This window comes from Corallococcus macrosporus, from assembly GCF_017302985.1.
Taxonomy (GTDB): domain Bacteria; phylum Myxococcota; class Myxococcia; order Myxococcales; family Myxococcaceae; genus Corallococcus; species Corallococcus macrosporus_A.
Genome location: NZ_JAFIMU010000004.1, coordinates 635001 through 692671 on the forward strand (window position 1 = coordinate 635001; position 57671 = coordinate 692671).

Genomic DNA, 57671 nt, shown 5'->3' on the forward strand with positions numbered 1-57671 from the left:
AAGAAAGCGTAATAGCTCACTGGTCAAGACAGGCCGCGCCGAAAATGTAACGGGGCTCAAGACTAGTGCCGAAGCTTCGGGTCATGCATGTTTGGCATGCATGGCGGTAGGGGAGCGTCCCAGTTGCAGCGAAGGTAGACCGAAAGGGCTGCTGGAGCGACTGGGAGTGCTGATGCCGAAATGAGTAGCGATAAAGGGGGTGAGAAACCCCCTCGCCGTAAACCCAAGGTTTCCTGGGTCAAGTTAATCTTCCCAGGGTTAGCCGGGTCCTAAGCCGAGGCCGAAAGGCGTAGGTGATGGCAAGCAGGTTAATATTCCTGCGCCATCTTGCAGACGTTGAACTGAGGGAGGACGGAGAAAGCTAGGCGAGCTGACCGGTGGTTGTGTCAGTCTAAAGGCGTAGGGGTGTCGCGTACGAATAAAGGCGCGGCAGTCATCCCCGAGACCCCATGGCGCCCCGCAAGGGGTAAGTCGCTGATGCTCGGCTTCCAAGAAAAGTCCCGCAGGGAGTCTGCAGGGTGTCCGTACCGCAAACCGACACAGGTGGGTGAGGAGAAAATCCTAAGGCGCTTGAGAGAACTCTCCTCCAAGGAACTAGGCAAATTTCCACCGTAACTTCGGAAGAAGGTGGGCCTCTGGTAGGTGTAGGCGTACAGCCGAAGCCGAGAGAGGTTGCAGAGAAATGGCGGTAGCGACTGTTTACCAAAAACACAGGACTCTGCGAAGGCGACAAGCCGACGTATAGGGTCTGACTCCTGCCCGGTGCTGGAAGGTTAAGGGGATTCGTCAGCCGCAAGGCGAAGCGATGATCCGAAGCCCCAGTAAACGGCGGCCGTAACTATAACGGTCCTAAGGTAGCGAAATTCCTTGTCGGGTAAGTTCCGACCTGCACGAATGGAGTAACGACTTCCGCACTGTCTCGGAGAGGGACTCAGCGAAATTGAAATAGCTGTGCCGATGCAGTTTACCCGCAGCAAGACGGAAAGACCCCGTGAACCTTTACTACAACTTGACAGTGACACTAGGGATTGACTGTGTAGGATAGGTGGGAGCCTTTGAAGCCGGGCCGCTAGGTTCGGTGGAGGCAACGGTGAAATACCACCCTGTTGATTTCTGGTGTCTAACCATGTCTCGTCAGCCGGGACTGGGACACTGTCTGGTGGGTAGTTTGACTGGGGCGGTCGCCTCCCAAAAAGTAACGGAGGCGCGCGATGGTTCCCTCAGCCCGATTGGAAACCGGGCGTCGAGTGCAATGGCATAAGGGAGCTTGACTGCGAGACCGACAGGTCGAGCAGGTGCGAAAGCAGGTCATAGTGATCCGGTGGTCCTGAATGGAAGGGCCATCGCTCAACGGATAAAAGGTACTCCGGGGATAACAGGCTTATCTCCCCCAAGAGTTCACATCGACGGGGAGGTTTGGCACCTCGATGTCGGCTCATCGCATCCTGGGGCTGGAGCAGGTCCCAAGGGTTTGGCTGTTCGCCAATTAAAGCGGTACGCGAGCTGGGTTCAAAACGTCGTGAGACAGTTTGGTCCCTATCTGCTGTGGGCGTAGGATACTTGAGAGGCTCTGACCTTAGTACGAGAGGACCGGGTTGGAGGCACCGCTGGTGTACCAGTTGTCTCGCCAGAGGCATCGCTGGGTAGCCATGTGCCGATTGGATAACCGCTGAAAGCATCTAAGCGGGAAACCGACCTCAAGACCAGGTATCCCGGGCGCAAGCCCCTGAAGACTCGTGGAAGACTACCACGTTGATAGGCTGGGTGTGTAAGCGCGGTAACGCGTTAAGCTAACCAGTACTAATAAGTCGAGCGGCTTACTTCCCCCCTTCTCTTGCATGCCCCCTCGTGGGGAGTAAGGGACTCGGGGCCAAGGCCGAGGCCAGGACGCGTACGTCGCGTCCGCCCGGAAGACAGCTATTCTCAAACGCGCTTCTTCAACTTCTGAAGAGGCTTCATTCAAGCGGAAGCTTGCAACTTACCCTTCGTATGCACCGTCAGTCGCTTTTCCGGTGGCAATGTCGGAGGGGTCACACCCGTTCCCATCCCGAACACGGAAGTTAAGCCCTCCAGAGCCGATGGTACTCCGCGGGAAACCGCGTGGGAGAGTAGGTCGCTGCCGGATTCTTTTTGAAAGCCCCTGGTGCCGCAAGGCGCCAGGGGCTTTGTCTTTGCGGGCTTCGGTTCCCTCGCTGTCGCCTCCGGTTGGAGCGCTGATCCGTGCTCGCCGGGCCAACGTGGGGGGCGGGTGGGTCAGTTTCGGGGCGAGGGGACGCCAAGTTCTCGGATTCCTTGGGGAAATGCGTCATCGTGGATGTTTGACCGGCGTTCCCACTGGATCTAGAGTCTCTGCTCCCCCCGGTCTGCGCACCGCCTGCCGCGGTCCGTACTCGCCGGCGTCGGGCAGCCCCGCGAGATGAAGAAGCCGACCTTCTTTGGGAAGTACCTGCTCCTCGAGCGCATCAACGTCGGCGGCATGGCCGAGGTCTTCATCGCGAAGGCCTTTGGCGTCGAAGGCTTCGAGCGCATCCTCGCCATCAAGAAGATCCTTCCGACGATGGCGGAGGATGACGAGTTCATCACGATGTTCATCGACGAGGCGCGGATCAGCGTTCAGCTGAACCACGCCAACATCGTGCACATCCACGAGCTCGGAAAGCACGAGGACACGTACTTCATCGCCATGGAGTACGTGGCGGGCCGTGACGTCCGCACGCTCCTGGAGCGCTACCGCCGCCGCAAAGAGATCATGCCCACCGCACAGGCGGTGTTCATCGTCTCCAAGATGTGTGAGGGCCTGGACTACGCCCACCGCAAGAAGGACGCGCGCGGCCAGGACCTGCACATCATCCACCGCGACGTGTCACCGCAGAACATCCTCGTCTCGTACGAAGGCGAGGTGAAGATCATCGACTTTGGCATCGCCAAGGCCGCCAACCGCTCGCAGAAGACGCAGGCCGGCATCCTCAAGGGGAAGTTCGGCTACATGAGCCCGGAGCAGGTCCGGGGCATGCCCATCGACCGGCGCAGCGACATCTTCGCCGTCGGCGTGCTGCTCTACGAGATGCTCACGGGCGAGAAGCTCTTCGTGGGCGAGTCGGACTTCTCCACGCTGGAGAAGGTGCGCAACGCGGACATCCCGCTGCCTCGCGAGTTCAATCCGAACATCTCCGCGGGTCTGGAGAAGGTCGTCCTCAAGGCGCTCGCGCGCGAGCCCGAGGACCGCTACCAGTGGGCGTCGGACCTTCAGGAGGACCTGATGCGCTTCCTCCTCGCGGGGGACGCCATCTACTCGTCGAAGCACCTGTCCGGCTTCATGAAGGAGGCCTTCGCCGAGGACATGCTCCGTGAGGCGGAGAAGATGGAGCGCTATGCCTCCGTCGAGCGCCCGGACCAGATTGAGCACTCGGGCGTGACGGTTCCTCCCCCGGCCGCGGCGCCCCGCGCGACCGCGCCGAAGAAGTCGCCCCCGCCCGCGGCTTCGGGCTCTCCCGTGGGCCGCGCCTCCACGGCGCCCGCCCAGCCCGCGCCTGGCTACATCCCTCCGCCTACCGACGAGGAGTTGGCGGAGATGGATGGCGCCGCGGACAAGACGCAGATCGTGGACTCCACGCACACGTTCCGTGCTCCGGAGACGCGGATCGCCGACAGCAGCGTCGTCGTGGACGACAGCATCACCGGCCGCTCAGAGAACCCCATCGACCGGGCCGGGCACCACACCAGCGCTTCTCCCTACGCCCAGGACGAGGGGAGAGGCGGCAAGGGCAAGAGCGGTCCCAAGTCCCAGGTCATCATCGGGGACGAGGGCGGGGAGGCCTACGCGGGCGCGACCATGATTGGTCCCGCGCCAACGGCGCCGCCCTCGCGCTCGCGGGGGGGCTCCGCTGCCCCGGTGCTGGATCCCGAGGAAGAGGAGACGACTGGCAACATCACCCTCCCGGTAGGCGCGCGCCACAATGGCCTCCGCCCCCAGGCGGCGGAAGCCGAGGACCCGGACGGCGCCTACGACGACCAGGGCGACGACTTCGAGCGCGACGGCCAGGAGGACTACGGCGACGAGGGACAGGAGGGCGACGAGCCGCCCTACGATGACGAGGCTGACGGCCCCGCGACCATCCCGCAGAAGGCTTCCAAGATGGCGAAGCCGGCCCCGCCCGCCAAGGTCGAGGCCAAGGCGAAGGCGCCCGCCGGACCGAAGAAGCCGCTGCCCAAGCCCGCCATCATCGGCGGGGCCGCGGGCGTGGCGCTGCTGCTCATCGTGGCCGTGATCTTCGTCGTGCGCGGCTCGTCCACGGGCTCCGTGAACTTCGTCGCGCCCGTGGGGGCCACCGTCCTCGTGGACGGGGAAACCGTCAACGCCAACCAGGTCATCGAGCTCTCCGCGGGCCTGCACAACGTGACCGCGTCCGCCCCGGGCTACCAGCCCGTGACGCAGCAGATCGAGGTCACCGCAGGACAGGCGGCGGCCCCCATCCTCCTCAGCCTGAAGGCGGAGGCGCCTCCCAAGCCCGCGGAGCCCAAGCCCGTGGAGCCCACGGCCCCGCCTCCGACGACGCCCCCGGTGGCCGAGAACACGCCGCCTCCGACGACGCCGGAGGCGCCTCCGGAGAAGCCCGTCGAGCCCCCCGCGCCGAAGACGTTCACGGCCCTGTTCGAGGGGCAGGAGGGCGCGGAGATTTCCGTCGACGGCAAGGCCCTGGGCAAGCTGCCCGGCGCGAAGCTCGGCGACCTGGAGATGGGCAAGAAGTACACGTTCACCGCGAAGCGCGCGGGCTACAAGCCGTTCTCCGGCGACTTCACGTCCAACGGCGACGCCGAGGTGCGTGTCCCCGTCGACATGGTGGCCGAGGCCCCGCCTCCGGAGCCGAAGCCGAAGACCCCGCCTCCGGAGCCGGAACCGAAGCCGAAGACTCCGCCCGTGGCCGTGGTGCAGCCCACCCCGAAGCCTCCGCCTACCCCCAAGCCCGCGCCCACCCCGAAACCCTCCGCCGCTGCCGCGATGGGCAAGTTCGCCTGCAGCACGTCTCCGGCGGGCGCTCAAATCTGGGTGGACGGAAAGAACACGGGCCGCGTCACCCCGGTGCCGCTGGGCAATCCGCTGACGCTGCCGGTGGGCAAGCGCAAGGTCGTCTTCAAGCTCAACGGCAAGTCGACCAAGCCCCAGGTCGTCGTCGTCGAGGCGGATGGCGTGGCCAAGCTCATCAACATCAAGGTGGAGTGAACGAACGCACTGCGCCATGGGGCATCTTCTGCCCCCTTCGATTGTTGAGCAGGGATGTCAGGGGGCAGGCTATGACGCCTCGCCCACGACGCTCCTTACGTTGAGGTGATGTGTTCATGAGCACGACGTCCACTCGAGGCAAGCCCGACGCTGGCCCCGCGCAGCAGCCGTTCACCTATCCGCTTCGCAAGGAGTTCGTGGAGCCCGACTGGCGCCGCATCCCGGGCTACAAGGACGTCACCGCGGCCGAGTGGGAGAGTTCGGTGTGGCAGCGCAAGCACACCGTGAAGAACCTGCGCGAGCTGAAGGCGACGCTCGGAGAGCTGCTGCCGGACGACCTGGCCGCGAGCATGGAGCTGGACCAGAAGGAACGGGCGACGATGTCCATCCTCGTCCCGCCCCAGATGCTCAACACCATGAACCTGGAGGACCTGTGGAGCGACCCGGTCCGCAGGTACATGCTGCCGGCGCTCGCCGACCGCCGCACGGACTGGCCCAACCACCCGCGCGCCAGCCGTGACAGCCTCCACGAGGCGGACATGTGGGTCGTCGAGGGCCTGACACACCGCTATCCGACGAAGGTGCTGGCGGAGATGCTGCCCACGTGCCCGCAGTACTGCGGCCACTGCACGCGCATGGACCTGGTGGGCAACGACGTCCCGCAGGTGTCCAAGCACAAGTTCGCGACGGGGCAGAAGGAGCGCTACGAGCAGATGCTGGACTACCTGCGCCGCACGCCCACCGTGCGCGACGTGGTGGTGTCCGGCGGCGACATCGCGAACCTGCCCATCCAGGCGCTGGAGCCGTTCGTCAGCGCGCTGATGGACATCCCGAACATCCGGGACATCCGCCTGGCGTCCAAGGGGCTCATGGCGCTGCCGCAGCACTTCCTCCAGGACAACGTGCTGGCGGGGCTGGACCGGCTGGCGAAGAAGGCCGTGGAGCGCGGCGTGGACCTGGCGCTGCACACGCACGTGAACCACGCGCAGCAGCTCACGCCGCTCGTGGGCAAGGCGGTGCGCAAGCTGCTGGACATGGGCTTCCGTGACGTGCGCAACCAGGGCGTGCTCTTGCGCGGCGTGAACGACAGCCCCAAGGCGCTCCTGGACCTGTGCTTCACGCTGCTCGACCACGCGAAGATCCTGCCGTACTACTTCTACATGTGCGACATGATCCCCAACAGCGAGCACTGGCGGCTGTCGGTGGCGCAGGCGCAGAAGCTCCAGCACGACATCATGGGCTACATGCCGGGCTTCGCCACGCCGCGCATCGTCTGTGACGTGCCGTTCGTGGGGAAGCGGTGGATTCACCAGGTGGCGGAGTACGACCGCGAGCGCGGCATCTCCTACTGGACCAAGAACTACCGCACGAGCGTGGAAGCCAACGACGCCGGCGCACTTGAGCGGAAGTACGAGTACTTCGACCCCATCGACACGCTGCCGGAGTCCGGCCAGGCGTGGTGGCGGGATCAGCCCAAGGCGGCGTGATGGACTCCTCCGCGGGCGCGACGGCGCCCATGACGGCCCCCCGTCCCTCGCTCAGTGCCGAGGGGCGGGCCCGGTTGTTCCCGTCCGCCACCGACGCGGAGTGGACGGACTGGCGCTGGCAGCAGCGTCACTCGGTGCGCAACCTGGAGCAGCTGGAGCGCTACGTGCGCCTGACCCCGGAGGAGCGCGCCGGGGTGCAGGAGACGTCCTCGCTGTTCCGGATTGGCATCAGCCCGTACTACCTGTCGCTCATCGATCCGGAGCACGCGTCGTGCCCCGTGCGCATGCAGTCCATTCCGGTGCGCGCGGAGGCCCGGGTGCGGCCCGGGGAGCTGGAGGATCCGCTCGGCGAGGACAAGACGCGCCCGGAGGAGTGCATCGTCCACAAGTATCCGGACCGGGTGCTGTTCCTGGCCCTGGATACGTGCTCGGTCTACTGCCGCCACTGCACGCGGCGGCGCATCACCAAGGGCGGCGAGGCGGAGCTCACCAAGGACCAGATGCGCCGGGGCATCGACTACGTGCGCAGCCACCCGGAGGTGCGCGACGTGCTCATCTCCGGCGGGGATCCGTTCCTGCTGAGCGAGGAGCGGCTGGAGTCGCTGCTCGCGCCGCTGAGCGAGATTCCCCACGTGGAGATGATCCGCATCGGGACGCGGGTGCCAGTGGTGCTGCCCATGCGCGTCACCGACTCGCTGGCGCGGCTGCTGCGCCGCTACGCGCCCGTCTACGTCATCACCCACTTCAACCACCCGAAGGAAGTGACGCCCGAGGCCCGGGAGGCGTGCGAGCGGCTGGTGGACCATGGCGTGCCGGTGGAGAACCAGGCGGTGCTGATGCGGCAGCTCAACTCGGATGCGCGCATCATCAAGGAACTGTCGCACGCGCTCCTGCGCAGCCGCGTGCGGCCGTACTACCTGCACCAGATGGACGTGGCGGAAGGCTGCGAGCACCTGCGCACGCCCATCGCCAAGGGGCTGGAGATCCTCCAGCAGCTTCGCGGCCACACCAGCGGGCTCGCGGTGCCGCACCTCGCGGTGGACCTGCCGGGTGGGGGAGGGAAGGTCACCCTCCAGCCGGACTACGTCATCGAGCGGGGCGAGCGGGAGACCCTGTTCCGCAACTACAAGGGCCAGATTTACGCCTACCCGGAGCCGGAGGAGACCGACTGCTCCTGCCCGTACGACGAGGTATGGCAGGCGCGGTCGCGGGAGCTGGTCTCCCGGAGCCGCTGACGGCCGTCGCGGCGGGGCTACCTGCCGCGGCGCGAGCCTGACTTGGACGACTTGCGGGTGAAGGACTTCTTCACCGTGCCGGCGTTGGAGCCGATGTCCACGACCGGCGCACCGGACGCGGTGCCGTCCAGGCTGCCGTCGACGTCGACGGTGGGCTCCGCGCCCTCCTCGGACTCCAGCTCCACGGGGTCCGCGTCGCTGAAGCCCTGCTGGATGTGAACCTCGCCGTCACCCTTGCGCTTCTTGGCCTCGGCTTCCTTCTCCGCCTTGGCCTTGTCGTCGAGCCGCTTGGCCTCGTTGGCGGCGCGCTGGTTGTCGTCGGGCGTCATCCGGGCCGTGAAGTTGGCGAACTCCTTGGCGGAGACGCCGTGCTTCTCCATGACCTTGGCGGATTCCTTCTGCTGGTCGCGGATGGCCTGGCCGCGCTCGGCGTTGGTCATCTCCGACGGCTTGCGGTTGCCGTAGTCGGCGTTCACCTTCGCCTGGGCCGCGGCCTCGTCGCGCTGGATGGCCGCCACCTTCTCCGGCGTCAGGCCGTCATCCTCCGCGAGGGCAGGAGACGCCAGCACGAGCGACGAAGCAGCGAGCATCAACGAGAGACGGGTCATCATGGGGAGGCTCCTCAATCCGGCCCATCATAGGCACGGAGTCCGAGCCGACGCATGGCCGGTTCTTCAGGGTGCCTGACACCGCGTGCAGCCGTCACCCGCGCCCGCGCACTGCTCGCGCGCCCTGGCGCAGCGCGGCGGCAGGTCGTCGCGGTCCGCCTGCTGCTCCACGAGGCCGCAGAGCTCCTCCGCCGTGGCGCACGTCTTCGCGGAGACGTCGCACTGCTGCGCGCACGTCAGGTCGTCTCCCTGCTCGCGGGCGCGCAGCTCGTCGAGGCGCGCTTCGATGCCGTCGATGGCCGCGTCGTCGTCCCCGGCCACCCGGGTGTCCACGTGCTTCGCACAGCCCGTCAGCGTGATTCCCACGATGAGGAGGGCCAGCCATGACCGGGTCGCTCGCATGGCCCTACCCATATGCGTCGGCTCGGGGCCGCGTCCAGTCAGCGGCGCTCGGGGGAGCGCATGCGGCGCTCGGGGCGGGGCTCGGGCTCGGGAGGGCGGCTCCAGTAGAGCCAGGCGGTGAGGGCCAGGAGCGCGGCCACGGCCAGCCTCCGCAGCCACTCCTCGCGCGCCCGTCCGGGCGAGTCCGCGTCGGCCTCGGCGGCACGGGCCATCGCGGCCTCCACCTCGGGCCCCAGCTCATGCATCCGCTGACACAGCCGGGCCACGGGGGCGAGCGCCACCGGCACCGGCGCGGTGTCCTTCTCCACGGCCACGGCCAGCATGCGCTCCCAGGCGGTGGCTTCCTCCTGGCTCTCAGGAGCGCGGGTGGCCAGTTCCAGCTGCCGGGCCAGCGCCTCCGCGGCACGGAGAAGCAGCACGGAGAAGGCGTCGTTGGAGATGCCGTACCAGGCCGCGCACTCCGCCAGGGGACGGCGCTCCACCAGCCGGCGGACCAGGACGGCGGCCGTGCGGGGCTCCAGCGCTCGCAGGGCCGCGACGAGGGCCTCGGGGGACAGGCGGGCGGCATCGGGGACGGAGGCAGTCACGGGGCTCCATTCTGCGGCATCCGCCCGGGGTTTTCGCGGGCTGCCGCCGGGGGCGTGCCCTGGGCACCGGCCGATTTCTTGAGGAGGATCGCCCCGCCCCTAGACTGTTGGACCATGTTGCAACGTGTGGCACTGCTGCTGCTCCTGCTCGCGTCGTCGCGGGCGTTCGCCGTGGAGACGATGCGCATTGCCATGGACGACCCCGGCGAGGAGGTCCGCGTGAGCGGCCGGGGCCTGGGCTTCGGCCCCGATGCCGAGGACGGCACCTTCGTCCCCATCACCGCCGGGCAGGCCACCGTGCGCCGCCGCAACGGCAAGCTGGAGGTCAACGGGGCGCCCGTCATCGGGGACGCCGTCCGCTTCCGGGGCGGCATGGAGGCCACCGACGCGGGCGGTCCCGGCAACGAGCCACTCAAGGCGGGCAGCGCGCAGGTGCGCGGCGACGTCGTCGTGCGCGTCTTCAAGAACAGCCTCCAGCTCATCAACGTCATCCCCCTGGAGGACTACCTCGCGGCGGTGCTCGGCAGCGAGATGCCCGTGTCCTTCCCCCTGGAGGCCCTCAAGGCCCAGGCCGTGGCCGCGCGGACGTACGCGCTGCAGAAGAAGCTCGACTCGTACGGCGCCGCCTTCCACATGGGCAGCAGCGTGCTCCACCAGGTGTATGGCGGCGTCAACCGCGAGGACGCCAAGACGCGCGCCGCCGTGGAGGCCACGCGGGGCGAGGTGCTCACGTACGACCTGGCCCCCATCGAGGCGTACTTCCATGCCTCCTGCGGCGGCCGCACCGAGTCCGGTCAGGACGCCCTCCAGCGGAACCTGCCGTACCTGCAGCCCGTCGACTGTCCCTGCGGCAAGCTGCCCGCCAGCCGCTGGTCCGCGACCCTCCCCGAGGCGGAGCTGCGCAAGGCGCTGAAGTCCTCTCCGGACGGCATGCGCGTCAGCGGCCGCACGCCCACGCACCGGGTGACCCGCGTGACGCTGGCGGGTGGCACCGTGGTGGACGGCGTGCAGTTCCGCCGCAAGCTGGGCTACACGCGCCTCAAGAGCCTGGACTTCGACGTGGAAGCCTCCGGCAAGAACTACGTGTTCACCGGGCGTGGCTTCGGCCACGGGGCGGGGCTGTGCCAGTGGGGCGCCAAGGCCTTCGCCGACCAGGGCAAGACGTACCGGGAGATCCTCTCCCACTACTACCCGGGCGCCGAGTTCCAGCAGCTCTACTGACCTGCCTCGGCGGTTTCCGTGAGGGCGCGGGGGCTGCTACAAGCGCCAACCCCGTGTCGTCCCTCCTCTCCGACTACGATTTCGAGCTCCCCGAGGCGCAGATCGCCCAGGCCCCGCTGCCCCACCGGGACGCGTCGCGCCTGATGGTCGTCAGCCGCGCCACCGGCGCCTGGAGCCACCAGCACTTCACCGACCTCGTGGACCTGCTGCGCGAGGGGGACCTGCTCGTCCTCAACGACGCGCGTGTCATCCCCGCGCGCCTGCTGGGCCAGAAGAGCGGCACCGGCGGCCGCGTGGAGCTGCTCGTGGTGCGGCCCGCCGCCGCAGCCACGCTCACCTCCGCCGCGCTCGGCGGCGCGCCCGAGTCCCTGGAGTGGGTCTGCCTGGGCCAGGCGTCCAAGGGGCTCAAGCCCGGCCAGTCCGTCACCTTCGCCGGGGGCCTGTCCGCCGAAGTCCTGGAGGCCCTGGGGGGAGGGGAGTACCGGGTGCGCTTCCACGCCGCTCCGGGCACGTCGCTCGCCAGCCTCCTGGACGCGGCGGGGCGCCTGCCCCTGCCTCCGTACATCACCCGCGAGCCCGAGGCCGCGGACGCCGAGCGCTACCAGACCGTGTACGCGCGCGCGTCCGGCGCCGTGGCCGCGCCCACCGCCGGCCTGCACTTCACGCCCGAGGTCTTCGCGAAGCTCGCGGCGAAGGGCGTGCGGCGCGCGGAGGTGACGCTCGACGTGGGGCCCGGCACCTTCCTCCCCGTGCGCGAGGAGGTGCTGGACAAGCACCACATGCACCCGGAGCGCTTCACCGTGCCCCGGGTCACCGCCGACGCCGTGAACGCCGCGAAGGCGGAAGGACGCCGCGTGGTCGCCGTGGGCACCACCGTGGTGCGCACGCTGGAGTCCGCCACGGACCCCGACACGGGCCGGCTGAAGAGCGGCCCCGGTGAGACGGCGATGTTCATCCGGCCCGGCTATGTCTTCCGCCAGGTGGACGTGCTCCTCACGAACTTCCACCTGCCGCGCTCCACGCTGGTGATGCTGGTGAGCGCGCTCCTGGGCCGTGAGCGCACGCTCGCCGCGTACCAGGAGGCCGTGCGCGCGGGCTACCGGTTCTTCAGTTACGGCGATGCCATGTTGGTGAAGGAGTGAGTGCCGTGGTCGATGAGCAGCGCAAGGAAAAGGGCGATACCCGCGTGCCCCCGGGGCTGGTGCGCTTCGAGCTGTTGCACGAGGACCAGAGCGGCACCAAGGCGCGCCGTGGCCGGCTGAACACGCCGCACGGCCCCATTGAAACGCCCATCTTCATGCCCGTGGGCACCGTGGGCAGCGTCAAGGGCGTGGGCCCGGACGACCTGAAGACCCTGGACGCGCAGATCATCCTGGGCAACACCTACCACCTGATGCTCCGCCCCACGGACGCGCTCGTCGGGGAGATGGGCGGCCTGCACCGGTTCATCTCCTGGGACCGGCCCATGCTCACCGACAGCGGCGGCTTCCAGGTGTTCAGCCTGTCGGAGAAGCGGAAGATCACGGAGGAGGGCGCGGCGTTCCAGTCGCACCTGGACGGCTCGCGGCACTTCCTGTCGCCGGAGCGCTCCATCGAAATCCAGGAGACGCTGGGCGCGGACGTCATCATGGCGTTCGACGAGTGCCCTCCGTCCACCGAGGACCGGGCCTACCTGGAGAAGTCCCTGGCGCGCACCACGCGCTGGCTGCACCGGTGCGTGAAGGCGTGGGGCCGCGAGCGCTCGTCGCTCTTCGGCATCGTGCAGGGCGGCCTCCATGACGACCTGCGCAAGCGCCACGCGGAGGAGGTGTGCGCGGTGGACCTGCCCGGCTACGCGCTGGGCGGCTACTCCGTGGGCGAGGCCCCGGAGGCGATGCACGCGGGCGTGGCGTACTCGGCGCCGCTCTTGCCCCGGGACAAGCCGCGCTACCTCATGGGCGTGGGGACGCCGCTGGACCTGGTGACGTGCGTGGAGCATGGCGTGGACATGTTCGACTGCGTGCTGCCCACGCGGTGCGCGCGCAACGGCCTGCTCTTCACCTCGGAGGGCAAGCTGGTCATCCGCAACGCGGCCTATGCCAAGGACCCGCGCCCGGTGGACCCGGCGTGTTCCTGCTACACCTGCCGCACGTTCAGCCGGTCCTACCTGCGGCACCTCTTCGCTGCGGGGGAGATCCTCGCGATGCGGCTCAACACGCTGCACAACCTGCACTACTTCCTGGACCTGATGGCCCAGGTGCGCCGGGCCATCTCCGAGGACCGCTTCGCGGCGTTCGCCCGGGACTTCCGGGCGAGGGCGCAGGCCCAGGAAGCGGAGCGCAAAGGCGGCCGGTGAGCGGGCAACGGGATTGCCGCGCTTCCGGCGTTCACTTGCTCACATGGGGCGCCCTTGCTAAGAGGCCACCCTTTCGGATGTTTTGACCCCACCCGTACGCCGGGTCGGGGCCGCTATCCCGAGTCCTCCCTTTCAAACGACGAGGCAGTACGTGGCTGACAGTTTCCTGATTCTCGCGCAGGCCGGGGCCGGTTCCCCCCTGGGGACCTTCGGCTTCCTCGCCGTGCTGGTGGCCATCATGTACTTCGTGATGATCCGCCCCCAGCAGAAGCAGCTCAAGGAGCACCGCAACCTGCTCGCGGGGCTGAAGAAGGGCGATGACGTCGTGACGTCCGGCGGCATCCTCGGGCGCATCCACCAGGTGGACGACTCCACCGTGACGCTGGAAGTGGCCAGCGGGGTGCGCGTGCGCGTGCTCAAGACGGCTGTCAGTGCGAAGGGAACCGTTCCGGTGGCCGGCGCCCCGGCGGCGCTCCCCGCTGAGAAGAAGGAGGAGAAGTAATGGACCGCGGCTGGTGGTGGAAGTTCGGAATGATTGTCGCGGTGACGCTGGGGACTCTCTGGTTCCTCGTCCCGACGTACTACTCGCTGGTCGTGCTGGACCGGAACGAGCGCAACAACATCGCCGTGCTGGAGCAGCGGCTGCCCGCGTGGGCGCCCCCCGCGAAGTACCGCCTCAACCTGGGGCTGGACCTGCAGGGCGGCATCCACATGGTGATGCGGGTGGACACCAAGACGGCCCTGCAGAAGCGCACCGAGCGCCGCGGGCAGCAGATCGCCACCTACGTCAACGACAAGAAGCTGGGCGAGGTGACGGCGGACACGGATCCGGAGCGGCTGCAGCTGACGCTGACCGCGAAGGACCCGGCCACCATGGACGCCATCCAGAAGGAGGTCCTGGCCACCTTCACGGACTTCTCCCTGGAGTCGCGCAACGGCGGCACGCTGGTGCTCAAGCCGGACGAGGGCCAGGTGAACCGCTTCCGTGACGAGGCCGTGGACCAGGCCATGCTCGTCATCCGCCGCCGCATCGACAAGTGGGGCGTGGCGGAAGTGGACGTGCGCAAGCTGGGCACGGACTCCATCCAGATCTCGCTGCCCGGCCGCAGCAACCCGGAGCAGGCCAAGGAGCTGGTGGGCACCACCGCGCAGCTGGAGTTCCGGATGGTGGACGACACCAACCCGCAGGTGTTCGCGCAGATGTACCAGCAGAACCCGCCCCCGGCGGAGAGCAAGATCACGCTGGTGGAGGACGAGGGCTTCCCGCAGCTGTCCTCGCCCAACCGCGAGGCGCTGCTGGCGTACGCGAAGGACAAGACGCCGGAAGGCCGCGACGTCGTCACCGAGTGCGTGGCGAACCCGGTGAAGAAGAACGACTGCATCGCGTACCGCAGCTACCTGCTGGACAAGAACGTGCCGCTCACGGGCGAGAGCCTGTCCGGCGCGGACGCGTCCGTCAGCCAGATGAACGAGCCGGAGGTGAACATCGCGTTCGACCCGGCCGGCGCGCGTGAGTTCGAGAAGCTCACCGAGGCCGCCGTGGGCCGCCGCATGGCCATCGTGCTGGACGACAACGTGCACACCGCCCCGCGCATCAACGAGAAGATTGGCGGCGGCCGCGCGCGCATCACCATGGGCCGCGCCGGTGCGCGCAGCTTCGAGGAGTGGCTGGGCGAGGCGCAGACGCTGGCGCTGGTGCTCAAGGCCGGCGCGCTGCCCGCGCCGGTGACGGTGGGCGAAATCCGTCAGGTGGGCGCGACGCTGGGCGACGAGCTCATCAAGAAGGGCAGCCTGGCCGCGCTGGTGGGCCTGGCGCTCGTCGTCGTCTTCATGGCCATCTACTACCGCAAGTCCGGCCTCATCGCGGACGTGGCGCTCTTGCTCAACGGCCTGCTCATCCTGGCGGGCCTGGCGTTCTTCAACGCCACGCTGACCTTGCCGGGCATCGCGGGCTTCGTGCTCACGCTGGGCATCGCGGTGGACGCGAACGTGCTCATCAACGAGCGCATCCGCGAGGAGCTGTCCCACGGCAAGTCCGCGCGCGCGGCGGTGGACCAGGGCTACGACCGCGCCTTCTGGACCATCTTCGACGCGCACGTGACGACGCTCATCGCGGGCTTCATCCTGTTCTTCACGGGAACGGGTCCGGTCCGCGGCTTCGCCACCACGCTCATCGTGGGCCTGCTGGCGTCGCTGTTCACGTCCATCGTCGTGACGCGCGTCATCACGACCTACTTCGTCCACGGCCGCAACGCGCAGTCGGTGTCCGTCTAACCGGCCCCCAGCGCCCTCGGGAAATCCGCCATGCAGATTCTCAAGCACAAGACGAACATCGACTTCATCAGCAAGCGCAAGCCGGCGCTCTTCATCTCCACGCTCATCAACCTGGCCATCATCGTCGGCATCGCCGCAGTGGGGTTCAACTTCGGCGTGGACTTCGCCGGCGGCACGGTGGTGGAGCTGAAGTACAACACGCCCACCACCGCGGAGCAGGTCCGTGAGAAGGCCCAGGCGGGCGGTCTGCACGACGTCAGCGTCCAGGGCGTGGGCGCGGCCGAGGAGAACTCCTTCCTCCTGCGCATGGGCGGCGTCACGCAGCTCACGGAGGAGAACGCCGAGCGCGCGAAGACGGCCATCCAGGGCCTGGGCGAGACGCGCAACGTCTACGCCGACATGGCGAACGGCATCGTGAACTTCCGCTCCACGCAGCCCATGTCCCCGGAGGCGGTGAAGAAGGCCGTCGAGGGCGCGGGCATCGGCGTGCAGGAGGTTCGTGACCTGGGCGCGAACCAGGGGGGCACCGGCTACGACTACCAGGTCGTCGCGAGCGGCATGGCGGACAAGGTGTTCGCCGCGCTGGGCGCGGGCCTGGACAAGCCCAACTTCGAGCAGCGCCGCGTGGACTACGTGGGCCCGCAGGTGGGCAAGCAGCTGCGCAACCGCGGCATCATGGCGCTGCTGTATTCCATGGTCGCCATCCTCATCTACGTGGCGTTCCGCTTCGACTTCAAGTTCGGCCCCGGCGCGCTGCTCGCCATGGTGCACGACGTCATCATGGTGGCGGGCTACTACCTGGTGAGCCGGCGCGAGTTCAACCTCACGTCCATCGCCGCGCTGCTCACCATCGTGGGCTACTCGGTGAACGACACCATCGTCATCTACGACCGCATCCGTGAGGACATGGTGAAGTACAAGGGCAAGGCGCTGCCGGAGATCATCAACATCGCCGTCAACGACACGCTGGGCCGCACCATCCTCACCTCCGGCGTGACGGCGCTGTCGCTCATCGGTCTGCTCATCTTCGGCGTGGGCGAGATCTTCGACTTCGCCATGGCGATGCTGGTGGGCATCCTCGTGGGCACGTACTCGTCCGTGTACATCGCCAGCCCGCTGGTCATCTGGCTGGACGAGCGCGCGCACGCCCGCGAGGGGCACTCCGGCGCCAAGCAGGAGCCGAAGACGGCCTGAGCTGTTTGAGGCCTTGAAGCAACGAGGGCCCTCCTCCCCGCGCGGGAGCGAGGGCCCTTCGCTTTCTAGAAGCGCGCGCCCAGCGTGAGCGACGCGTCCATGAGGCCGCCGCCCGCGTCGTCCGTGCTGGTGGCGTCCGCGAAGTCCTGATCGATGAGGACGCGGTACGTGCCGCGCACGCCCGCCGTGAGGCCGCCGGTGTTGAACTCCAGGCCCACCGCGAGTGGCACCTCCTCCATCAGGTCGGAGTCGTAGAGCCCCGCGCCCGCGCCGCGCACGTCCACGTAGGACAGGCCCAGGCCCACGCCCGCGAAGGGGCGCACAGCGGTGAGGAAGGGCGGCGACACCTTCACCAGCGCGCTGCCGCCGTTGCGCACCAGCGAGGGCGCGTCGAAGAGGCGCGTGTCGGCGACCTTGTTCTGCGAGCCCTCGTAGCCGACCTCGAAGCCGAGGAAGGTGGTGGGCTGGAGGTTGAGCGTGAGGCCCCACAGCGGGCCGGTGCTCGACAGGTCGCCCAGGTCGCCCGTGTAGTCGCCAATGCCGCCGCGCAGGAACACGTTCACGTCCCCCTGCTTCTTCTGCGCGAGCGCGGGTCCCGCGCCCAACACGACGGCCATCAGGACGCCGCCCTGGAGAAACCTGCGAAACATGCGGACCTCCCTGTCCACGGGTGTGCATTCAAGCTGGGCACCGCGTACCCGCCGTGCAGGTCCACAGCAGGAAGGCAGGCGAGCGCACGGCTGAACACGTGTGCAGGAGGGAGGTGTGAGTGGACGGGTTGGACTGCCTTGGTCGGACGTCTGAGGTACTGTCCTCCTCCATGCGGTGGTTGCTTCCAGATGTCGTCGAGCAGGAGGTCGGTTCGCTTGCGGGTGAGCTGTCGCTGCACCCGTTGGCGGCGAGGGTGTTGCTGCACCGGGGCTACCGCACGCCAGAGGCGGCGTCGGCCTTCCTGTCGGACCGGCTGGCGGACCTGCCGGACCCGTTCCGGATGAAGGGCATGGGCCCCGCGGTGGAGCGCGTGCTGCGCGCGGTGCGGCTCAAGGAGAAGGTCACGCTCTACGGGGACTACGACGTGGACGGCGTGTCCTCCACGTCGCTCATGTACCTGTTCCTCAAGGAGCTGGGCGCCACCCCCGCCACGTACATCCCGCACCGGCTGGACGAGGGCTACGGCCTCAACCTGGGCGCGGTGGAGCGCATCGCGCAGGACGGCACGCGCCTGCTGGTGACGCTGGACTGCGGCATCACCTCCGTGGCGGAGATTGCCCGCGCGAAGGAGATGGGCCTGGACGTCGTGGTGGTGGACCACCACACGGTGCCGCCCACGCTGCCGCCCGCCACCGCGGTGCTCAACCCGCACCAGCCCGGCTGCGAGTACCCCACGAAGGTGCTGTGCGCCGCGGGCGTGGCCTTCAACCTGTGCATGGGCCTGCGCAAGCGGCTTCGCGACGACGGCTTCTTCGCCACGCGCAAGGAACCCAACCTCAAGGCGCTGATGGACCTGGTGGCGCTGGCCACCGTGGCGGATGTGGTGCCGCTCACCGGCGCCAACCGCATCCTGGTGGCGCACGGCCTCCAGGAGCTGTCCCAGGGCCGCCGCCCCGGCATCCGCGCGCTGAAGGAGGTGGCCGGCATGGAGCCGGACGCGTCCGTCACCGCGGGGCAGGTGGGCTTCCGCCTGGGGCCTCGCATCAACGCCGCGGGCCGCCTGCATGACGCGTCGCTGGGCCTCCAGCTCCTGTGCGCGGATTCCGTGGAGACGGCGCGCTCGCTGGCGCAGGTGCTGGACCGCGCGAACGCGGAGCGGCAGGGCATCGAGAGCAGCATCCTCACGCAGGCGCTGGCGCAGGCGGAGGAGCACAAGGATTCGCGCGGGCTGGTGCTCTTCGACGAGGGCTGGCACCCGGGCGTCATCGGCATCGTGGCGTCGCGCGTGGTGGAGCGCTACCACCGGCCCACGGTGATGGTGGGCGTGAAGGACGGGGTGGGGAAGGGCTCGGCGCGCAGCATCGAGGCGTTCCACCTGTACGACGCGCTCACCGGCTGCTCGGACCTGCTCATGCGCTACGGCGGGCACAAGCACGCCGCGGGCCTCACCATCGACGCGAAGCAGCTGCCCGCCTTCCGCGAGGCCTTCGCGAAGATTGCCCTCCAGCGCCTGACGCCCGAGGACATGATTCCGCGCTGCCGCGTGGACGCGGTGGTGAACCCGCGCGACCTGGACGCGACGGCGGTGGAGTCCCTGCAGAAGCTGGGGCCCTTCGGTCAGGGCAACCCGGAGCCGGTGCTGGTGCTGCGCGGCCAGCAGGCCCGGCCGCGCGTGCTGCCCGCGAAGTCCGGGGCGCCTGGCGCGGGGCACCTGAAGCTGGCGCTCGTGGACGCGCCGGAGCTGGACGCCATCGGCTTTGGCATGGCGGACCGCGTGTCGCTGGTGGAGGGGCCGGTGGACCTGGCCTTCCAGGCCGGCTTCGACACCTTCCGCGGCCAGCGCAAGCTGTCCCTGCGCCTCAAGGACGTGCGTCAGGCCGCCTGACGCGCGCCGTGCTTCGCTACGCGAGCCCCCAGCGCACCCGGCCCGGCGACATCAGCGCGCCGGCCCGCGCCAGCTCGTTGAGGCGGAAGCGCTCCGCCTGACGCTCGAAGGCGGTGCGGCAGCCCTCCGAGCAGAAGAAGTACCGGCGCTTCTTGTACTCCGACGAGGGATGGCCCTCCGGGGCCTCCAGGTGCCTGCCGCACACCGGATCCCAGTGCCGCGTGTTGCCCTGCCCGTGTTCCTGTTCACCGTTCATCTTCAGCCTCCAGCCCGACGCCCGGACTCCCCCACCCGCTGAGAATGTAAGCAGGGGGCATGCCAGCGGTCCATCTCCTTGGAAGGCCAAGCAGCTCGGCCCTGCGGGGAGGGCGAAAGGGGGAAAAAGTTCAGCCCCCGCCGCCGCTTCCCGGGTGGGAAGGGCGCGGGGGCCGAAGGGACGTCCGGAGCCTGGGCGCTAGAAGCCGACGCCCGCGCTGCCACCGATGAAGATGTCGTTGGCGTAGCCGCGCCGCAGGCCCATGGCCTCCAGGCGGAAGGTGAGGTGCAGCGTGCGCGACAGGGCGGGCCGTCCGCGGATGCCCAGGCCGTACTGCACCACGGGCTTGAGGCCGTTCACCTTCGTCTCGTCGTCGCCCACGGTGATGCCGGTGTTCTGGTAGGCGAGTCCGCCACCGGCCTGGAGGAACAGACCGAAGGGCGAGTCGCCGAAGCGGAACAGCCAGGCGGGCGCGAGCGTGAAGTAGTGAAGCCGCGTGTCCCCCTTGATGAATTCCGTGCCGTCACTGAGGCTGCCGTAGAGCCAGCGCAGGTCCGCGAAGAGGGCCTCGCGCAGGGTGTCGTTCTCCGTGAAGAAGTTGCGGCCGAACTCCCAGGTGGCGCGCACGCCCAGGCCGGGCTTGTTGTCGGAGAAGTCACCGCGGGCGCTGTCCACCATCAGCACGCCGCCGACGAGCTCCACCGCGACACCCAGGGTGGGGTCGTCCAGGCGGGACATGGCGCGGAAGCCGTCGTCGGTCTCGCGCTCGGCGGCCTCGCGGAACTCGTCCGTTTCGTCCACCAGCTTGCGGCGGCGCTCATAGGCGTCGTCGTCCTCCTTCTGGGCCTTCTCCTGGGCGCGCTCGGCCTCCTGGTCCGGGTAGGCGTAGGGGTCGTCGTCATCCGCGCTCTGGGCGAACGCGGCGGGGGTGAAGAGCAGGCTGCCGGCGAGGCAGGCCTTGAGCCAGGTGTTCAAGGGAGCGGGCCTCACTGGAAGATGCTCGGGCAGGTGGTGCCGCCGGCCGCGCTGGCCGGGCAGAGGTTGTCGCCGATGAGGTCCGCGCGGGGAATCTGCAGGTGGTCCATGAACTCGTTGCAGACGGCCTTGCGCAGCTCCAGGTCGGTGATGTGCGAGATGATGGCCCGGGCGGGGACGGCGAGCGTGAACAGCGATTGGTCACCCAGCACCTGCTGCGTGTACTGGTAGATGCCCGGGGTGGAGGGGTTCGTGTCGTAGTACGCGGAGACGATGTCGCGCTGCAGCTGGGCCTCCTGGCCCGTGGAGCGGCCCGCCTGGTAGAGCGCGGACGCGAGCAGCGTGCCCACCTGGTACTCGGCGCCGTCGGAGGAGAAGGTGCCCAGGTCCTGCTGATACACGCGGGTGTAGAGCAGCGCGCTCATGCAGCGGTTGCCGTTGGACAGGTCGCGCGCGTCGGTGACGCCGGTGAAGGGGCCGCCGTCGAAGGAGGGCGCGAGGAAGCGCGGATCACACCCGCTGGGGCTGCGGCAGCTGGCGCCGTAGGCGTGGTAGTCCGCCAGGCCCTCGTCGAAGGCCTTGAGCACGTTGGCGCCCGGGCTGGGAGACTCCGCGGCCCAGAGGGACAGCGCCACGGGCAGGTTCTGCGTGGCGTACGCCAGCCGGTTGAACACGAGGTGCGAGTACTCGTGCGCCATCACCGCCGAGTTGAGGGGCAGCGGCGCGCGCTGGATCTGATCGAACGGCAGCACCAGGAACGCCTGGAGCACCGGGTAGAAGATGGCGTTGTCCTCCGCCGGCTCCTTGCTCACCTGCGTCTGGATGAACTCCGGGAAGTAGTAGAGCGTCGGCGTGGGGTCGAAGGACGCGACCTTCACGTTGGCCACGGTGCGGAAGTACTCGTTGGCGCGCTCGAGGTTGTAATACGAGGTCACCATGTTCCAGGAGTGGAAGTCCGCGGGCCAGAGGACGTCCTCGCCCGTCTTCTCATCCTTCTGGGTGATGTAGCTGGCCTTCACGTCGTGGCCGGACTTCTTGAGCAGCACGTCCGCGACCGTGTCCTCCGTGGCGTTCTGGAGCGCGGGGTCGTTCGGGTCGATGACGATGCGCGCACCGCCCTGGAGGTCGCCGACGGTGCCCTTGAGGCCGACGATGTCCTCGATGGTGGTGAGTTCGACCTGCGTGGGGACGTACTGGCCATTGCTGGAGCGGGACAGGACGGAGACCTTCACGGGGGCCTCGCTGTCCGGCGCGCAGCCCGTGGCCAGGGTCAGCCCGACGGCGGCGGTGATGACTGTTCGGAGCATGACGCCCGTTTTACTCCGGACCGCCGGGAACGTGTATTCCCCTCTGAACGGGGCCGGGCTGGCGAGCAAACGCGGGGGCGTGCGGGCGGCTTGGATTCCTTGACGCGCCGTTTCCACGATCCGCTATGGTGCCCGGCCTTCCTTCCCGAACCAAACGCAGGCGGTCTCCATGGCGGTCCCGTTCATTTCCGAGGTCAAGCGTACCCACACCTGCGGTCAGCTCACGGCCGCGAACGTTGGCGAAGAAGTGGTCCTCTTCGGCTGGGTGCACAACCGCCGCGACCACGGCGGCGCGGTGTTCATCGACCTGCGGGACCGTGAAGGACTCACCCAGGTGGTGTTCGAGCCGGACAGCAAGGAAGCGCACGAGACGGCCGGCCACCTGCGCCTGGAGTACTGCATCGGCATCAAGGGCAAGGTGCTGTCGCGCGGCAAGAACGTGAACCCGAAGATGAAGACGGGGGAGATCGAGGTGAAGGCCTCGGACCTGACCATCTTCAACCGCTCGGAGCCCACGCCGTTCCTCATCGAGGACAACGTGGAGACGTCCGAGGAGAAGCGCCTGGCGCACCGCTACCTGGACCTGCGCCGCGGGCCGCTCCAGAAGACGCTGATGACGCGCTCGAAGATGAACACGCTGGCGCGCTCCTACATGGCGGGCAACGGCTTCCTGGAGCTGGAGACGCCCTTCATGGGCAAGTACACGCCGGGCGGCGCGCGCAACTTCCTGGTCCCCAGCCGCCTGAACCCGGGCAAGTTCTACGCGCTGGCGGAGAGCCCGCAGCTCTACAAGCAGCTCTTCATGGTCGCGGGCTTCGACCGGTACTTCCAGATCGTGAAGTGCTTCCGTGACGAGGACCTGCGCCTGGACCGGCAGCCGGAGTTCACGCAGATCGACGTGGAGATGAGCTTCGTCACCCAGGACGACATCTTCACCATCATCGAAGGCCTGCTGAAGAAGCTGTGGGGCGAGGTGCTGGGCATCGACATCCCGACGCCCTTCATGCGCATGGACTTCTACGAGTCCATGGCGAAGTACGGCAACGACAAGCCGGACCTGCGCTTCGGGCTGGAGCACGTGGTGCTCACCGACGTCATCCGCGAGCACGGCGCCCAGGGCGGCGTGCCCATGATGTGGGACGCGGTGCAGGAGAAGGGCATCGTCAAGGCGATGGTCGTCCCGGCGGAGAAGGCGCTGTCGCGCGCGGAGAGCGACAAGCTGGAGGACTTCGCGAAGCAGGCGGGCGCCAAGGGCCTGGCGCGCGCGAAGGTGGGCGAGGGCGGTGAGTGGACCCAGTCCCCGCTGTCCAAGACCATCACGCCGGCGCTGCGGCAGGCCATCAACCAGGCCGTGGGTGCGAAGACGGGCGACCTCATCCTGTTCCAGTTCGGGAAGGAGTCGCTGGTGCACACGGTGATGGCGAACCTGCGCGTGCACGTGGCGAAGAAGCTGGGGCTGATTCCGGAGTACGGCAGCGGCGGCCAGTGGAAGTTCCTCTGGGTGGTGAACCCGCCCCTCTTCGAGTTCGACGAGGAGACGAACACCTGGGCCGCGGCGCACCACGCCTTCACCCGTCCGCACGACGAGGACGTGCAGTACCTGGGCACGGACCCGGGCCGCGTGAAGTGCCACCGCTACGACGTGGTGCTCAACGGCTTCGAGATTGGCGGTGGCTCCATCCGCCTGCACGACCCGAAGGTGCAGAGCGAAGTGTTCAAGGCGCTGGGCATCCAGGAGGAGGAGGCGCGCGTGAAGTTCGGCTTCCTGCTGGACGCGCTCAAGTTCGGCGCGCCCCCGCACGGCGGCATCGCGCTGGGCATGGACCGCCTGGTGATGCTGCTGACGGGCGCGGAGTCCCTGCGTGACGTGATTCCGTTCCCCAAGACGAAGACGGGCACGGACACGATGACGGGCGCCCCCGGCGACGTGGACGAGAAGCAGCTGCGCGACCTGCACGTGCGCACGGTGCCGCTGCCGCAGAAGTAGCCCGGCGCGCGGGCGTTCGTTCCTCGCCGGACCCCGGGCCTGTCGTGAGGCCCGGGGAGTGGCTGGAAGCGGACGAACGGCCCCCTGGCACGGCTGGACATCCCGGTGGCCGTGGCCATTGAGGACCCGTGACGTGCGAGGAAGAGGGCGCGATGCGGGGACGGGCTTTCGGGGCGTGGGTGCTGGCCTGGGTCCTGCTGTGCGCGGGGCCGGCCTTCGCCGCCGAGACGAAGATGCCTCCGGGCCTCACGGGTGAGTGGGGCGGGGCGCGCGGGCTGCTCTACGAGCTGGGCGTCGCGCTCCAGGTCCGCTACGTGACGGAGCTCGCCTACAACGCGCGCGGCGGCAAGGGACACGCGCTGCGGCAGGCGGGCCAGCTCAACGTGGGGCTGGGCCTGGACCTGGAGAAGCTGGCGGGCGTGAAGGGCGGCACCTTCCAGTTCACGTTCACGCACCGCAACGGCAACAACCTGAACGCGGACATGGCGCTGGGCAACCTCCAGCTGGTGCAGGAGGTGTACGGGCGCGGCAACGTGGGGCGCCTCACGCAGCTCTGGTACGACCAGCTCTTCTGGGACGGGCGGGTGCACCTGAAGCTGGGCCGCGTCACCATGGGCGAGGACACGGCGGACTTCCCCTGTGACTTCCAGAACCTGACCTTCTGCGGCGCGCAGCCCGGCAACATCGTGGGCAACTACTGGTTCAACTGGCCGGTGAGCCAGTGGGGCACGCGGCTGCGCGTGGACATGGCGAAGGTGGCCTACGTGCAGCTGGCCGCGTACGAGGTGAACCCGCGCAACCTGGAGGAGGCCTTCTTCCTGGGGCGCTTCAACGGGGCGACGGGCGTGATGCTGCCCCTGGAGCTGGGGTGGAACCCGAAGTTCGGGGGCGGGCGGCTGGAGGGGCTCTACAAGCTGGGCGCCTGGTACGACACGTCCAACGCGCCCGACATCCTGCTGGACGGCGTGGAGCGGGACGGGCGCTATGGCGCGTACCTCGTCGCGCGGCAGCAGCTCACGCACGTCCTGGGCGCGGAGAACCCCGCGCAGGGGCTCAACGTCTTCCTGCGCCTGACGCACGCGGACCGGCGGACCTCCGCGCAGGACAGCCAGTACGCGCTGGGGCTGGGGTACACCGGCGTCTTCGGCCGGGCGGATGACGACGTGGGCTTCGCGCTGGGCACCACGCACTCCAACGGCCGCTACGTCTCCGCCCAGCGGGCGAAGCAGGCCCAGGACTCCGCCACCGTGGTGCCGCGCACGGAGTACCTGGGCGAGCTGTACTACAGCCTCCACGCGACGCAGTGGCTCGTGCTGCGGCCCAACCTCCAGTTCATCCGTCCCGGCGGTGACGAGGACGCGCGCGACATCGTCGTGCTGGGCCTCAAGGGCGCACTGACCCTGTAGGGCATGTGGGGAGAGGGCCCCCTTTCCGTGCCACTTCGACGGTGGCCTAGAGTGGGGCCATGGCCCTGTCACCCTCGTGGGATGCGTGGCTGTCGGAGAACCTGCTGCGGGGCGTGCCGGAGGCGGCGCTGGCCCGGGCGCTGGTCGCCGGAGGGGTGGCCCCGGAGGAGGCGCGGGCGGAGGTGGCTCGCGCCCGGCGGCACCCGGCGGTGGAGGCCGGGGCGGTGCACGGCGCGCGGGCGGCGGAGGTGGTGGCGCTCCTGGAGGCTCGCGCGGCGCTGCATGGGCAGTCGCGCCGGGGCGTGGAGCGGCGGCGGGGCGTGTCCGCGGAGGAGTTCCAGGCGCGCTACTACCGGGCGCACCGTCCCGTCGTCCTGGTGGACTTCCTGGAGGGCTGGCCGCTCCTGGAGCGCTGGCGGCCGGAGGCGCTGGCGCGGGACTACGGCGACGTGGAGGTGGAGGTCATGGCGGGCCGCGAAGCCCGCGCGGACCATGACGTGTCCCCGGACGCGTGCCGCACGGTGATGCGGCTGGGGGACTTCCTGCGCCGGCTGGAGCAGGGCGGGCCCACCAACGACCTGTACCTCACCGCTCGCAACTTCGCGCTGGAGCGGCCGGAGCTGCGGGGGCTCCTGGATGACCTGCGGCCGGCCCCGGGCTTCGTGTACCCGAAGCGGCAGCACGGCGGCATCAAGCTATGGGTGGGCCCGGCCGGGACGCGCACGGCGCTGCACCATGACGTGGACTCGGTGCTGTTCTGCCAGGTCCATGGGCGCAAGCGCTTCTGGCTGGTCCCGTCCTTCGAGACGCCCCGCCTGTACAACCACACGCACGTGTGGAGCGCCGTGGACGCCGCGGCGCCGGACCTGGAGCGCTTCCCGGACTTCGCCCGCGCGCACGTGCACGAGGTGGTGGTGGGCCCCGGGGAGATGCTCTTCATCCCCGTGGGCTGGTGGCACCAGGTGCACGCCCTGGACGTGAGCGTGTCCCTGACGTTCCAGTCGCTGGACGTGCCGGGCGGAAACACGCGGTGGCACACCTTCGGCTGAGGTGTGCCGCCGCTTCAATCGCTTGCGTCAGCCGTTGAGCTTTTCGCCCTTCGGCGTTTGAGGAAGGGGCGGCGTGGAAGGCGGCGGCGTGGGCGCGGGTGGCTCGGGAGCCCGCTTCCGGCGGAGGTCCTCCTGCTCGGGGTCACAAGGGGGATTGGGATTCGGGACGATTTGGTATGAGTTTTCGGGAGGTATCATGGAGTCCGCTCGTGGTGGATGTGGACGACCCAAATGGTTCAGCCCGACTCAAGGGGGCCGGCGATGACGTCTTCCTTCCCCCCTGAATGGAGAACGTGGCTCGCGAATAACCTTGCGCGGGGGGTGTCCTCCGCGAGCCTCGGAGCCCGGTTGGAAGCCGCGGGGGTGGCCTCGGAGGTTGTCTGGGAGACGATTCGGGCCGCGGAAGCTGACGTTGTGGTGACGCGTGCCCGGGAGTTCACGGGACGTCTGGGATTGCTTGAGTCATTGCTTGAGACACGGTCGGTGTTGAGACGGCAGGCATTGCCGGGGCCTCGCGTGGAGCGGCGGTCACGGCTGGCTCCAGCGGAATTCTTCCATGAGTATTACCGGCGCAACCGGCCGGTTGTGATTGAGGGGCTGATGGAGGACTGGCCGGCGCGGACGCGCTGGACGCCCGCGTGGATGGCCGAGCATTTCGGCGATGAGACGGTGGAGGTGATGGCGGGGCGCGATGCCCAGGAGCTGCCGGACCTCCACGCGGACCGCCTGCGCCGGGACGTGCCGCTGCGGGAGCTGCTGGCGCGGTTCGACGGGGCGCCGGCGAACGACATGTATCTGGTGGCTCGAAACAGCCTGTTGTTGCGCGAGGCGTTCCGGCCGCTGCTGGAGGACCTGCGCGCGCCGGAGGGCTACATCCACCCGGACCTGCGCGAGCCCGACCGCGTGCACCTGTGGCTGGGGCCGGCGGGGACGCTGTCCAACCTGCACCATGATCACCTCAACGTCCTGTTCTGCCAGGTGTGGGGACGCAAGCAGGTGTGGCTGGCGCCGTCGTGGGAGACGCCGTGGATGTCCAACGTGCGCGGCTTCTACAGCGCGGTGGATGTGCTGGCGCCGGACCTGGAGCGCTTCCCGGACTTCGCCCGGGTGGCGTTGCACACGGTGGAGGTGGGGCCGGGAGACACGCTCTTCATCCCGGTGGGGTGGTGGCATGCGCTGCGGGCGCTGGACCCGAGCCTGTCGGTGACGTTCGTGAGCTTCGAGCAGACACCCGGCCTCAACACCTTCTGGCGGGAGGGCTGGCTGGGCGCCACGCCTCCGGAGGAGCACCGATGAGAGCTTCGCATGCGCTGGAGCAGGGGACGTCGCCGCTGACACCCGAGTGGCGCCGGTGGCTGGTGGAGAACCTGGTGCGCGGCGCGTCGCCGAAGGAGCTGGTGGCGTCGCTGGAGAAGGCGGGCGTGCCCGCGGAGCAGGCGCAGCGGGCGGTGGAGCTGGAGCGCGAGGAGCCCTTCGTCGCGGGAGCCCTGCGCGCGGTGGGCATGCAGCGCAAGCTGGAGGGGCTGCTGGATGTGTACTCGGAGCTGTTCCAGCAGACGGAAGGGCCTCCGCGCGTGGACCGGCATGAAGCGCTGACGCCCGCCGCGTTCTTCGAGCGCTACTACTTCGACAACCTGCCGGTGGTGATGCGTCAGGGCACATCGCTGGAGCCGCGCCCCTGGAGCCCCGGGAACGTGGCCGCGCTCCTGGGCGAGCGCGAGGCGAGACACGCGTGCTGCGTGCCGCTGTTCGAGGATCCGCGACTCGAGACCCTGACACGGGGCCTGACGACGCTCCGGGGCTTCACGGCGGAGGACGCGCGTGCGTGCGAGCCGCGCCTGTGGTGGGAGCCGCCCGGGGCGGAAGCTCCCCTGCGCGCGGCGCGGCGCAACGTGCTGCTGGCGCAGGTGCACGGGGAGCGGCGGCTCCAGCTCGTCCCGGCGTTCGAGCTGCGGCGCGTGACCACGGCGTCGGACGGTGACGACGCACCGTTGCGCCTGGAGGTGACGCTGTCGCCCGGCGATTGGGTGTTGCTGCCGGTGGGGTGGTGGTACGGCTTCAGCGCGCCAGACGGCGGCGTCGCCGTGTCGTTCGAGGCCTTCGCGCTGCCGGAGCCCAACGTGACGTGGGACGTCGACGCGGAGCCCCAGCCTTCGCCCCTGCCTCCGAGGGACTGAGCCCGGCGCTACTGGTACAGCAGGACCTTGTTCACCCAGCGCATCCCGGGCTGTTTGCTGCTCCAGTCGAGGCGCTCGGCGCGCAGGGCCTGGGAGGGCTCCTCGCCGGACTGGATGCGCTCCCGCACCGCGCGGAAGAAGGCGCCCGCGTCGTTCGGAATCTCCGCCGTGGCGGCGAAGACGGCCCGGGCCCCGGACGCGACGAACGCCTGCGGCAGCGAGGACGTCTCATGCAGGATGGGCGCGAGGCGTGCCGCGCTGCACGCGCCCAGCACCACCAGCGGCGCGCCCCGCAGGTGACGGCGGCGCAGCTCCTCCGCGGTGAGCGCGTAGCGGCCGTCCTGCTGCGGCGACAGCGCGATGATCGTGGCGTCCGACAGCGCGCGGTCCACCACGCCGTGCGCGTGGATGTCGATGTCCGTGGCCTGCTCCATCGCCTCCAGCACGCGCTCGGGCGTGGCCTGCGCGCCCTTGAGCCGCAAGAGCCGCTGCGCGCCCGCGAGGTCCACGTCCATGGCGGAGGGCAGCCGCGCCAGCCGCAGCGTCATGGGCGGCTCCACGTCCGACACGACGACGTGCAGCGGAGGCTTCGCGGAGGACGCCGTCTGCATGCCCGTGCTGACCCGGTAGCTCCAGGCCAGGTCCGACGGCAGGATGCCCGCGCGGCTGTCCAGGGGCGGCGCGGCCAGCACCGCCACGCGGGGACAGTCGCGCAGCAGGGCCACCAGGTCATCGGGCACCAGCCCCGTCAGGTCGTCGCGCAGGGGCGTCGTGCGGGAAGCGTCGTAGCGCCCCTGCACCTGGCCCTTCGTCCCGCGCACCACCGTCACCGTGCGCTCGGCCTCCACCGCCGCGGCCAGCACGCAGCCCTCCGGGACGGGCACCTGGAGGCTCTCGGCCACCACGTTCATCGCCTCGCGGAAGGCGCCGGCGTGGCCCGCGCTCACCGCCAGCGTCTGGAAGGCCACCGCCCTCGCGTCGCGCGCGTCCGCGTTCACGCGCAGCAGCGGCTCCGCCTCCGCGATGGCCTGCCGGAGGACCTGCTGGCCCTGTTGCCAGTCGCGGTCCACCTCGAACCGTCCCCGGATGAGCGTGGCCAGCACGCGCCGTCCCGCGTTCTCCCGCAGTGGCGTCGCCCGGTCCAACGCCGCCTTCAGGCGCGCCTCGTCCGACGGCCGGGGCGCCAGCCGCGCCAGGTCCGCGAGGATCCACGCACTCTGGAGCCCGGGGGACTGGCCGCACGCCAGCGACTCCTCCAGCTCCTGCCGCGCCTCCTGGGGCCGGAAGCGCATCAGCGCCAGCGAGGCCAGGTTGAGGTGCGCCTGCGTGCGAGCCCTGCAGTCATCGGGCTGCCGGGCCAGGGACTCGACGAGGTAGGCGCGCGAGAGCGCCACCCGCACCTGGAAGCGCGTCGCGTTGGCCAGCATCACCAGCGCGAAGCCCTCCCGGTCCCACTCCCCCAGCGCGGCGGCCTCCTGCCACGCAGCCTGCGCGGACTCCTCCGCTTCCAGCAGCCGGTTCGACGCGGTCGCGCGGCTGCTCAAGCGCAGGAGCACGTCCACGCAGCGCAGGGGCAGCTTGTTCGCGCGGCATTCGTTCAGCATCTCCCGCAGCCGGTCCCCGGCCTGGGGGCCCTGGCCCGCCAGGTCTTCCAGCCGCGCCACCTCCTGCGCCACGCGCGAGAGGACCCACGGATCCGGCTCTCCCACCGTCAGGGCGCGCAGCTCCTCCTGCGTGCGCGCCACGCCCGGCGTGCGCAGCAGCGCGCCCAGCAGCACGTCCTTCGCCGTGGTCTCCTGGCGCAGCCGCTCGATGAGGCTCGCCGGATTGGGATGCGCGTCCTGCACCAGCTTCGCGTACTCCCGCGCCAACGGTGCCCGGCGCGCGAAGTCCAGCGCCGCCACCCGCTTCACGGTGTCCTCCAGCAGGGTGCCACCGGCCGCATGGTCCAGCACCCGCGCCAGCGGCAGCAGCTCCTGGACCTGCGCGGCGTCCTCCGCGGTCGCCAGCAGCTCGTAGAAGGACTCGCGCGCCATGCCCGGGAAGCGGGCCGCGCCCTCCAGCGGCAGCGGCGCCTGGGGCGAGCGCAGCCGGGCGAGGAACGCCTCGTGCGTGGCCTTCCATGCATCCGCTCGCGACTGGAAGCGGGCGCGCAACGTCCGCGCCTGCTCGCGCGCCTCGTCGCTCCAGCCGGGCTCGCCCTTCGCGGCCACCGCCTCGAACGCCGTGGCCGCCAGCAGCGTCAGCCCCAGCTCGCGCGCCATCACGGCCTGGTTCCAGCGCGCCTGCGGGTGCTCGGGCATGGCCTCCAGCGTGGCGTCCAGCAACGTCAGGGCCTCGTCGGAGCGGCCGCGCAGGATGGCGACGGCGGCCAGGTCGCTGTCCCGGTCCAGCGACGGCGACGTGCGCGTCAGGTACGCGAGCGCCTGCTCCGTGTCGCCATGCAGCAGGTAGCTGATGCCCACGCCGTGCGCATCCCCGCGCTCCTCCAGGCGGGACAGCGCGCCCAGCGGCACCGGTGGGGCCAGCGTGTCCCCGCCCCGGGGCGGCGCATACGGGCGGTAGCCATCCGCGGCGGGGTGGCTCAGGCGCACCTCCAGGGGACGGTGGGGCGCGTCCGAGAGCCACAGCGCCGGGGTCTCCGGCCCGGAGCCGTGCTGCCTCCAGGCGCGCACGGCGACGAAGCCCAGGGCCATGCAGAGCACCAGGGCCAAAAGGCCGCCGATGCGCGTCACGCCATTGCGCCCCGGAAGGCGCGTGCCTCGGGGCGTCTGCCACATGCCAGCCATCCGGGGCCTCCCGCGTGCCCCCGCAGCATCTCCGCGGGTCCTGCGGGCACCAGTCTAGGGCCAATGCCCCCGGGCATGACAAACCCGGGGGCATGGCGGCGTCCGGTGGCGAACCGCCTACTCCACCTTCTGGGGGGCCCGCGTGGACTCCACCACCCGGTGGATGGGGTACAGCTCGCCCACCTTCAGGCTGTCATCCAGGAACTGCCAGCGGCAGAAGCCGTCGTCCGAGTGCGGCTCCAGCAGGTAGGTGATGAGCGTGCCCGTGCGCTGGTCGGTGCCCACCAGCAGGGTGCCGGCGGGGAACTCCTGCTCGGAGCGCTCGGGGGCCACGGTGAGGATGGTCTCGAAGCGCACCGGCTTGGGCTTCTGGCTGAGCGGCACCTCGTCCTGTCCCGGGGGCGGCACGTTGGCGGCGACGTCCGGGCTGAAGGTCTCCTCCTTGCGCGCGATGCGGTAGCTGTCCACCTGGAAGCGCTGCGCCTTGGCCAGCTTCTCGTAGCGGATGCCGTGGCCGTCCAGGCGCGAGGCCAGCGACGCGGGCACCAGGTACCCGGCCGGCGTGCTCACGACCTGCGTGGGCACGAAGGTGCGGTGGTGCGGCGTCTTGTAGACCTTCTTGCGCTTGCCCGGGTAGCGCCGGGCTTCGATGCTCGCCTCGTCGAAGGAGTTGATGACGGCGGTGTCACCGTCCTTCACGTAGGCCGGGTAGTCGAACACCAGCGCGCCGTCCGACGCGCGCTGCGCGACGCCGTAGTTGATGCCCACCCACTCGCGCACGCTGGGGTTCTGGCCGCGCGCGATGATGGCCGCCTCCTCGAACTCGGTGACGCGGCGGTACTCCTTCGCGTAGCGGGCCGCGTCGCGGATGAGCTCCAGCACCCACGCGCGGATGACGGCGCAGCGGCGGGGGAAGTCGATGTAGCTGTACGTCTCCAAGAGCACGTCCAGCCGGCCCAGCAGGCCGCGGTAGTGGCTGCCGAAGCGGGGCAGGGCGGGGTAGGTGTGCCAGCCGGAGCGCGGGTCGCCCTCCTTGCGGAAGTTGCCGTACCAGAAGCTGTCGAAGCCGTGCTTCGTCTTCACCGCGGCGGACACGCGCTCGGCCAGCTCGCGGTTGTAGTCGCGCGAGGTGTGCAGGAGCTCCGCGTTGCCGTGCGGGATGTCGAAGGTGAGGTCGAACCCGTGGATGCTGCCGTCGGTGGTGTGGCAGTCCACGAAGAGGTGCGGCCACCATGCCTGGTACAGCTTCGCCAGGGCGCGCGTCTCCGGGGCCTCCTGCTTCATGTTGTCGCGGTTGAGGTTCCAGCCCTCGCCCGTGTAGCGCATGCCCACGCCGCCGGGCGGGTTGACCTGGCCCTCCAGGTTCTTCAGGTCCAGCGCGCGGTTGCCCTTGCTGATGCGGTCGTTGCCGTCCGGGTTGAAGTTGGGGACGAAGACGATGCACAGCCGGTCCAGGAGCTTCTTGCCCATGGACGTGAGCGTGAGGTCGCGCGCGAGCGCCTGGAGGGTCTCCTTGCCCTCCACCTCACCGGCGTGGATGTTGGCCTCCACCATCACGATGAGCTTCTTCTGCTTCTTCGCCAGCTCCGGCGTGAAGCAGTTGCGGTCGCTGAGGATGAGCGACATGAGCGGCTGGCCTTCACCGCTCTGGCCGAAGTCCACGCGCTTCGCGAGCTTCGTCTGGGCACACAGGGCGTCGACGAAGGCGACCACGTCGGCGCTGCGGGACGTTTCCTGGTAGTCGGTGGCTTCCGCGCGGGTGAGCAGCTTGGGAGTGGGCATAGGTGCCGCGCATCCGAGCGCTCCGGACCTGCCGCGTCAAGCACGCGCGAGGTGGGGCTTCTTGCCGCACCGTGGCGGTGTCCCATATGAAACCCGACAGAAAGACGTGCAGTGGAGGGGGCTTCATGATGCGGAGTGATCAGCGGCGCGGGAACGCGCTGGGTGTGCTGCTGCTGGGATGCGCGGTGGTGTGGGGCGCCGGATGCAAGAAGGAGCAGCCCCAGGCGAGCGCGCCCGTGGATGCGGGCGTCGTGGCCGTGGCCGCCGTGGACGCGGGCGTTCCGGACGCGGGAGCAGTGACGACGGCGAAGGTGGCGAAGCCGCTGCGGTTCTCCGACGTGACGCTCCGGCCCCAGAACAGCATCACCGTGATGGTGACCTACACGCTGACCAACCCGGGGACGGCGCAGGGGCGCGGGGATGCGTGCCTGTCCCTTCACGACGACCAGGGCGCGGTCATCGAAGTGAAGCGCATGGGCGGCATCACCGTGAAGGGCGGGACGACGGACACGTTCGAGGACAGGGTGTCCCTGGGCTCGACGTCCTGGACGCAGACCCGGACCGTGATGCTCTACACGGCGGGCGAGTACCACTGCTCGAATGGAGTGCCCGCGGCGACCAGTGAGCTCCTGCGCCTGCTGCCCACGGGCCAGCCTGCTCCGGCGGACGCACCCGCGCCCCGGGAACTCCAGGCCTCGCAGGTGGCCGACTTCGAGGTGTCCAACGTCGAGGTGACCCAGGCCGGCCTGTCCGACGACTACAACGTCACGTACACGGTGAAGAACGTGAGCGACCACCGGGCGTCAGGCTCGGGGTGCCTGCGGGCCTACCTGGGGAAGGAGGACGCGCCCCACCTGGAGGAGTCCCCGGTGGGAGACTTCAGCCTGGCCCCGGGGGCTTCGGAGACGGTCAAGGACTCCATCGTCTTCGACAACGACCGGAACTGGGACCGGGTGACGGTGCTGCGCCTCTTCACCAGCCCCTACGGCTGCGCGGACGACGCGGACACGGACAACACGGGCTTCAAGTTCACGAAGCCCGAGTCCATCCACGCGCCGGAGGAAGGAGTGGAGGCCGAGCCCGTCAGTTATCCCGAGGACGAAACGGGGATGGACTCGAGCGACGCCTACGAGCCGGAAGAGGAGGCCAACCACGAGCAGCAGACGACCCATGGGGAGTGATCCGCGGAAGGTGCTGGTGTTGTTGGGCCTCGCGGCGGTGTGTGGGGTCGGGTGCAAGAAGGAGCAGCCTCAGGCGAGCGCGCCCGTGGACGCGGGCGTTCCTGACGCGGGCCCCCTGGCGAAGATTTCGAAGCCCCTGCGCTTCTCGAACGTGGGGCTGAAGCGCGTGGAGGACGGCGGCGTGACCGTGACCTACACGCTCACCAACCCGGGCACGGTGCAGGGGCGCGGGAAGACGTGCCTGATGCTGCTGGATGATCACGACCTGGCCATCGAGGTCCGGTGGCTCGGGAGCATCACCGTGAAGGGCGGGTTGGAGGACACGTTCGAGGACGGGACGAACGTGGACGACCTGCAGTGGAACCAGGCCCGCTCCGTCCTGCTCTACACGACGGCGGACAAGGACCACTGCGATGCCCACCCCCTCCAGCCGACCAGTGAGCCCTTCCGGATGCTCCCGACGGGAGCCCCCGCGCCCGCGAACCTGTTGCTGCCCGCTCCGCCGCCGGAGCCGGCGCCGGAGGACTTCGAGGTGTCCGGCCTCCAGCTCCAGCAGGCCGGGACCCCAACGGAGCCCTCCCTCACGTTCACGGTGAAGAACGTGAGCGGCCACCGGGCCTCCGGGTCGGGGTGCCTGCGAGCCTATGCGCGGGAAGGCGCCTACGCCCTGGAGGAGGTCGACGTCGGGGCATTCGACCTGGCCCCGAAGGCTTCGTCGACCCAGACGGTCCCCGTGGCCTTCCACAAGGCCAGACATTGGGAGGAGGCGACGGTGCTGCGCTTCTTCGTGGACCGCTATGGCTGCGTCATGTCCGGGAGCGCCGGCAACCCGGGCCAGCCGGTCAACCTCCCGGCGAAGGCCGGCAGTGAAGAGGCTCGGCATGATGCGGAGTGACGGGTGGGCGCGGCTTCTGTGCGCGTGGCTCGTGGGGAGCGCGGTGCTGTGGGGAGCGGGCTGCAAGAAGGAGCAGCCCCAGGCGAGCGCCGTGCCTGACGCGGGCGGCGGGGCCCGGGTGCAGGCGGGTGTTCCGGACGCGAAGCCGGCTGCGAAGGAGGTGAAGCCGCTGAAGTTCTCCGGCGTGACCCTCAAGCGCACCACTCCGTATACCGTGGACGTCACGTACACGCTCACCAACGTGGGGACGGCGCAGGCGCGTGGAAGCTCATGCCTGGCGCTGTTGGACGAGAAGGGCTTCGTCATCCATGAAGGGCCACTGGGAAGCATCACCGTGAAGGGCGGCACGGATGACGTCTTCGTCGACCGCGCCTACGTGGTGGAGGCCTCCTGGAAGGAGGCCCTGACGGTGCTTCTGTACACGGCCCGGGAGAATCACTGCCTGGACGACGCATTCCAGGCGGCCAGCGAGCCGTTGCGGCTGCGTCCCACGGGAAGCCCTTCCTCCGGGGACGCGCCGGCGCCCCGACGGCCGGGGAAGCCACAGCCGGGAGAACTCGTGCTGTCCGACGTCGACCTGCGGAAGTCGGGCGAAGACAACGCGTACCGCCTCCAGTACACCGTGAAGAACGTGAGCGCCCGGCGCATCAACGCCGATGCCTGCTTCCAGGGCTATGGCCCGGACGAGGACGTGAGCGAGGACAGGGCCTCCGTGTTGGCGAACCCGCTGCGCATCCTCAGCCTGGCGGCCGGTGCCACGGAGACCTTCACCAGCACCGTCGACCTCGTGGATGCACAGCGCTGGGACGAGGTGGTCGCGCTGGACGTGTTCCTCGATGCGCGGGGATGCAAGACGAAGCCGGTGGCGGCGCCAGCCCGAGTGCGGTTCGACATGCCCAAGGTCGTTCCTGTTCTCGGAGAGGAAACGACCGGGGAGGACGAAGGCGACTCCGATGAGGACGCGGCGGAGCTGGACGCGCCCGCCGCCCCTGACGAGGAGGCGACGGGGATGGACTCGAGCGACGTGTATGATCCGGAAGAGGAGTTCCCTCCGGAGCCGACGCCTCCGGATGATGAAGAGACGCCGGACTGAGGGAGCAGCGACATGGACCGGCCTATGGCGCGTCGCGCACGGGCATCCCGAGGATGTACGTGACGACGCCCTTGCCCTTCTCACGCACCTGGCCCACCTCCCAGGTGTAGCCCGGGCGCTGGAGGCTCTGGGTCAGGGCCTTCAGTTCCTCCGGCCGATGGGCTCGCAGCGTGGACACCAGCCCGTCCCATGCGAGCGCCAGCGGCGCCACCGGCACCACGTAGGTGAGCAGCAGGCGCAGCGGCGTCAGCGGCCGGATGAGCGGCGTGAAGAGCAGCACCAGCAACGGCACCAGCAACGTTCCCAGGACGCCGCCCGGCGTGCGGTGCACGACCTCGAAGGCCGCGAAGGCTTCGCCCCTGCGCTGGGCGTCCTCCAGCACCTCGCGGACCTCCTCCGGGCGGAAGTGGTGCAAGGCGTTGAAGAGCGTTCGCATGCCGCGCAGGTCTTCGGGCACCTTTCGCGCGTCCACGGGTCTGGGTAGGTACGTTGCGCCTTCGGCCCGTGCTCGCTCGGCGGCCTCCGCGTTGGGGTACAGGTCCGTGAGCACGGCCTGTGTCTTCAAGCCGTGCCGCGCTTCCAGCAGCCGCTGCATTCGAGGCACGGGCCCCCGGCCACCGGAGCCCAGGTCCACCAGCGTCTCCGTGCCTGAGGCCCGCAGCCCCTTCGCGAGCACGTCCGCCGCCACGTCGAACAACCCCATCCGCGAGGACACCGTGTGCAGGTAGTCCGTGGACAGGTTCCTCGCCGCGCGTGGATACCAGGGCTGATCAATCAGTTCGAAGAGGTGCAGGCGGGGCAGCAGGGCGGGGGGCTCGGTGGCGGTGGAGTCCATGCGGGACACGGTGCCGTCCACTCGCGGCCGGTGCACTGACCGGTCGCGCCAGAACGGCTTGCCGCTCGCGCCAAGCGGTCGCTAGCGTCCCTGCCCGTGACGTCCTCCGCTCCTCCTTCGCTCTCCGCCCGGCTTGCACGTCAGGGCCTGCTCGCGGCGGCGAAGCAGGGCGTGCCCGTGGAACGGCTCTGCGAGGAACTGGGCCTGCGATGGTCGGAGCTGGAGGACCCGGAGGCGCGCATCCCCTACGCCGCCCTGGACGAAATCCTGGAGCGCGCGGTGGCGCTCACCGGGGATGACAATCTGGGCCTCCACATGACCGGGCTGGACGTGATGGACGCGGATGACCCCGCGTCGCTCGTCATCCTCACCAGCGCCCACCTGCGCGAGGCCATGGCGCGCGGCTGCCGCTACCAGCGCGTCTGGGGCGACGGTGAGCGCTTCGTGGTGGAGGACACGCCGCGCGGGGTGCGCATGCGATTCACGCCGGTGGGCCCGTCCTGGCGGCCCGCGCACCGGCACCTCACCGAGCTGGCGCTGGTGCAACTGGCCATGGGCGTGCGCGTCTTCACCGGCGCGGACGTGCGGCCCCTGCGCGCGCGCTTCGTCCACGCGGCGCCCGCGGACACGCGCGAGCACGAAGCCCTCTTCGGCTGTCCGCTGGAGTTCAGCGCCCTGGCCAGTGACCTGGAGTTCTCCCACGCGGACGCGGACCGGCCCTTCGTCCACGCGGACGCGCTGCTCAACGCCGTCTTCGAACACCAGGCCCGCCGCGCGCTGGAGCGGCTGCCCGTCACCGACACCCTGTCGGACCGCGTGCGCGAACAGGTGCGGCGGACGCTGGCGGGCGGCGACTTCTCCTTCACCGCCGTGGCGCGGGCCCTGCGCGTTCCCCCGCGGACGTTGCAGCGCCAGGTGGCTGCGGAGGGCCGCACCTACGAAGGCATCCTGGAGGCGCTGCGGCGCGAGCTGTCCCAGGGCTACCTCCAGCGGCGCATGTCCATCGCGGAGGTGTCCTTCCTGCTGGGGTACGCGGATCCGGTGGCCTTCCACCGCGCCTTCAAGCGCTGGTGGAACACGTCCCCGGAGGCCTTCCGCCGGTCCCGCGCAGGGGGCTGACAGGCAAGCGGGCCCCGGGAGCCTCCCGGGAAGAAAGCCGGGAGTTTGCCGGGGAGCAGGCGTGCCTACGTTTCACCCCAGAGGGCCGGGACCCTCGGGGGAGAAGACGACCATGTGGACACGCCACTTCAACGGGCTCGTCGTGCTGGGTGTGATTGGAACCGTGAGCTTCACGACGGGCTGCAATGAGCGGCAGCAGCAGTCCGTCAACGAGAACGCCCGGCAGGTCGGGCAGGAGGTGGGCGAGGCCGCCAAGGACGTCCAGCACGGCGCCGGCAAGGCCGCCGAGAGCCTCCGCGAGTCCAGCCGCGAAGCCGCCGACGGCTTCCGGGAAGGCGTGGGCGGCTCCGGCGACACCGCGTCCGAGGAACAGAAGGCCGACGAGCGCAGCGGGGACGGGCCGGACATCGGCCGCAACCCGGGCGTCATCCACGACGGGGAAGGGCCGCTGGAAGAACGCTGAACGACGCACCGGGCCGAACGCGCCGCCGCCCGAGCGGTGTGTTTGAATGTGGACCATGGTTGCGGCCCCAGCCCTCCGTGGTCTTCCGGTGTCCCTCGTCCGTTGGCTGTGCCTGTGGCCGTGCCTGCTGACGGTGGCGTGCGTGACGACGCAGGAGGCGACGCGCGCCCCCACGCTGGAGGAGAAGTGCAACGGCGGGAGCGCCTGGGCCTGTGAGACGTGGGGACAGCAGCTCCAGGCGGATGGCCGGAGGGAGGAGGCGGACCGGGCCTTCGGGCTCGCGTGCGCGATGGGCTCCACGTCCGCCTGTCTGACGCAGGGCAAGGACCGCCTGGCGCGCGGCGACCTGGACGGCGCGGAGCCGCCGCTGCGCAAGGTGTACGAAGAGGACTCGGAAGAGGCCGCGCTGGCGCTCGCGGACATCCAGGACGCGCGCGGGGACGCGGTGGGCGCGGCACAGTTCCGCTACGAGGCGCTGTCCATCGACAAGTCGACGACGGAGTTCGCGATCGGCTGGCGCGTTCCGTTCGATGGCGGGTTGGGCTGGGCGCTGGACGTGAACGTGCAGCCCATGGGGCTCAAGGCGCGCCGGCTGACGCTGGGCGCCAACATGGGCCTGGACTCGAGGCGGCTGTCGCTGAACGCCACCGTGGGCTACCAGCACTTCGTGACGAACTGGTTCGCGCCCTATGGCCGGGCGCTGGTGGGCCCGTACCTGGACAACTCGCCCTCGCGGCGCACCCCCATCAACCTGGGGGCCGAGCTGGGCGTGAAGTTCTTCGCCGGGCCCCTGGGCCATCTGGGCACCGGCTTCGGCACGTCGCTGGACGGCTCCACGTACTACTTCCTCGAAGCCGGACTGGACTGGGTGCTGACGCTGGCGGTGCTCGCGCACCTGTGACGGCTCAAACCACTCCCAGCTTCGGACACACGTCGTTGAACAGGCACTCCGCGCACTTGGGCTTCTTGGCCACGCAGGTGTAGCGGCCGTGCAGCACCACGGCGGGGCCGAAGAACGTCCAGTCGTCCTTCGGCACCAGCTTCATCAAGTCCGTCTCGATGGCCTCCGGCTTCTCCTGCTTCGTCAGGCCCATGCGCTGGCTGACGCGGGCCACGTGCGTGTCCACGATGACGCCGGAGGCCTGATTGAAGGCGGTGTTGAGCACGACGTTGGCCGTCTTGCGCGCCACGCCGGGCAGCTCCACCAGGTCCTCCATGCTCGACGGGACTTCCCCCCGGTGCGCGTCCAGCAGCGCGCGGGTCATGGCCTGCACCGTCTTGGTCTTCTGCTTGAAGAAGCCGGTGGGCTTGAGGTCCTCCTCCAGCTCCGCGGTGTCCGCGTCCGCGATGGCCTGGGGGCCGTCGTACTTCTTCCACAGCTCGGCGGTGACGCGGTTGACGCGCTCGTCGGTGCACTGGGCGGCCAGGATGGTGGCCACCAGCAGTTGGTAGGGGGTGTTCCAGTTCAGCTCGTACTTCGCGTCGGGATACTTCTCGCGCAGACGTTCGAGCACCACGGGGACAAGGGCGGCGGGTTTCATGGGCGGGTCCTCACATCGACCGTTCGACGAGCGTCGTCAACTCCGCGTCGGTGAGCGGGAGCGGATTGCCCTTCATGCTGCTGGCGGCGCGGGCCTTGACGACGAGGCCGGGCACCGCCGCGTCGGTAAGGCCCATGTCGCGCAGGCCCCGGATGCGCACGGCGTGGACCAGGTCCTTTACCCAGGCGATGCCGTCCTCGGCGCGGGCGTGGGTCTGGCCGGTGAGCAGCACCGCCAGCTCGCGGAAGCGGGGCAGGGCGGGATGGTCTGGAGCGCGGGAGCGCAGCGCCTCCAGGTTCACCTCCAGGGTGGCTCCGAGCAGCGCCGCGCACAACGCCCCATGGGCCGCGCCGAGCATCCCGCCCAGCGGCGCCGCGAAGCCATGCACCGCGCCCAGGCCCGAGTTGGCGAGGCACAGGCCGCCGAAGAGGCTGGCGAGGGCCAGGTCCTCGCGCTCCGAGAGCCCTGGGCCGTGCAACACCGCCCTGCGCAGCGAGCGGGCCGAGCGCTGCATGCCTTCCTTCGCGAGCGCATCCGTGAGCGGCTGGGCGCGGATGGACAGGAACGGTTCGATGAGCTGCGACAGCGCGTCCAGGCCGCCCGCAGCGAGCACGGCCGCGGGTGCGTGCTCCAGCAGGTCCGGATCCACCAGCGCGACGCGGGGGAGCATCATCGGGCTGCGCAGGCTGGCCTTCACGCCGGCCTCCTTCGAGCCCAGCACCGCGTTGCGCGTCACCTCGGAGCCGGTGCCCGCCGTGGTCGGCACGGCCACGAACGGCAGCGACGGCTTCGTCAGGGCCTGGCCCCGTCCGATGACCTCCAGGTAGTCCAGCGGGTCGCCCCCATTCGCGGCGAGCGCGGCGATGGCCTTGCCCGCGTCGAGCGCGCTGCCTCCGCCGATGGCGACGACGGCGTCACAGCCCGCGTCCACGGCGGCGGCGGTGCCCTCGCGTGCGAGGTCGACGGTGGGCTCGCCCGCGACGCGGAAGGAGGCGGAAGGGATGCCCAGCCGTTCGAGCCCCGCGCGGACGGGCTCGGCGCGGGCGGGGTTGGTCCCGGTGACGAGCAGGACCTTCCGGCCGCCGAGGCCGCGCACGAGGTCGGGGACTTCCTGGACGCGGCCCGGGCCGAAGAGGACGCGGGTGGCGGTGGCGAACTCGAAGGGGGCGGACGTCATGTCACCAGGCCGCGTCGTCGGGGAAGCGGTTGGTGTAGCGGCGGGCGGAGCGGGGCTCGGCCATCATGGGGGCGACGGTGTCACGCCACGTGAGGTAGTGGGCGGTCTCCTTGTGCGCGGCGGGAGCGTCGGCGGTGCGGTAGGCCTCCACGAGGACGAAGCGGGTGGGGTCCTCGTTGTCCTGGCAGACGTCGAAGCGGGCGATGCCGGGCTCCTTCACGCTCTCGCGGGCGTTGGCGAGGGTGGCCTGGAGGAAGGCGTCGACGTGCTGGGGCAGCACGTGCACGTGGACATGGACGACGAGCAGGCTCGTGGGCATGGCGCGCACGGTAGCGCGGGCGTCCCCGAGCGGAAACCGCTAGGGTTCCGGGCCGTTCACTCTCCCCATCTTCGGAGCAAGACAGCGCATGGTCTCGGACCTCTTTGACGCGTCCCGCTGGCAGCCGGTGGAAGGCCACAAGTTCAAGGACATCACGTTCCACCGCGCGGTGGATCAGGGCACGGTGCGCATCGCGTTCAACCGGCCGGAGGTGCGCAACGCGTTCCGTCCGAAGACGGTGGACGAGCTGGCCCGCGCGCTGGAGGCCACGCGCTTCATGACGGACGTGGGCGTGGTGCTGCTCACGGGCAACGGGCCGTCGCCGAAGGACGGCGGGTGGGCGTTCTGCTCGGGTGGCGACCAGCGCATCCGCGGCAAGGACGGCTACAAGTACGAGCCCGGCGAGGACGCGGCGGATCCGGCGCGGCTGGGGCGGCTGCACATCCTGGAGGTGCAGCGGCAGATCCGCTTCCTGCCGAAGGTGGTCATCGCGGTGGTGCCGGGCTGGACGGCGGGTGGCGGGCACAGCCTGCACGTCGTCTGCGACATGACCATCGCGAGCAAGGAACACGGAATGTTCAAGCAGACGGACGCGGACGTGGCCAGCTACGACGCGGGCTACGGCAGCGCGCTGCTGGCGCGGCAGGTGGGACAGAAGCGAGCGCGCGAAATCTTCTTCCTGGGCCAGGCCTACACGGCGGACGAGGCGTTCCAGATGAACGCCATCAACAAGGCCGTGCCGCACAAGGACCTGGAGAAGGTGGCGCTGGAGTGGGCGGCGGAGATCAACACCAAGAGCCCCACGGCCATCAAGATGCTGAAGTATGCCTTCAACCTCCCGGACGACGGCCTCGTGGGCCAGCAGCTCTTCGCGGGAGAGGCCACGCGTCTGGGTTACGGCACGGAAGAGGCACAGGAAGGCCGCGACGCCTTCGTCCAGAAGCGCAAGCGCGACTTCAAGCGCTTCCCCTGGACGTACTGAAGTCGCTCAGATGTTGATGCGGGAGCTGACCGTCCGCACGTCCAGGCCCAGGGCCGCGAAGTCCGCGGCATGGGCCCGGAGCAGCTCCAGCAGGCGGGGATGCAGGTCTTCTTCTTCGTTGGACAGGATGAAGCCGTAGTTCGTCTTGGACAGCATCCAGGAGATCCACAGCATCTCCGTCGCTTCATCCGGCGTGGGCGCGACGTCCAGGTCCGCCTCCGTCGACAGCGCGCCTCCCTTGCCCCAGCGCAATCCCAGACAGGAGTACAGGACCTCTCCCGCGTCCTCCCACTGGAGGTTGTTCGCCCAGGCGTGCCGGAACGTCGCGAAGAAGATGACGTAGCGGCAGAGACTCTTCAGCGCCTCCAGCTCACCCGGCTGCGGCGCATCCGTCCGCGTCACCGCGCTCACGGCCTTGGCGGCCGGCTCCGCGACCTTCGCTCCCAAATCCATGCGCTCCGAGCGCACGAACCACGGCGCTTCCTTCCCCGGTACCCGCGCCCGCAGGTAACGACAGACGAACGCTGGCGCTGAATGCGCCACCAGGTCGTCCGAGAACCGGTGCACCTCCTGCCACTGCGCTTCAATCTCCGCGCCGTGCTCCGCGAAGAACGCGTCGATGTGCTCCCCGAGCAGCTTCCAGAACAGCTGTCCCGCCTGCGCGTAGCGGTGTCCTTCACAGACCGGCGTCGCGGGCGCGAAGCCCTTCCAGTCGTAGCTGCCCAGCAGGTGTTCCAGCCGCTGGTTGATGCTTCGCTCCGTCAACGCACTGGCCCGGGAGATGTAGCCCGTGGGGCCCACCAGGAACCCATTGGCGGCGTGGTTGATCAACACCACCTCCCGCAGGTGCGGCATCAGCAGCCAGCGCAAGGGATTGCGCCTCAGGTTCCGGTGCGCGGCGATGGCGTACTGCTCCACGTTGAAGTGGCATTGCCCCAGGTGGTTGCCCAGCTCCACGTCCAGCGTCGCGCTCACCCGCGCCATCCGCTTCGCCGCCTCCCAGTCCGCGCCATCCGCGGGCGTGAACGTCCGGCGCGTCACCGGTGAGCCGGGTGCCGTCGCTCCGGGCTCCCGCATCCCCAGGATGATCCGCTGGGGCATCAGCTTGCCGTCCACCAATCGCAGACGGAGGTCCACGTCCGGCAGGCAGTGCACTCCGTCCTGCTCATACGCATTCCAGGGCAGGTACAGCCGGAACGCCTGCGCATCCTCCGGATCCCGGTCCAGGATGCTGGAGAACATCCCGTTGAGCAGCCGCTCCCCGAACCAGGCGTCGCTGCGCGAGGAGCCCGGCGACTCGCGCTCCATCCGGACCGTCGTCGTCTCCGGGTAGTCCGCCTGGATCTTCGCGAGGCTCGGTGCCTGCCCCAGGCGGATCTGCAACTGGTGCTGCCGCTTCACCAGCTCGATGGGCGCGACGGCCTTGAGCATCGCCAGCGCGCGTCCCGGCGCGTAGGCCGTGGGCGGCGTGCCTTCCTCCACCACCAGCAGCCGGGCCAGCGGCGTCGACGGGTCGTATTCCCAGTACGGCAGCCGGAGCGTCCCGAAGTCGTACTCGTGGCCGCCGTGGTCGTCCGGCCCCCGCTCCGAACCGATGCGCTTCCATGTCTCCACCACGCGGCCGTCCTGGCGGAACGTGTGCTGCGGTTCGAAGAAGCGCAGCTCCAGGTCCGGCAGGTCTCCTTCCCCCGCGTCCTCTGGGTCGTAGCGGATCTCGAACGCGCCATCCGGGCCCGTGAAGGATTCGCCCAGGAAGTCGTCCGGCGTGCCGAGGTCCCGGTCCCACAGCTCGACCTTGAGGTGGTGCAGGGGAATGGGCCCCTGCGGTCCGTCCTGCTCGAACACGAGCCGGCCCCGGGCCCGTGCGGGCAGGGTGGAGGCATCCCTCAGCGCTCGCGGCGCTCGCACCTGCTTGACCAGGTTGCGGCTCACCGCCAGCCGCTCCTTCAATCCCAGCCCCCCGTACCACCGGGCCAGCTCTTCCGCCTCCAGCAGCGGCGGCTCCTGGGCCTTGGAGGAGAACCCCAGCGAGGTCAGCAGGCGGCGCCACGCGGTAGGCATCAGCGCCGCGCCTCAATCCCAGCCGTGGTCAGCGACGACCCCCGACAGGTACCGCGGGAACCACCTACAGCAGGGGCGCGACGGGAAGCGGGCTTCATCGCGCGGGACGGTACCATGCCTGCGGCAATCCCATACTCGCGCCCTCGTCCCCGAGGGCAGGCGCCTATCGGATCCACGGCAGCCCGCTTCGGTCACCTTCTCCGCGTGTGCCGTGGCGTCTCCGCACGCCGTGCGCCCCGTGCTAGTGGAGACTTCATGAGTACCGATTACACGCTGACGATTCGCACGAGCTCGAAGCTCGGCGCGGGGACCAACTCTGCCATCTCCGTGGTCCTGGTGGGCACGAAGGGTGAGAGCCAGCCGTACCGCCTGGACAAGCGCTTCCACAACGACTTCGAGGCCGGCGCGGTGGACGCCTACACCGTCAAGGCCGAGGACCTGGGCGACCTGCTCCTGCTCCGGTTCTCCAACGCCGGGGGGGGCGTCGGGGGTGACTGGCTCCTCGACTCGGTGACCGTCACCACGACGGGGCGGCACTGGTTCTTCCCGTACTACCGCTGGGTCCTGGGCAAGTCCTCCGCCGAAGTGCTCGAGGGCACCGCGCGGCTGCCCCAGCAGGTCCGCCACGAGCGCGAGCAGGTGGCCCGGACCGACCTGCTCCTGGCCCGCCAGCGCATGTATCCCTGGCGCCCCGCGGAGGCGACCGCCGGGCTGCCTGGCGCGCTCGACATCACGGAGCAGCGGCCGCTGCCCAAGGACGAGCTCTACCGGGGGCTCGCGGACGGCAGCTACGAGGTCGTCATCGCCAAGACGCTCGCGGCCATCAAGCTGCACATGCCCGTGCTGAGCAAGGCGTGGAACGGCCTCGTGGACATCTTCGACTTCTTCAAGGGCATCGAGCTGCCCACGCTCGCCCAGCGCTGGCAGGACGACGCGGAGTTCGCCCGTCAGGCCGTGCAGGGCATCAGCCCCGTCCACATCCAGTCCATCACCGCACTGCCAGAGGGAATGCCTCTCACGGACGGTGAGCTGCGCGGCCTGCTCTCTCCGGGCACGACGCTCGAGCAGGCGCTGGCGGGCAAGCGCGTCTTCCTGCTCGACTTCGAGATCCTGGGCGACGTGCCCATGTTCAAGAAGACCGACAAGGACGGCGTGGAGGAGCGCCGCTGGGCGCCCGCGTCCCGCTGCCTGCTGTACCTGGACGACACGCGGCTGCTGCGGCCCATCGCCATCCAGCTCGGCCGTGACCCGGAGCTGGATCCGGTGTTCACGCCCAATGACAGTCCGCACGACTGGCTGGCCGCGAAGATCTACGTGCGGTGCAGCGAGGGCAACACGCACCAGATGGTGGGCCACGCGCTGAGGACCCACTTCATCGCCGAGCCGTTCGTCATGGCGACGATGCGAAACCTCCCGGACCCGCACCCCGTCTACAAGCTGCTGCGCCGGCACTTCCGCTACACGCTCGCCATCAACGACGGCGCCCGGAAGGGCCTGCTCGCCGCGGGCGGCGTGTTCGACGACCTCATCGCCACCGGCGGCCCGGACCAGGGGCACGTGTTCCTGGGCAAGAAGGGCTACAAGGCCTGGACGCTCGCGGACAACAAGCCGCGCCCGGACATCGAGCGCCGTGGCGTGCTCGACCCGGCGGTGCTCCCGCACTACCCGTACCGCGACGACTCGCTGCTGCTGTGGGACGCCATCGAGGAGTACGTCGGCGGGGTGCTGGGGCACTTCTACACGTCGGACGAGGACCTGGTGCGTGACGGCGACATGCAGCGCTGGTGGAAGGACCTCACCGAGCACGGCATGCCCGTGGAGAAGCTGCCGTGCGCGGAGCTGAAGCGCGTCTCCGACCTCACGGACATCCTCACCACGGTGCTCTTCACGGTCAGCGTCCAGCACGCGGCGGTGAACTACCTCCAGTACGAGCACTACGCCTTCGTGCCCAACGCGCCGCTGTGCATGCGCCAGGCGCCGCCGCGCAAGAAGGGCGTCCTGGCGGAGAAGGACATCCACGAGATGATCCCCTCCAAGACGCAGATGCTCTGGCAGGTGGCGGTGGGCCGCGCGCTGTCCAGCTTCGGAGAGGACGAGGAGTACCTGCTCCACGACGGCGGCTGGCGCGAGGACTACTTCCAGGAGCCGGAGCTGCTCGCCATCCGCGACCGCTTCCACTCGCGTCTGCGCGCGCAGACCGAGGCGGTGAAGGCGCGCAACGCGAAGAGCGCGGTGCCCTACACCGTCCTGCAGGCCGACCGCATTCCCTGCGGCATCACCGTCTAGCGCCGTCAGGAGACACAGCCCGTGCCCAACGCTCTTTCTCGCGGCATCTTCAACCTGTTCTTCGGCGCGAAGCGTAAGCCGTTCGCGTCGCTGCCCGGTCCCCAGCCGGGGATCCTCGGCACCGCCGGGGACTTCCTGGGGGCGTCCCCCTGGGACGTCTGCGCCCGCTATGGCCGTGAATACGGCGGCGTCACGCTCATCTGGATGGGGCCCAACCCCGGGCTGGTGCTCAACGACCCGGAGCTCATCGCGGAGGTCTACGAGTCCCCCCGCCGGATGGAGTTCGAGAAGGGGAACATCAGCGAGCAGATCCGCCCCTCCACGACGGACGACACGGCGTTCACGGCGGAGCTGCGCGGGGACTGGGTGCAGAAGCGCGCCCTGGAGCCCTCGGCGCAGTCGTGGGCTCCGGGGGCGCTGGCGGACCAGGTGGGCCCCATGCAGGCGGCCATCTCCGAGTCCCTGGATGCGCTGCTGAAGCAGGAGCGCATCGACGACCTCGCGTCCGTGCTGCGCCGGCTGACCTTCGACGCGTTGTCGGTGGCTCAGTTGGGGGAGAAGCCGCCGGATCAGGTGTACGAGGACTTCATGCTGCTCGCGAAGGCGGCGGACGCGCGCATCCAGTCGAAGCTGCCGCTGAAGTTCGTGAAGCCGCCCAAGGACTTCGAGGCGGTGAAGGCGCGCTTCTACGGGTACTTCGTGGACCGAATCCGCGAGGCGCGTAAGCGCCAGGACCCGCGTGCCGTGGACATGATGTCGCGCTACCTGCGGGAGACGCCGGGCATCGATGATCAGGTGCTGGCGCACATGCTCGGGGGCACGTACTTCGGCGGAGCGTTCTCCTCCAGCGTCACGCTGGTGGGAGCGTTCCACCAGCTCAACAAGTACCCCGAGGCCGACGCGCGCCTCGCCGCCGAGGCGACGGCGCTGGTGGCGGACAGCCTGCTGACGTCCGGGAAGCTGGAGGGCGCGAAGTGGGCGGAGGCGGTGGCCTACGAAGCGCTGCGCATCCTGCCTGCGGTCCGGGTGATGACGCGTACGCCATCGAAGGACGCGCAGCTGGCCGGAGTCACGTTGCCGGCGGGTTCGATGATCATGATCTCGAACCAGCACCTGCACCGGGACCCGAAGCACTGGGAGGACCCGGACACGTTCAAGCCGGAGCGCTGGCTGAACGGAGGCGCGGCGAGAGACCCGCTGGGGAGCGGCTACTTCTTCCCGTTCGGAAGGGGACCGCGAGCATGCGTGGGCGCGGACTTCGCGATGGTGTTCCTGAAGACAGCGCTGACAACGATTGCGTCACGCGTGAAGGTCCAGCTGGATTCGACGGAGCCGTTTGAAGAGGGCTTCTTCTTCGGCGTGGTGCTGCCCAAGGGCGTCACCGGGAAGCTTGTCGCCCGGACGGCGCAGGCGTCACTCAAGGCAAAGGTTGGATGAACGGTACCTGCCCTGGTAGGTTGGTACTTCATGCGCGTCCTCCCGCTTCTCAGGTATGGCCTCCTGCTTGTCCTGATCGCCTCGCCATCCCTGGCGAGGGACGTGTCAGACAAACTCACCATCCGGACGCTCAAGGTCCCAGCCCATCCAGCCCAGGAGGCGTCGTCCATCTATGTCTCCTGGCAGGTGGTGACAGCGCTTCGGTTCGAGGCGGAAGTTGATCCCGCCAGGACGAAGTTCCTGGGGTGGGAAGGACGTTTCGAAGCGCCGCTGATCGGCGGCAAGAAGGTCATCCTCGAACCGCTGCGTGAGCTTGATAGCGGCGAAGCGTTACCCCTGCTGGTGACACTCGTTGATGGAACAGAGTTCACGTTCCTCGTGAAGGCCAAGATCCGGGAGGATTGGGGCTGGATCGACTACCAGGTCAACGTGTTCAAGGACCCGGACAGTTACGATGCGATCCTCTCGTCGCTCTACGACTCGCTCAGCCGGGAGCGCAAACTGAGTGAGGAGAACGAGCGCTTCAAGAAGGAAGAGAACTCGGTCGACCACGCTTACGCGACGCTTCTTGCGAATGGGCAGGTCAAGAAGACGCCGTTTCGGCGCGCGAAGTTCTGGCGCTCGAAGAACGAAGACATGGACGTCGTCGTTGAAGTCTTCTCGGGTCCGGAAAAGGCAGCGGCCGTCATTCACCTGACGAACACCTACCATGGTCAGTCCTGGAGGTTCGACGGGGCCTCTCTCACTCGCGACTCCTCCAGTGACACCGCTCGCCCGTTCGCGCTTCGCATGAATCGCACAGTCCTCACTTCAGGACAGTCGGGGAGGATCGCCGTCGTTGTCGACAAGAGCGCCTTCGAGGACAAGGACGGGCAACTGGCCGATCTGGCCCTCCAGATCTTCCGGGACGATGGACTCCTCCAGGTGTTCGTCGCGATGGATCACACCCTGCTTCGGCAGTAGAAGTGGCGCTCATGCGCATGCCCAAGGCCCTGTTGCTCGGCTCCGTGTTCCTGCTTGGCGCTCCTTCCGGATGCACGACGGCGGGCGGTGTGGCTCTTCGTCCCGACGGCACCCCAGGACCGCAGGAGTGCCCGGCGAAGGCGCTCGAAGTCATGCGATACTTGAGGCTGCGCGTTGGGGATGCAGCGCTGGCGGATCTCGATGCCAACCAGATCGACGCCCGGCGCATCTCGCTCTACGACGGACCCATTGAGAGCATCCTCAAGGACGACATCGGCACCCTTGAGGCGACGACACGCCTGTATGGGCGGGTCTGGACGAGCGGGCCCCAGGTCGTCATTCGCTGGTACGAGGCCCATCCGCCAGATGGCGACAAGGTTCCCATCTGTGCCGTGGCCCGGCTCAGCAGGGACCAGATGCGGAAGCTGCCTGACTCAAAGCCTGGAATGGCGATCCTCGACGGCTCCGTTGCGGCTGCCTACATCGTCGATTCTTTTCGCTGAGCGTTAACGGAAGAGTCGGCCTCCATCTGTAGGAAGCCCCATGGCCTATAACGCCAATTTCGACGTCGATGCTGTGATGGGCGTCCTTGGGACGATCGGAGAGCGGTTCCCGGACGGCACTTCCGAGGACGAAGCCCTGAGAATCGCCGCAGTAGCGCTGCTCTACGTTCGCGAGAAAGGGAAGTTGGAGGACTACCGGGACTACTTCCGGAAGTTCTTTGTCCCCGCCACGGAGTCGATTGCCGTGCTCCAGTCGTTCTCCACGACGGAAGAAGCTGACGCCTGGCTCGCGCAGGGAATGGGGCACGAGGGCGACCTGATTCGTGTCGCGGGAAAGGGCTTCCGGGTCATTTCCCGCAGGAAGGGCGACGGGCTGATGTTTCTCCGCACGCCACTTCCCGAGGAAATGGAGCCCTGAACGTTTCAGTCGCAGGGCCCGGGCTGGCTCACTTCATCCTCGCTACTGGATCGCGAGCTGGTACGGCCTGAGAGACACCACCGCGTTGCCGCGTGCTCCGCTGTGGTTGGTGTAAATCTGATTCTTCTCCAGGGTGTAGAACGAATCGACATAGTCGTCGTCGTTGGTGAACCATTCACCCGGCATGCGATCCACCAGCCCGCTGCCCAGGGCCACGAGGGCGCCGATTTCCGGCTGGCCGATGGCCGTCAGGATCTGGCTTGCGACATTGAACAGGTAGCTCACCAGCTCCTGGTAGCTGGTGTTGTCGTCGTGCTCCATGAGGATGACGTTCGCCGCGGCCCAGCGGTAACGCTCCCAGAAGATCAGGACCTGGTTCGGGGCGTAGATCCTGCCGTCCGTGTCCAGATAGGGCATGTCGACGATGTCCAACTGCGGCGCGTCACGGCTGGGGTCGACACCATTGACGATGGCATAGACCTCCGCGCTACCGGAGATCCACGGCTCCTCGTCGTTGTTCAGGGAGATGCGGTCGAGGATCGTCACCGGCGTGCTGGTCGCCGCGGCGGCCGTGTCCAGGACGGGCAGGGGACGTTGCCCGAGGGTCACGAGCTGCTCGCGCATCAGCTTGATGCCGACGGCCAGGTCCCTGCGCGCGTCGATGTCCACCACCAACACCGGCTGTTCAGGCATGCGGTGCACATCGAGCCGGTGCACACGGCCAAGCCCATCGAAGGCCTCGATGAATCGCCACTGGGAGTCATCGCCATCCGGTTCGTACGCGTAGAGGGGTTCAACGCCTTGCTGCAATGCCGTCAGCATGGACGCGCTGGCCAGACGCAGCTGCAGCAGGCTGTCGAGCTCACGCTCGATGCCCTTGAGCCGACGGATGCTCAGGTCCGCTCGCTCCGCCACGCCCGTGACGGAAGCCGGGGCCGGCACGGTGCTCAGCCACTGCTTCAGGTCCACCGCGAGCTGCTCGCCGCTCAAGCGGGAAGCGAGGGCCTTTCGCAGCACCGGGTCCTGCTTCGCCAGGGTCAGCGCCACCTCGCGCTTGTCGGCGGCCAGCGACACGCTGATGCGTTCGCGCAGCGCCGCTGGCTTCATGTCGGCGGCTCGAGCTTGGGGGGCTGCGTTCACACAAACGAACAGCGCGATGACCATCCCTATCCGCTTCATTGGCTTCTCCGGTGGGTGAGAGAGGGTGCTGGGCCAGCAGCCGCAGGTGCACGGCAATGCTGACCTGCCATTATTCATTATGGCCCGCGTTCATGGATATGCGAGAAAACCCGGATTGCGTGAGCCGCTCTCAGCGAGGCCGTCTCTCACGCGCATACTGGCGCTGCCGAGGCCTCGTGGGGGCTCTCAGGGTTTCAGCCGCAGGGACCCGGGCCGGATGAGCCCGGTCCCGCAGCAGGCTCACTTCATCAGCGCGATAGTGAACCGTAACCGTCCACGAATCCAGTCGTCGGGCGTACTGCTCGAAGTGCTCACGGGGCCTGGGTCGGGCAGGTCGGAATCCAGCGTGCTGGCCGTATCCTGGACCGTCAAGGGACGTACTCGACGCACGCTGCGGCCTTAATTACCCGCAGTCCGTGATCCGCTACTCCACGTTCCATCACGTGGCGACGCAGTTCTAGCTAGGCATTAGTCTGCGGACCATGGGGGCGGGCAAGTAGCCATAAAGGCCACTTGGTCGGGGAAAAGCTACTGAGTAGTCTATGTATGGCTTTTTGGTGCGGCCCAATTGTCAAGAGTGATCTTTGGCTGGATGCTCGTCGTCAGCAGTCCTTAGCTTTTACCAGAACGTTTGCCCTGTAAATTCTGGGCGTGCCTTAGAATGGCCTCGTATGCAGGTATTGACTCTGCCGGAAATATGTCTGGAGATGAAACCTTTAAGGTGATTTCGAACAGGCGATTCATGTTGAACAAACGATTTGCTCGCTCGCTATTTAATGTATAGGTCGCAACCTCGCGAAAGACCCCTTCATCCCATCTGATTTGGTCTGCTCTGTCGACAATAAACTGGTTGATTTGGGGTAAGACTGCTTCGGGCGCCAGCTCGGCAGCTTCAATGAGCGCGTCAGAAAATGGTCTCCAATGCGCAAAAGGAAGCCCCTCAAATTTCTTTTGTCTGACTCTGCCGAGGCCCCAGCAGTTGATAAGCAGAGTGGCCGGTTCTGCACCGCGAAGCGCATCCGCCAAGTGTTTGGGGTCTTTTGATATAAACGAGTCGCAGAGTATTTCGATAAATGAAGCCTTGATTTCCTCAGCTTGGGCTTGCGGAACAAGTTCGGGGCCAGACCCATCTTTCGTCAAAAAGAAATAGAGGAGAGTGCTGGTCAATTGGAGATTGACCGATGTGGTCAGTTTAATGAGTTCTTTGAGGGTGGATGGAAGGAGTTCGTTCTCTTTGTCCAGCAGCAGATGCCAGATGGCTATGACGCTTGGCGGATAGCGGTTTCCCCATTCGACGGGTGAGCGCCGCAGTTCAGCGCGAACAGTGGCGTCCAGGAGTTTGGTCAGTTCATGAGTGCCAAGTAGTAAACCAGCAAAAGCTCTGACTGTATCGAGTTGGGATGCCTTGAGTAGACGGGACACTAGTTCGTTTGAAAAGTGAGATTTCCAAAGAACAATGTCTTTGAGGATGGGTTGGTCCTTTTCTTCGGTGGACAGCGAGTCTTGCGATAGGTAGCGCTTCCAGTAGTCTCGATGCGATCTTACGGAGAGTCCCTGAGGCTTTATCTTTGCGACTTGCTGTGTCCCCGGCTCTCTCCAGTTCGGAAAGATGAAGTCGAGAATTTCCTCTATTGCGGCTCGTTTTGGACTTGCTGCCGATCCCCAAAGAGCGTTGAACTGTATTTCAAAGTTTGATTTTGCTTCGGTGTTGGATCTTGACTCTCGAGGCCTGCTTTCACTTCTGATTTCGTCGATGTTGTCCACTATTAGAGCGAATACATCTGGCTCTGATGCTCGGAGCAGTGACACTGAGAATAGATCATCAAAATCTATTTCGCCTCTTAGTTTGTCCCAGACATCAAGGCATTGGCGGAGGCCATATTTTATTTTGCGTGGATTGTTGCAGATGGTTGCCAGCGCGACCGGCAAGGTGAACATGTCCTGGGGGACGTAAGGAGCCCAATCGAACCAGTCGGCCGTGGAGTTGCCGCGAAGGTGCTCGCGCGTGGATAGCGATACTGGATCGATATAGCTCTCTGTTGCCAGACACCCTTTCATGAATGCGGAAAGTGTTTTCCAGATAAATTTTGGTTCGATTGTGGGGAGAGGTTCGACAATTCTCGCTATTTTCTCGATGTCGAACCTGGCACTCAGTAGGGTCGATGCGAACACGACTTGTATGGAGGTCGCTTCAGATATCGAGTGAAGAAGCGACCGAAGAGGGGCAAGTCGTTCGACCTCAGGGGGGTGCGTCGTCGATGTAGACCCTGCAAAACGCTCCAAGTCCTCGATCCAGAGAACGAAATGCATATCTAGCGCCGCAGTTACTTCGTCAAAATCAGAAAGAATTGCGGCGGGCGGACGATTGCGTCGAAACAGTTTGGCCCAGCCAACGCCTGCGTTCTCGATGGTGGAAATATACTCGTCGGGGAGCCCGGCAATGGGAGTTGTGTTGACGTGCCGGCCTAGTTCTTCTGTTAGTGAACTCAATATGCCGTGGATCGCTGCGTCTACTGTGTCGAATGGCCACAGACTGATGCGCACGACGGCAACGGATTGCCCCAATAAACCCGCATCATTTAATTCGTGGAGTACGAGATTGTAGATAGACGTCTTTCCGGAGCCGAGTTCGCCGATTAGTGCGATCGTTAGCGCCTTTTCGGTGCGTGCCTTAATTTTGTTTGAGATTCTTTTTGCGATTGGGTTCCGACTGAAGGTGTCTAGGTCTGGGTGGTTGATTGGAGTGTCATTCTGGACCCAGATTCGTAGTTTCGAAAAGTCGATTGTAGGTGGTGTTGGGGCCGCAGGCTGCGTGGTCGATGATGCAGGTGGGCTCAAGCCAAGTAGCGCAGCAACTCGTGATTGCTCGTCGCTTGTCCCAATTGTCGAGGCGAGTAGTGCCGCGACAATGAGTAGCATTGTAATGAAGCCAATCAAAACAAGTATGTTCATCCATGAGGTGGACAGAAAGCTTCTGATTTCATCCGAACTGAGCCCAGGGCATTGTAGTGCCTGCGTGGCCGAGGGACTTACGGCAAGGAAGAAGATGAGCCAGATGAAGCCCAAGAGCGCTGCGAACCAGGATGGAGGATATCTCCAGAAATGGCGAAGGCCACTCCAGGCAGGTGCGCGCTTGCGACCCCATAGAAGTCCGAATCCGATGAGAAGCGTAAGTGCAGGTACCACGGCCCATTCTGCGAAGTCCGTGAAGTCTTTGCAGTTTGGTGCTAAGTGCAGGGCAAATAATGCGGTTGCACCTGCGGGTAGAGAGAATGCGACGATTTCGAACCAACGCTTAATGATGGCGTTGCGATGTCTTGCGGTGTTCAAAGGTTTTCCATGGAGTAGGGTGCGCTTGGCTTCAAGCGGTTAGGAGCCTTCGGGATGTAGGGCGTTAATTAGATCGATGCTGACGAGGCAGCGTCCTTGCCATGCGCTGGCTGATGGACAGTGGGTAGGGGCAGTACTAGGCGGAAACAATTCCTCGGAATGTCGGAGTCCGCATGATTCTGCGACGCCAGCGAGGCCTGATCCAGCGCCTTCGGCAGCGACCCGCTTCAGTCTTCGAACCTATTTCGGTAGGGAAGAAGGTTGTTCTCCTGGCGGGTTGAAGATGCAGGAGGACGAGCCCATAGGATAGTGAAGAAGGACGACAGTTAGCGGGTGCTGGACGAACTGTGGCGACGCATCGAACCGCCCGTGAACGCCCCGGTCGTTGAATCCCGCATGTAGGCTACCACCGACGTGGCGGACTGGTCGTAGGTCTTCGTTTCATTGCCTGTCACGGCGACGAAGGTGACCGCGCTGGTTCCGGTGACCTGGGTGATCAGTCCCTGGGTGACCTGGGAGGTCGCGTCCGTCGACGCTGAGGGATCCACCGCCTCGGCCTCATCGAGACCCGTGCAACCGCCCCCTGTCATGCCGATCAGAATCCCGAGGGAAATCAATGGCATCTTCATTGTGAAGGCGCCCCTTTCGGCAACGCTCAAAATGGCGTCGCGCAGGGGTATTCATACCGGTCGGTCTGACATTTCCGGGAGTGCATCGACGCCCGTTTTCCCTCGGAGCGTGGCGGCAAACGGGCTGATCACGCGGCGTCGTGGAAGATGATTCCTGCCATGTGCCTCAGGCCTGAGCGCACGCGGCTGACACCGTGACGGAGGTTGACGCGGTAGGTGCCTCGCGTGCCCTGGACAGGGCGATGATGCACCGCGAAGACGACCGCGTCTCCCTGACGCAGGGAGACGACCTCCGCGCGTGACTGCATCCGGGGGCGCTGCTCTGTCAGCACGAACTCGCCGCCCGTGAAGTCCCTTCCAGGTTCCGAGAGGAGGAGGGCCACCTGGAGCGGGAAGACGTGCTCGCCATACAGGTCCTGGTGCAGGCAGTTGTAGTCGTCCACGCCGTAGCGAAGGAGCAGGGGAGTGGGCCGCACCTGTCCCGCTTCATGGCAGCGCTTGAGGAAGTCCTCGTGAGCGTCCGGATAGCGCACGTCGATGCCCATGGCCGTGTTCCAGCGGTTCGCGATGGGCGCGAGACACGGGTACAGGGCCGTGCGCAGCTTCGTCACGATCTCCGGCAACGGATGGTCGAAGTATTTGTATTCACCCCGGCCGAAGCCGTGTCTCGCCATCACCACGCGGCTTCGGAAGGCGTCGTCCAGGTCGTAGAGCAGCGCCAATGCCTCACATTCGTCGGGCGTGAGCAGGTGCTCCAGCACCGCGCACCCACGGGCGTCCAGCTCCCGGCCCGTTTCTTCCCAGTTCATCGCCGCGCCTCGCGCTCCAGCAGCGTGCGCTTGCGCTCCACACCCCAGCGATAGCCAGACAACGCACCGTCATTGCGCACCACCCGGTGACACGGAATCACCACCGCCAGGGCGTTCGCGCCGCATGCCTGCGCCACCGCTCGCACCGACTTCGGTGCGCCGATCCGCTCCGCGATGTCTGTGTAGCTCGCCGTCTTCCCCGCCGGAATCTCCCGCAGCGCCTGCCACACGCGCTGCTGGAACGCCGTGCCCCGGATGTCCAGCGGCAGGTCCAGTCCCACGCCCGGCGCCTCCACGAAGCCCACGACCTTCGCCACCAGTTGCTCGAACTGCGCATCCCCTCCCACCAGCGTTGCCTGCGGGAAGCGGTCCTGGAGGTCCTTCGCCAGCGCGTCCGGATCATCCCCCATCAGGATGGCGCACACGCCGCGGTCGCTCGTGGCCACGAGGATGGGGCCCAGCGAGCACTCCGCGATGGCGAAGCGGATCTCCGTGTTCGCGCCCCCGGCTCGGAAGTTCGTTGGCGTCATGCCCAGGACCTGGCTGGAGGTCGCGTAGAAGCGGCCGCTGGAGTTGAACCCCGCGTCGTAGATGGCCTCGGTCACGGAGCCTCGCTTCGTCAGGCCTTCGCGGATCCGCTCCGCCCGCTGCGCCGCCGCGTAGCCCTTGGGCGTCAGCCCCGTCACGGCCTTGAACACGCGGTGCAGGTGATAGGGAGACAGCCCCGCGCGCTCCGCCAGTTGCTCCAGGCTCGGCATCTCCTCGGACGCCTGGATGAAGCGGCACAGCTCGGCCACCCGGTCCGCGTGCTTCACGGCGAGCGAGGGCTCCCCCGGCTTGCAGCGCCTGCACGCGCGAAACCCCGCCTGCTCCGCCGCCGCCACTGACGCGTGGAACCCCACGTTCTCCGGCCGCGGCGTCCTCGCGCCACACGACGGACGGCAGTACACGCCCGTCGTCCTGACGGAATAGAAGAAGCGCCCATCCGCCGCCGCATCCCGCGCGACGACCGCCGCCCAGCGTGGGTCGCCCACCGTCGCCGCCGCGAGGGCCTCCGTCTTCGTCGCCATGCTCCGCCTCCCTTCGATGACCACGAGGGGAAACCTAACCCCCAGCGTCCAGGCCAGCACTCCGCGCCTTGCGGTCGAATTCGGGCCCCGCGCCCCGGACAGACCTCCCGGAGCGCGGGAAGGGCACCGCCGCTACCCGCAGGCGTCCACGAGCCGGCGCTCCGGCCGCCGCTCCCAGCCGCGCCCGTGGAAGGCCGCGCCCACCACCAGCGGCATCGTCACCGTGGCCTCTCCGTACACCATCTGCTCGTGCACGGTGGACACCTTGCCCCAGCTGCTGGCCTCGCGCAGCGTGGAGCCGGAAAGCGCGCCGTCACGCTCGTCCGCCACCGTGAGCTGCACCGCGTACTTGTGCATGGCCACCGGCTGCTCCACGAAGTCCGCCGCCACCACGATGTCCTGGGCGAAGTTCTTCGGCACGCCGCCGCCCACCATGAACAACCCCGAGTCCTCCATCCGCAGCCGGCACTTCGTCAGCTCCAGGAAGTCCCTCGCGCTGTCGATGGACACCTGCGGCCTGCCCGCGCGGTGCCACTGGTGGTGCACCAGCCCG

The 57671-nt window shown here is 68.1% G+C and carries 47 protein-coding genes and 2 rRNA genes (2 of these 49 cut by a window edge); 29 read left to right on the forward strand and 20 right to left on the reverse strand.

The window, feature by feature from the left end; translation table 11 throughout:
- From JYK02_RS07785 to JYK02_RS07805, 5 genes are all read left to right on the forward strand, one after another.
- Positions 1–1825, forward strand: a 23S ribosomal RNA gene (locus JYK02_RS07785) (it extends 1142 nt beyond the left edge of the window).
- Between the two features lie 183 nt (positions 1826–2008).
- Positions 2009–2125 (forward strand): 5S ribosomal RNA (rrf, locus tag JYK02_RS07790).
- Positions 2126–2416: 291 nt separating this feature from the next.
- The gene (locus JYK02_RS07795) at positions 2417–5221 is read left to right on the forward strand and encodes a serine/threonine-protein kinase (RefSeq protein ID WP_207050262.1); all 2805 of its coding nucleotides are present in this window, start codon (positions 2417–2419) and stop codon (positions 5219–5221) included.
- 116 nt (positions 5222–5337) lie between these two features.
- Positions 5338–6708 carry a KamA family radical SAM protein gene (locus JYK02_RS07800; RefSeq protein WP_207050263.1) on the forward strand — a complete coding sequence of 457 codons (1371 nt, stop codon included), beginning with the start codon at positions 5338–5340 and terminating at the stop codon, positions 6706–6708.
- Positions 6708–7943: a KamA family radical SAM protein gene (locus JYK02_RS07805; protein ID WP_207050264.1), complete on the forward strand. Its 1236-nt coding sequence runs from the start codon at positions 6708–6710 to the stop codon at positions 7941–7943. Before JYK02_RS07800 ends, JYK02_RS07805 begins: the two co-directional genes overlap by 1 nt.
- Before the next feature lie 17 nt (positions 7944–7960).
- On the opposite strand, the gene JYK02_RS07810 is transcribed toward JYK02_RS07805, so the two are convergent.
- From JYK02_RS07810 to JYK02_RS07820, 3 genes are all read right to left on the reverse strand, one after another.
- Positions 7961–8554 carry a hypothetical protein gene (locus JYK02_RS07810; protein WP_207050265.1) on the reverse strand — a complete coding sequence of 198 codons (594 nt, stop codon included), beginning with the start codon at positions 8552–8554 and terminating at the stop codon, positions 7961–7963.
- A 63-nt stretch (positions 8555–8617) separates the two neighbouring features.
- Positions 8618–8953, reverse strand: coding sequence for a hypothetical protein (locus JYK02_RS07815; RefSeq protein WP_242588490.1), 336 nt, complete (start codon positions 8951–8953; stop codon positions 8618–8620).
- A gap of 38 nt (positions 8954–8991) precedes the next feature.
- A complete protein-coding gene (locus JYK02_RS07820) occupies positions 8992–9540 on the reverse strand; it encodes a hypothetical protein (RefSeq protein ID WP_207050267.1) in 549 nt (182 codons plus the stop codon).
- A gap of 114 nt (positions 9541–9654) precedes the next feature.
- Here JYK02_RS07820 and JYK02_RS07825 point away from each other — a divergent pair, with 114 nt between their 5' ends.
- The 6 genes from JYK02_RS07825 to secF all read left to right on the forward strand — a co-directional run bounded on the left by JYK02_RS07825 (position 9655) and on the right by secF (position 16564).
- Positions 9655–10761 carry a SpoIID/LytB domain-containing protein gene (locus JYK02_RS07825; protein WP_207050268.1) on the forward strand — a complete coding sequence of 369 codons (1107 nt, stop codon included), beginning with the start codon at positions 9655–9657 and terminating at the stop codon, positions 10759–10761.
- A 53-nt stretch (positions 10762–10814) separates the two neighbouring features.
- Positions 10815–11903, forward strand: a complete 1089-nt coding sequence (gene queA / locus JYK02_RS07830) for a tRNA preQ1(34) S-adenosylmethionine ribosyltransferase-isomerase QueA (protein WP_207050269.1) — start codon at positions 10815–10817, stop codon at positions 11901–11903.
- Positions 11904–11959: 56 nt separating this feature from the next.
- Positions 11960–13096 (forward strand): tRNA guanosine(34) transglycosylase Tgt, encoded by a 1137-nt coding sequence (gene tgt, locus JYK02_RS07835; RefSeq protein ID WP_242588564.1) that lies wholly within the window; start codon positions 11960–11962, stop codon positions 13094–13096.
- A 151-nt stretch (positions 13097–13247) separates the two neighbouring features.
- Complete coding sequence (yajC, locus tag JYK02_RS07840; protein ID WP_207050271.1) at positions 13248–13598, forward strand: preprotein translocase subunit YajC; 351 nt, start codon at positions 13248–13250, stop codon at positions 13596–13598.
- Positions 13598–15370 (forward strand): protein translocase subunit SecD, encoded by a 1773-nt coding sequence (gene secD, locus JYK02_RS07845; RefSeq protein ID WP_207050272.1) that lies wholly within the window; start codon positions 13598–13600, stop codon positions 15368–15370. The genes yajC and secD overlap by 1 nt, the downstream gene beginning before the upstream one ends.
- A gap of 30 nt (positions 15371–15400) precedes the next feature.
- Positions 15401–16564 (forward strand): protein translocase subunit SecF, encoded by a 1164-nt coding sequence (gene secF, locus JYK02_RS07850; protein WP_207050273.1) that lies wholly within the window; start codon positions 15401–15403, stop codon positions 16562–16564.
- Positions 16565–16629: 65 nt separating this feature from the next.
- On the opposite strand, the gene JYK02_RS07855 is transcribed toward secF, so the two are convergent.
- The gene (locus JYK02_RS07855; RefSeq protein ID WP_207050274.1) at positions 16630–17214 is read right to left on the reverse strand and encodes an outer membrane beta-barrel protein; all 585 of its coding nucleotides are present in this window, start codon (positions 17212–17214) and stop codon (positions 16630–16632) included.
- Between the two features lie 170 nt (positions 17215–17384).
- Here JYK02_RS07855 and recJ point away from each other — a divergent pair, with 170 nt between their 5' ends.
- On the forward strand, positions 17385–19100 hold the full coding sequence (gene recJ / locus JYK02_RS07860) for a single-stranded-DNA-specific exonuclease RecJ (protein WP_207050275.1): 1716 nt from the start codon (positions 17385–17387) through the stop codon (positions 19098–19100).
- Between the two features lie 16 nt (positions 19101–19116).
- On the opposite strand, the gene JYK02_RS07865 is transcribed toward recJ, so the two are convergent.
- From JYK02_RS07865 to JYK02_RS07875, 3 genes are all read right to left on the reverse strand, one after another.
- Positions 19117–19356: a YHS domain-containing protein gene (locus JYK02_RS07865; protein ID WP_120597215.1), complete on the reverse strand. Its 240-nt coding sequence runs from the start codon at positions 19354–19356 to the stop codon at positions 19117–19119.
- 198 nt (positions 19357–19554) lie between these two features.
- Entirely contained in the window at positions 19555–20331 is a 777-nt protein-coding gene (locus tag JYK02_RS07870; RefSeq protein ID WP_207050276.1) for a hypothetical protein, read from the reverse strand.
- Between the two features lie 11 nt (positions 20332–20342).
- Positions 20343–21638 (reverse strand): hypothetical protein, encoded by a 1296-nt coding sequence (locus JYK02_RS07875; protein WP_207050277.1) that lies wholly within the window; start codon positions 21636–21638, stop codon positions 20343–20345.
- Positions 21639–21807: 169 nt separating this feature from the next.
- On the opposite strand from JYK02_RS07875, the gene aspS reads away from it, so the two are divergent.
- The 5 genes from aspS to JYK02_RS07900 all read left to right on the forward strand — a co-directional run bounded on the left by aspS (position 21808) and on the right by JYK02_RS07900 (position 28257).
- Positions 21808–23625, forward strand: coding sequence for an aspartate--tRNA ligase (gene aspS, locus JYK02_RS07880; RefSeq protein ID WP_207050278.1), 1818 nt, complete (start codon positions 21808–21810; stop codon positions 23623–23625).
- Between the two features lie 152 nt (positions 23626–23777).
- A complete protein-coding gene (locus tag JYK02_RS07885; protein ID WP_207050279.1) occupies positions 23778–25031 on the forward strand; it encodes a carbohydrate porin in 1254 nt (417 codons plus the stop codon).
- A 59-nt stretch (positions 25032–25090) separates the two neighbouring features.
- Complete coding sequence (locus JYK02_RS07890) at positions 25091–26080, forward strand: cupin-like domain-containing protein (RefSeq protein WP_207050280.1); 990 nt, start codon at positions 25091–25093, stop codon at positions 26078–26080.
- Between the two features lie 516 nt (positions 26081–26596).
- On the forward strand, positions 26597–27376 hold the full coding sequence (locus JYK02_RS07895; protein ID WP_347402446.1) for a cupin-like domain-containing protein: 780 nt from the start codon (positions 26597–26599) through the stop codon (positions 27374–27376).
- On the forward strand, positions 27373–28257 hold the full coding sequence (locus JYK02_RS07900) for a hypothetical protein (RefSeq protein ID WP_207050282.1): 885 nt from the start codon (positions 27373–27375) through the stop codon (positions 28255–28257). The genes JYK02_RS07895 and JYK02_RS07900 overlap by 4 nt, the downstream gene beginning before the upstream one ends.
- Positions 28258–28265: 8 nt before the next feature.
- On the opposite strand, the gene JYK02_RS07905 is transcribed toward JYK02_RS07900, so the two are convergent.
- On the reverse strand, positions 28266–31046 hold the full coding sequence (locus tag JYK02_RS07905) for a CHAT domain-containing protein (protein WP_207050283.1): 2781 nt from the start codon (positions 31044–31046) through the stop codon (positions 28266–28268).
- A 117-nt stretch (positions 31047–31163) separates the two neighbouring features.
- A complete protein-coding gene (locus tag JYK02_RS07910; protein WP_207050284.1) occupies positions 31164–32828 on the reverse strand; it encodes a M14 family metallopeptidase in 1665 nt (554 codons plus the stop codon).
- 125 nt (positions 32829–32953) lie between these two features.
- Between JYK02_RS07910 and JYK02_RS07915 the strand changes: the two genes are divergently transcribed.
- The 3 genes from JYK02_RS07915 to JYK02_RS07925 are packed head-to-tail and all read left to right on the forward strand — an operon-like array spanning position 32954 to position 35997.
- On the forward strand, positions 32954–34009 hold the full coding sequence (locus JYK02_RS07915; protein WP_207050285.1) for a hypothetical protein: 1056 nt from the start codon (positions 32954–32956) through the stop codon (positions 34007–34009).
- The gene (locus tag JYK02_RS07920) at positions 33999–34904 is read left to right on the forward strand and encodes a hypothetical protein (RefSeq protein ID WP_207050286.1); all 906 of its coding nucleotides are present in this window, start codon (positions 33999–34001) and stop codon (positions 34902–34904) included. Before JYK02_RS07915 ends, JYK02_RS07920 begins: the two co-directional genes overlap by 11 nt.
- The gene (locus JYK02_RS07925; RefSeq protein ID WP_207050287.1) at positions 34891–35997 is read left to right on the forward strand and encodes a hypothetical protein; all 1107 of its coding nucleotides are present in this window, start codon (positions 34891–34893) and stop codon (positions 35995–35997) included. The genes JYK02_RS07920 and JYK02_RS07925 overlap by 14 nt, the downstream gene beginning before the upstream one ends.
- Positions 35998–36019: 22 nt before the next feature.
- Here the strand turns inward: JYK02_RS07925 and JYK02_RS07930 are convergent, their stop codons facing one another.
- On the reverse strand, positions 36020–36832 hold the full coding sequence (locus JYK02_RS07930; protein ID WP_207050599.1) for a hypothetical protein: 813 nt from the start codon (positions 36830–36832) through the stop codon (positions 36020–36022).
- A 96-nt stretch (positions 36833–36928) separates the two neighbouring features.
- Here JYK02_RS07930 and JYK02_RS07935 point away from each other — a divergent pair, with 96 nt between their 5' ends.
- From JYK02_RS07935 to JYK02_RS07945, 3 genes are all read left to right on the forward strand, one after another.
- On the forward strand, positions 36929–37951 hold the full coding sequence (locus tag JYK02_RS07935) for an AraC family transcriptional regulator ligand-binding domain-containing protein (RefSeq protein ID WP_207050288.1): 1023 nt from the start codon (positions 36929–36931) through the stop codon (positions 37949–37951).
- A 112-nt stretch (positions 37952–38063) separates the two neighbouring features.
- Positions 38064–38414: a hypothetical protein gene (locus tag JYK02_RS07940; protein WP_207050289.1), complete on the forward strand. Its 351-nt coding sequence runs from the start codon at positions 38064–38066 to the stop codon at positions 38412–38414.
- Between the two features lie 88 nt (positions 38415–38502).
- Positions 38503–39315, forward strand: a complete 813-nt coding sequence (locus tag JYK02_RS07945; RefSeq protein ID WP_207050290.1) for a hypothetical protein — start codon at positions 38503–38505, stop codon at positions 39313–39315.
- Positions 39316–39319: 4 nt separating this feature from the next.
- On the opposite strand, the gene nth is transcribed toward JYK02_RS07945, so the two are convergent.
- Genes nth through JYK02_RS07960 form a run of 3 tightly spaced genes read right to left on the reverse strand, consistent with a single transcriptional unit; the run spans position 39320 to position 41451 of the window.
- Positions 39320–39955: an endonuclease III gene (nth, locus tag JYK02_RS07950; protein ID WP_207050291.1), complete on the reverse strand. Its 636-nt coding sequence runs from the start codon at positions 39953–39955 to the stop codon at positions 39320–39322.
- Between the two features lie 10 nt (positions 39956–39965).
- A complete protein-coding gene (locus JYK02_RS07955; protein WP_207050292.1) occupies positions 39966–41132 on the reverse strand; it encodes an iron-containing alcohol dehydrogenase in 1167 nt (388 codons plus the stop codon).
- 1 nt (position 41133) lies between these two features.
- Positions 41134–41451 (reverse strand): putative quinol monooxygenase, encoded by a 318-nt coding sequence (locus JYK02_RS07960; protein WP_207050600.1) that lies wholly within the window; start codon positions 41449–41451, stop codon positions 41134–41136.
- Between the two features lie 88 nt (positions 41452–41539).
- Between JYK02_RS07960 and JYK02_RS07965 the strand changes: the two genes are divergently transcribed.
- Positions 41540–42433, forward strand: coding sequence for a 1,4-dihydroxy-2-naphthoyl-CoA synthase (locus JYK02_RS07965; protein ID WP_014395551.1), 894 nt, complete (start codon positions 41540–41542; stop codon positions 42431–42433).
- Positions 42434–42439: 6 nt separating this feature from the next.
- Here JYK02_RS07965 and JYK02_RS07970 read toward each other — a convergent pair whose 3' ends face one another.
- Positions 42440–44494, reverse strand: coding sequence for a lipoxygenase family protein (locus JYK02_RS07970; RefSeq protein WP_207050293.1), 2055 nt, complete (start codon positions 44492–44494; stop codon positions 42440–42442).
- Between the two features lie 255 nt (positions 44495–44749).
- On the opposite strand from JYK02_RS07970, the gene JYK02_RS07975 reads away from it, so the two are divergent.
- The 5 genes from JYK02_RS07975 to JYK02_RS07995 are packed head-to-tail and all read left to right on the forward strand — an operon-like array spanning position 44750 to position 50101.
- On the forward strand, positions 44750–46780 hold the full coding sequence (locus tag JYK02_RS07975; RefSeq protein ID WP_207050294.1) for a lipoxygenase family protein: 2031 nt from the start codon (positions 44750–44752) through the stop codon (positions 46778–46780).
- Positions 46781–46801: 21 nt separating this feature from the next.
- On the forward strand, positions 46802–48217 hold the full coding sequence (locus tag JYK02_RS07980) for a cytochrome P450 (protein WP_207050295.1): 1416 nt from the start codon (positions 46802–46804) through the stop codon (positions 48215–48217).
- A gap of 30 nt (positions 48218–48247) precedes the next feature.
- Positions 48248–49180 (forward strand): DUF2381 family protein, encoded by a 933-nt coding sequence (locus JYK02_RS07985; RefSeq protein ID WP_207050296.1) that lies wholly within the window; start codon positions 48248–48250, stop codon positions 49178–49180.
- A gap of 11 nt (positions 49181–49191) precedes the next feature.
- Positions 49192–49683, forward strand: a complete 492-nt coding sequence (locus JYK02_RS07990) for a serine/threonine protein kinase (RefSeq protein WP_207050297.1) — start codon at positions 49192–49194, stop codon at positions 49681–49683.
- A gap of 40 nt (positions 49684–49723) precedes the next feature.
- Positions 49724–50101, forward strand: coding sequence for a hypothetical protein (locus JYK02_RS07995; RefSeq protein ID WP_242588491.1), 378 nt, complete (start codon positions 49724–49726; stop codon positions 50099–50101).
- A gap of 42 nt (positions 50102–50143) precedes the next feature.
- On the opposite strand, the gene JYK02_RS08000 is transcribed toward JYK02_RS07995, so the two are convergent.
- From JYK02_RS08000 to JYK02_RS08025, 6 genes are all read right to left on the reverse strand, one after another.
- Entirely contained in the window at positions 50144–51265 is a 1122-nt protein-coding gene (locus JYK02_RS08000) for a DUF3103 domain-containing protein (protein ID WP_242588492.1), read from the reverse strand.
- A 627-nt stretch (positions 51266–51892) separates the two neighbouring features.
- A complete protein-coding gene (locus JYK02_RS08005; protein ID WP_207050299.1) occupies positions 51893–54610 on the reverse strand; it encodes a P-loop NTPase fold protein in 2718 nt (905 codons plus the stop codon).
- Positions 54611–54936: 326 nt separating this feature from the next.
- On the reverse strand, positions 54937–55239 hold the full coding sequence (locus JYK02_RS08010; RefSeq protein ID WP_242588493.1) for a hypothetical protein: 303 nt from the start codon (positions 55237–55239) through the stop codon (positions 54937–54939).
- Between the two features lie 128 nt (positions 55240–55367).
- A complete protein-coding gene (locus JYK02_RS08015) occupies positions 55368–56048 on the reverse strand; it encodes a 2OG-Fe(II) oxygenase (protein ID WP_207050300.1) in 681 nt (226 codons plus the stop codon).
- The gene (gene ada, locus JYK02_RS08020) at positions 56045–57118 is read right to left on the reverse strand and encodes a bifunctional DNA-binding transcriptional regulator/O6-methylguanine-DNA methyltransferase Ada (protein WP_207050301.1); all 1074 of its coding nucleotides are present in this window, start codon (positions 57116–57118) and stop codon (positions 56045–56047) included. The genes JYK02_RS08015 and ada overlap by 4 nt, the downstream gene beginning before the upstream one ends.
- 132 nt (positions 57119–57250) lie before the next feature.
- Positions 57251–57671, reverse strand: partial view of a 1,9-bis(guanidino)-5-aza-nonane synthase gene (locus JYK02_RS08025; RefSeq protein ID WP_207050302.1) — the 3' portion only. It continues 611 nt past the right edge of the window; only the last 421 of its 1032 coding nucleotides appear in the window; its start codon lies off the right edge, out of view; the stop codon is at positions 57251–57253.

Coding starts and splice junctions, on each gene's coding strand:
- JYK02_RS07795 (WP_207050262.1), top strand. CDS start 2,417: ATGAAGAAGCCGACCTTCTTTGGGAAGTACCTGCTCCTCGAGCGCATC.
- JYK02_RS07800 (WP_207050263.1), top strand. CDS start 5,338: ATGAGCACGACGTCCACTCGAGGCAAGCCCGACGCTGGCCCCGCGCAG.
- JYK02_RS07805 (WP_207050264.1), top strand. CDS start 6,708: ATGGACTCCTCCGCGGGCGCGACGGCGCCCATGACGGCCCCCCGTCCC.
- JYK02_RS07810 (WP_207050265.1), bottom strand. CDS start 8,554: ATGATGACCCGTCTCTCGTTGATGCTCGCTGCTTCGTCGCTCGTGCTG.
- JYK02_RS07815 (WP_242588490.1), bottom strand. CDS start 8,953: ATGCGAGCGACCCGGTCATGGCTGGCCCTCCTCATCGTGGGAATCACG.
- JYK02_RS07825 (WP_207050268.1), top strand. CDS start 9,655: ATGTTGCAACGTGTGGCACTGCTGCTGCTCCTGCTCGCGTCGTCGCGG.
- secD (WP_207050272.1), top strand. CDS start 13,598: ATGGACCGCGGCTGGTGGTGGAAGTTCGGAATGATTGTCGCGGTGACG.
- secF (WP_207050273.1), top strand. CDS start 15,401: ATGCAGATTCTCAAGCACAAGACGAACATCGACTTCATCAGCAAGCGC.
- JYK02_RS07855 (WP_207050274.1), bottom strand. CDS start 17,214: ATGTTTCGCAGGTTTCTCCAGGGCGGCGTCCTGATGGCCGTCGTGTTG.
- recJ (WP_207050275.1), top strand. CDS start 17,385: ATGCGGTGGTTGCTTCCAGATGTCGTCGAGCAGGAGGTCGGTTCGCTT.
- JYK02_RS07865 (WP_120597215.1), bottom strand. CDS start 19,356: ATGAACGGTGAACAGGAACACGGGCAGGGCAACACGCGGCACTGGGAT.
- JYK02_RS07875 (WP_207050277.1), bottom strand. CDS start 21,638: ATGCTCCGAACAGTCATCACCGCCGCCGTCGGGCTGACCCTGGCCACG.
- aspS (WP_207050278.1), top strand. CDS start 21,808: ATGGCGGTCCCGTTCATTTCCGAGGTCAAGCGTACCCACACCTGCGGT.
- JYK02_RS07885 (WP_207050279.1), top strand. CDS start 23,778: ATGCGGGGACGGGCTTTCGGGGCGTGGGTGCTGGCCTGGGTCCTGCTG.
- JYK02_RS07890 (WP_207050280.1), top strand. CDS start 25,091: ATGGCCCTGTCACCCTCGTGGGATGCGTGGCTGTCGGAGAACCTGCTG.
- JYK02_RS07900 (WP_207050282.1), top strand. CDS start 27,373: ATGAGAGCTTCGCATGCGCTGGAGCAGGGGACGTCGCCGCTGACACCC.
- JYK02_RS07905 (WP_207050283.1), bottom strand. CDS start 31,046: ATGGCTGGCATGTGGCAGACGCCCCGAGGCACGCGCCTTCCGGGGCGC.
- JYK02_RS07910 (WP_207050284.1), bottom strand. CDS start 32,828: ATGCCCACTCCCAAGCTGCTCACCCGCGCGGAAGCCACCGACTACCAG.
- JYK02_RS07915 (WP_207050285.1), top strand. CDS start 32,954: ATGATGCGGAGTGATCAGCGGCGCGGGAACGCGCTGGGTGTGCTGCTG.
- JYK02_RS07920 (WP_207050286.1), top strand. CDS start 33,999: ATGGGGAGTGATCCGCGGAAGGTGCTGGTGTTGTTGGGCCTCGCGGCG.
- JYK02_RS07925 (WP_207050287.1), top strand. CDS start 34,891: ATGATGCGGAGTGACGGGTGGGCGCGGCTTCTGTGCGCGTGGCTCGTG.
- JYK02_RS07930 (WP_207050599.1), bottom strand. CDS start 36,832: ATGGACTCCACCGCCACCGAGCCCCCCGCCCTGCTGCCCCGCCTGCAC.
- JYK02_RS07940 (WP_207050289.1), top strand. CDS start 38,064: ATGTGGACACGCCACTTCAACGGGCTCGTCGTGCTGGGTGTGATTGGA.
- nth (WP_207050291.1), bottom strand. CDS start 39,955: ATGAAACCCGCCGCCCTTGTCCCCGTGGTGCTCGAACGTCTGCGCGAG.
- JYK02_RS07955 (WP_207050292.1), bottom strand. CDS start 41,132: ATGACGTCCGCCCCCTTCGAGTTCGCCACCGCCACCCGCGTCCTCTTC.
- JYK02_RS07960 (WP_207050600.1), bottom strand. CDS start 41,451: ATGCCCACGAGCCTGCTCGTCGTCCATGTCCACGTGCACGTGCTGCCC.
- JYK02_RS07965 (WP_014395551.1), top strand. CDS start 41,540: ATGGTCTCGGACCTCTTTGACGCGTCCCGCTGGCAGCCGGTGGAAGGC.
- JYK02_RS07970 (WP_207050293.1), bottom strand. CDS start 44,494: ATGCCTACCGCGTGGCGCCGCCTGCTGACCTCGCTGGGGTTCTCCTCC.
- JYK02_RS07975 (WP_207050294.1), top strand. CDS start 44,750: ATGAGTACCGATTACACGCTGACGATTCGCACGAGCTCGAAGCTCGGC.
- JYK02_RS07985 (WP_207050296.1), top strand. CDS start 48,248: ATGCGCGTCCTCCCGCTTCTCAGGTATGGCCTCCTGCTTGTCCTGATC.
- JYK02_RS07990 (WP_207050297.1), top strand. CDS start 49,192: ATGCGCATGCCCAAGGCCCTGTTGCTCGGCTCCGTGTTCCTGCTTGGC.
- JYK02_RS07995 (WP_242588491.1), top strand. CDS start 49,724: ATGGCCTATAACGCCAATTTCGACGTCGATGCTGTGATGGGCGTCCTT.
- JYK02_RS08000 (WP_242588492.1), bottom strand. CDS start 51,265: ATGGTCATCGCGCTGTTCGTTTGTGTGAACGCAGCCCCCCAAGCTCGA.
- JYK02_RS08010 (WP_242588493.1), bottom strand. CDS start 55,239: ATGAAGATGCCATTGATTTCCCTCGGGATTCTGATCGGCATGACAGGG.
- JYK02_RS08015 (WP_207050300.1), bottom strand. CDS start 56,048: ATGAACTGGGAAGAAACGGGCCGGGAGCTGGACGCCCGTGGGTGCGCG.
- ada (WP_207050301.1), bottom strand. CDS start 57,118: ATGGCGACGAAGACGGAGGCCCTCGCGGCGGCGACGGTGGGCGACCCA.